This is a genomic window from Pseudomonas sp. GW821-FHT09E12 (assembly GCF_059416085.1).
Window position 1 is genome coordinate 114,027 of record NZ_JBWKOM010000012.1, and the last position, 56,395, is coordinate 170,421.

Genomic DNA, 56,395 nt, shown 5'->3' on the forward strand with positions numbered 1-56,395 from the left:
CGCCTGGACCCGCGCCGTTGATGGTGCTGGTATTAAGGATCTGCGAGCAGGTGTCCAGGCTGCCGGTGGCAGGCAGTTCGCCCGGGCCATAGACCGGATCGCGGCCGTAACGAACCTTGGAGGTGCTTTCCAGGCCGCCCACGTAGGTCAGGCCGACTTCACCAACCAGGGTCAAGCGGCTCGCGCCCATGACCTGATCGAAGAAGTGGGTGAAGGTGGTCTGCAGCTGGGTGATCTCTTTACGGCGATAGCCGTGCAGGTCCTGACCCGGGGAGCCGTCGAGCAGCGAGGCATTGGCCAGGGTGCCGCCCAGGGGGCGAACACCGGCGAACAGGATATCGGTGGAGTTCAGCTGCACCGGAGCGTTCGGGCGATAGCTGATCTCACCGCTCCATGCGGTACCGGTAGGCAAGGTGGTGGAGAAGCTCAGGCCATAGAGGCGGATGTCCTCAGGGTACTCGACGAAGTACTCGGAGCTGCCCGCCACCACCAGTGGGCCCAGGGCGCGGAACGCTGGAGGCAAGGCCGCGACACGGTCGAAGACCGACTGCGGAGCACCGGTAGCGCTGAAGATCGGCGCACGGCTGTGGTAGTTCATGAAGTACGCGCCGAACTCGGTGTCGAGCGGCTCGTACATGTACTTGAAGGACACGCCCCACTGCCCGCTGTCCCGTGCATCGCGGTCCGGGCCACGACGCACCAGCACGCCTTCCTGATTGACGTCGACGCCCGCGGCGGCCAGTGGCCCCAGGGCAATCGACGGAATGGTCGAGCGCTTGTTCAACACCCGCAGATTGTCGCTGCAACCGTCGGCGATGATGTCCGGCTGGGAGAAGAAGGTGCCGCAGTTGTCGACGACGGTCTGGTCCCACTCCAGCTGATAGAAGGCTTCGGCCGAGAGGTTATCGGTCAGGCTCTGGGAGACGTAGAACATGTTGACCGGGATCAGGCCTTCCTTGATCTCCGCGCCAGGACGGCGGAAAGCCGATACGTCGATCGGGTTGATCGAGTTGATGCCGCCGCCGATGAAGGTACTTTCACCCCAGCTCACCACTTGCTTGCCCAGGCGCACGGAACCCGGCTGCTCGGCGATCGAGTAGTTGTGGTAGATGAAGGCGTCGAGGATCTGCCCACCGGAGGACTTGGCGCCTTCCTTGCGGTTGCTGTCGCTGATGTCCTTGAACTCGCGGCTTTCGTCCTTGAGCTCGAAGTCATACCAGTACTTGCCACGGACGAAGACGCCGGTGTCGCCGTATTTCAGTTCAAGGTCATGGATGCCCTTGAAGATCTTGGAAAAGGTTTCGCCGCTTTTGAAGTTAGCGTGGCCATCGTCGGAGGTCTGGGACAGGCCATGGCCGCCGTTGTTGACACCAATCAGATTCTTGTTGGGGCTCTGGGTAGACCAGCTCGCACCCAGCGATAGAGAAGAGTCGAACTGACCTTCGATTTCACCGATGTTGAAACTGACGCCGAAGGCAGGTCCGGCGAGCGTAGAGGCGAGACTGACGGCCAGAGGCAGTTTCGCCCGGCGCCAGAACTGGTTTACTGATGTCATCGACGCTACTCCATGTGCTTTATTGTTATGGCAGTGAGCACTTTTAAAAACGCTCTGAACGGGCGGAACCCAGTCAGCCCCGAAGTCGTTCAAAGTTGCATCGCCCCATGTTGTGCGGTTGCCCCGTTCTTAAAAATCCTTGGGCGGACTATAGCCAGCGGGTGGTACGGCTTGATCCCTCTAAAGTGTGATTTGCAGCCTCCAACCACTCTGGAACGGTCCTTTCGCCAGTCCGGCAAATGCCGGCACGGCAAGGATGGCTGAAAATTCGGATTTGACAAGGCAAGCGCTTGCTTGGTGGGCTCTACCGTGCCCTTTCGGGCACGGTAGAGGGTGTTTATAGCGTCGAAAGAAAGGTGCTGTTGTTGGCCTGCCATTCGGTGATGTCGAGGCGGATGCGCTTCTTGTCGAGCTTGCCGACACTGGTCTTGGGAATTTCAGTAACAAGGGCGATCTGGCTGGGAATCGCCCACTTGCTCAAGTGCCCCTGTTCGACAAACGGCTTGAGATGCTCCTTGAGCTCCTTGGCCTCGATCGCATGCCCTTCACGGACCACCAGCAAGGCGAACGGGCGCTCGCCCCATTGCGGATCGGGGATCCCCACCACTGCTACTTCGCGTACCGCCGGGTGACGGCTGATCAGGTCTTCCAGGGCCAGGGACGATACCCACTCGCCTCCGGTCTTGATCACATCCTTGATCCGGTCGCGAATATCGATCACGCCCATGCCGTCGAGAGTCGCCACGTCGCCGGTGTGCAGCCAGCCGCCTTCCCACAGCTCTGCGCCCTTCTGCGGCTCGTTGAAATAGCCTTCGGTCAACCAGGGCGCGCGCAGCACCAGCTCACCCTGGGTCTCGCCATCGGCCGGCAGGAAGTTGCCGTCGCCATCGACAATTGCCGCCTCCACCAGAGGTCCGGGCACGCCGGCCTTGATCCGGTAGGTAGTGCGCTCATCCTCGGTGCCCACCAGCAGTTCTTCGTTAAGGTGAGCGCAGGACACCAGCGGCCCGGTTTCCGACATGCCATAGGCCGCCGTCAGCTGAATGCCCTTGGCCTTGGAGGCCTCGTACAGCGCACGGTTGAGCGCGCTGCCGCCAATGACGATCTTCCAGCCGCCGAAATCCGTGCCCTGGGCCGCCTTGGCATTGAGCAGCATCTGCAGGATGGTCGGCACGCAATGGGAGAAGGTGACCTTTTCCTTGCGCCACAGCTCCACCAGCAGTTCCGGGTCGTAACGGCCGGGGTAGACCTGCTTGAGGCCGAGCATGGTCGCCACATAAGGCAGGCCCCAGGCATGCACATGGAACATCGGGGTAATGGGCATGTACACATCACTGGTGCCCAGCAGGCGCACGCTGTCGATGCTGCCCATGATCACCGCCACGCCCATGGTGTGCAGCACCAGCTGGCGGTGGGTGAAGTACACACCCTTCGGATTGCCAGTGGTGCCTGTGGTGTAGAAGGTGGTGGCCACCGAGTTTTCGTCGAAATCCTCGAAGGCGTACTGGGTGCTGGCAGCCGCCAGAAGCTGCTCGTATTCGCCCACCAGGTTGGGCAGGTCGGCGCTCTTGTCCGGGCCGTCGGTCAGCAGCAGGGTTTTCTGCACCGTGCTCAGTTGCCCGGCGATCGCCTGGTAGAGCCCGACAAACTCGCTGTTGACCAGCACGAAGCGGTCCTCGGCGTGATTCATGGTGTACAGGATCTGTTCCGGTGACAGACGCACGTTGATGGTATGGATCACCGCGCCGATCATCGGGATGGCGAACATGCACTCCAGATAGCGATGGCTGTCCCAATCCATCACCGCCACGGTATCCCCGGCCTTGACCCCGGCAGCCGTCAACACGTTCGCCAGCCTGGCCACGCGCTCGATCAGGGTTGGGTAGCTGTAACGCAGCTTGTCCCGGTAGACGATTTCACGGGTCTTCTCATAACGGGTGCCGGACATCAGCAGCCGCTTGATCAATAGCGGGTATTGGTAGGCGCCTTCGGCTGGCGGAATAACGCGAGTCTGCAACATAAGCATCCCTTTTCGTGACTGCACGGTCGTGGCTGAAGAACGCTCACTCTAGAGCGCCGCTGGCTCTGCCAAATCAGCCAAAGGAATGATTTGCAGAGCCGTACGAATGCTAGCTCCAAGCCAGCATTCGCGCGACAGGACATTCGCCATGGGAAGGCACATGCGTGAGCGTCAAGCCGTTTGCTCGGCCACCCTGCGCGGGAATAGCTCGACGCCCCGAATCAGCTCAAGGCGCCAGGCCCCATTACAGCCCCATCAGTTAGCCCCGGGTGTAGCCCCGTGAGGTTGCAAATGCTGTTGCAGGTAGCTGCGCAGACGTTTTTCCACATCGCGGTTACGCGGCCTGGGCAACCCGGCCGGCCATTCGCCACGCGCCAGCGCGCGAATCGGCGCCTGCTGGCTCATGCACCGGCGCTGGATCTGACGCAGCCCCTGATCCCACCAGACATGGCGGCAAGCCTCGACATAGGGCGAGATCGGGCCGCAGCTGCCATACAGCAGATCGCGCCCGACTTTTTGCATGTCCTTGTTCTGCCGCCTCAAGTAGAACTTGATCCGCGAACGCTGAAACAGCGACGGCAAGGGTTTACGCCGTGGGACCTCGCGCTGCAGGCGCAGCAACTCCGGCCGGAAGGCTTCGCCATGGCGCTGGAAGAACAGCGCTTGCATGGCGTGGAAGAAGTCCTTGTCGGAGAAGTAGTGATAGATGCAACTCTTGCTCTCGCCCACGGATTGACCGCGCAAGGCGAATGACAAGGCGATCTGTTCCAGGGTGTGCAGGTCCTTGATGTGGGCACTCCACTCGTCAATCAAGGCAATCGAGGCTTGCATCAGTGGACCATCGCCAGCCGTCAGGCCACAAACCCCGCTGTTGAACAGGCGCTGGTCGTCGGCTACCGACTGACCGCTGGCCTGCAGATAGCGGTCGAGCTTGACGAACTCAGGCCGGGTACGGACTTCGGACCAGAGAAACTCGTCTTCGTCGATCAGGTACCGGCCGGGCGCGATGCGATCGAACAACCGCTGCGGGTCGGCCTCGAACAAGGTGTCGGTATCGACAAACAGGGTCTTGTCCGCCAGCACGAGGCCCGCGGCAAAGGCACAGGCCTTGCGCCGGTGGTAGTAGCCCTGGTCACCCTGCCACTCGACCAGCGTTTGCTCGCTCAACGGCACCACTTGCACCGGCCAGCCGCGGTAATCCTCGGGACGGTCGGTCATGACCCGAATCACCAGCGGCTCGGCACTCTTGCTCTGGTCGAGGGCCGTCAGAATGCTGAACTTCGCTTCATGGCGATAAACCTCTTTGCCGCCATAAACCAGATAGAGCAACTGCTGCGGTACTTTTTGTATCGTCATCAAGCGTCCGGTCTCGCGCGCTCCGGACGGTCAAGGGGCTCGACCTGCCGGAGTGGCCATAAAAGCGGACGATTGTACGATTAATCCCAATTAAGGATCAGAAATATCCTATAAACCTGGACGAGAAAGACCGCCTCAATGCATCTCGGTAAAGGCCAGCTTCACCCCGATGGCGATCAGTACCGCGCCCATGGTGCGGTCGAACCAGTGGCCCATGCGGGCAAAACCGGCGCGGACTTTCTGCTGGCTAAACAGCAGCGCCACCAGGCAGAACCAGGTAGCCGTCGCCACCGCCAGGTACACGCCATAACCGGCCTGGATGGCCAGGGGCGTGTGCGGATTGATGACCACGGTGAACAGCGACAGGAAAAACAGCGTCGCTTTCGGGTTCAGGCCGTTGGTCACGAAGCCGGAAGTGAAGGCACCGCGCGCGGTGCGCTCGCCCGCTTCCAGATGCAGATTCTCGGTAGCGGGCTTGGCCGGCTGCGCCCGCAGGGCCTTGTAGCCGATGTACAGCAGGTAAGCGGCGGCGGCCCATTTCAGCGCGTTGAACAGCACGATCGACTGCGACACGATCAGGCCGATACCCAGCAGCGAATACCCCACGTGCAGGAAGATCGCGGTGCCGACGCCCAAGGCGGTCCAGGTGCCGGCGCGGCGACCGTGGGTCACGCTTTCGCGCACCACGACGGCGAAATCCGGGCCCGGGCTGGCCACTGCAAGCAGGTGAATAAGGGCGACGGTCAAGAACTCGGCGAGGTACATGGACACTCCTGTGTATCTAATTATTTCATCTGTTAGGCTCGGCAGATTACGCCTTCAGACCCTCGTGCAAAAGGTACAGTTGATGACTAACAATCGCCGCGCCGTCTTCCTCGACCACAGCTCCCTGGACCTTGGCGACCTCGACCTCAGCGCGCTGCGCCACAGCTTCGACGAACTGCAACTGCATGACCGGACCAGCCCCGAACAGGTGGTCGAGCGCCTGCAGGGAGCCCAGGTGGCGATCAGCAACAAAGTACCGCTCAATGCCGAAACCCTGGCCGCCTGCCCCGAGCTGAAACTGATCCTGGTGGCGGCCACCGGCACCAACAATGTCGATCTGGCCGCCGCCCGCGCCCTGGGCATCAGCGTCGCCAACTGCCAGGGCTACGGCACGCCATCGGTGGCCCAGCACACCCTCATGCTGCTGCTTAACCTCGCCACCCGCCTCGGCGATTACCGCCAGGCGGTCAGCGACGGTCGCTGGCAGCAGGCCCGGCAGTTCTGCCTGCTGGACTTCCCGATCGTCGAACTGCAAGGCAAGACCCTGGGTCTGCTGGGCCATGGCGAGCTGGGTGGCGCCGTCGCCCGCCTGGCCGAGGCCTTTGGCATGCGCGTGCTGCTGGGGCAGATTCCCGGCCGCCCGGCCCGCGCCGACCGCCTGCCGCTGGATGAATTGCTGCCACAAGTCGATGCGCTGACCTTGCACTGCCCGCTCAACGAACACACCCGGCACTTTATCGGCGCCCGGGAGCTGGCCCTGCTCAAGCCCCAGGCCTTTGTGGTCAACACCGCCCGTGGCGGCCTGATCGACGAGCAAGCCCTGGCCGACGCCCTGCGCCGCGGTCACCTGGGCGGCGCGGCCACCGACGTGTTGAGCGTCGAGCCACCGACCGCTGGCAACCCGCTGCTGGCCCATGACATCCCGCGGCTGATCGTGACCCCACACACCGCCTGGGGCAGCCGCGAAGCCCGGCAGCGCATCGTCGGCCAGCTGGCGGAAAACGCCCAGGCGTTTTTCAGCGGTACAGCGCTGCGGGTCGTCAGTTGATAAACTGCGCCACTTTTTTCCCAGGAGCAGATTATGGATCCGCGCAGTGAAGTACTGCTTCGTCAGGCTGACTTGTTTCAAGGCTCGCTGCTGCTGGCCGGCCTGCCCGCCGATGACCTGCTCGGCCGCCTGCCGGGCGCCCATGGCTGGTGCTGGCACGCCGGCGATCAGGCCGCGCTGGATGCGCGTTTCGCCGGGCGCAGCCACTTCGGCGTGACGGCCCCCGAGCCAGGCTTTGCCAACGCCGTGCTGTTCCTGCCCAAGTCCAAGGAGCTGACCGACTACCTGCTCAACGCCCTCGCCTCGCGCCTGGCCGGGCGCGAGCTGTATCTGGTCGGGGAAAAACGCAGCGGCATCGAACGCGCGGCCAAGCAGCTCAACCCCTTCGGCAAACCGCGCAAGCTCGACAGCGCGCGGCACTGCCAGCTGTGGCAAGTGACGGTCGACAACGCGCCACAAGCCGTCAGCCTGGAAAGCCTGGCCCAGGAATATGAACTGCCGTTGGCCGAAGGGCCGCTGAAAGTGATCAGCCTGCCGGGGGTGTTCAGCCATGGTCGCCTGGATCGCGGCAGCGCCCTGTTGCTGGAACACCTGGACAAACTGCCCAGCGGCCACCTGCTGGATTTCGGTTGCGGCGCCGGGGTTCTGGGCGCGGCGATCAAACGTCGCTACCCCCATAACAATGTGACCCTGCTGGATGTCGATGCCTTCGCCGCTGCCAGCAGTCGCCTGACCCTGGCCGCCAATGGCCTGGAAGCCGAGGTACTGACCGGTGACGGTATCGATGCCGCGCCTATGGGTTTGAACACCATCCTGACCAATCCGCCGTTCCATGTCGGGGTCCATACGGACTACCAAGCAACGGAGAACCTGCTGCGAAAAGCAGCCAAACATCTGAAAACCGGTGGCGAACTTCGGCTGGTGGCCAACAGCTTCCTGCGTTATCAACCGCTGATCGAAGAGCATCTCGGCCCTTGTTCGATCAAGGCCGAAGGCCAGGGTTTTCGCATCTACAGCGCCAAGCGCGGCTGAAAACCTTTTTGCAAAAGAACGCTTGCCGAATGGATTTTGCCTAGGCAGAATCCGCTCCGTCCTAGGGGAGTAGTCTCCCGCGAGCGCCACGCTCGCCCGGCATGCGTCAACATACTTGATCCTCAGATCATGGCGCATGCGACCCAAGAGTCCGCACAGACGGACCGCAGGGTTTGACAAGACCTATGACACGCACACCTTACCCGGGGCGGGAAGGCTGTACGTGTCATAGCCGTGTCGACCCGCCCCTTAGGAATGCCCTGATGCTGGACTCTCTACTGGTTCCCACCGCGATCGTTGCCTTGGCCGAAATCGGCGACAAGACGCAACTGCTTGCCCTCATTCTCGCCGCGCGCTTTCGCAAACCCTGGCCGATCATCGCCGGCATCGTCGCCGCGACCCTGGCCAACCATGCGGCAGCCGGTGCGGTAGGCGCCTGGTTCGGCAGCTTCTTCTCGGACGCGACCTTGCACTGGATCCTCGCCGCGAGCTTTACCGCGACCGCGCTCTGGACCCTGGTGCCGGACAAGATGGACGACGACGAAGCCAGCACTGCCCGCAAGTTCGGCCCCTTCCTGACCACGCTGATCGCGTTCTTCCTCGCTGAAATCGGCGACAAAACCCAGATCGCCACCGTCATGCTCGCGGCGCAATACCCGGAACTGTGGCTGGTGATCATCGGCACCACCGTCGGCATGCTGATCGCCAACGTCCCGGTGGTACTGGCCGGCAACTTCGCGGCGGAGAAACTGCCCCTGACCCTGATCCGTCGCCTCGCGGCCTCGGCGTTCTTCATCCTGGCCATTGTCGCGGTGTACAAGGCCATGCAGAGCAGCGGCTGGTTGTAAGCGCACCATCAGCAGGCACGCCTCCAGGCAAACCTGCGAGCACAAAAAAGCCCCGAACCAGTCGGGGCTTTTTTTGCAGGGGGCCGGCTTGTTCACGACCCTGTCGTCAACAACGACGCCAGACGATCAGGGCCTCTTGGCCTGCTGGTACAACGGCATCACCTTCGGAATCGCCGCTTCCAACGAGGAAATACGACTGCCGGACGCCGGGTGAGTACTGAGGAATTCAGGTGGCGCGCCTTCCGAGGCCTTGCTCATCTTGTTCCACAAGGTGATGGCCGCGTTCGGGTTGTAGCCGGCGCGGGCCGCCAGTTCCAGGCCGATCAGGTCGGCTTCGTTTTCATTGCCGCGACTGTTGGGCAAGGTCATCAGCAGGTTGACCCCGTTGTCGCCCACGGCGACCGCTTCCTGCGGCGCGCCGGCGATCAGCGCAATCTGCTTCAGTGCGCTGACACCGTAGGCCTTGGACATCGCTTCACGACCGTGCTCGCGCAAGGCGTGAGCGATTTCATGCCCCATGACCGCGGCGATTTCATCGTCGGTCAGTTGCAACTTGTCGATGATCCCAGTGTAGAAAATGATCTTGCCGCCAGGACCGCAGTTGGCGTTGAGCTCATCGTTCTTGATCAGGTTGACTTCCCAATTCCACTGCGCGGAATCCGGGCGGAACACCGGGGCCTGGGCAATCAGCCGGTTAGCGATCGCCTGGAGGCGCCTGGCATTGGCACTGGACTTGTCCAGCACGTTCTTGCTGCTCGCCTCGCCGATCGTCTGTTGATAGGACTGCGCGTAGGACTGGTTGACCTCATCGGTCGACAGCATGCTGAACATGTACTGCTTGCGATCGACCCCAACAGCGCCACCGCTGGTGGTGTTGACCGACTGGCAACCCGACAGCAGCAACGCAGCGGTGAGTGCACCCAAAACCTGCTTCTTACTCATGAAAACGCTCCCTGAAAACATGGCGCGTATCCTAGGCCCAGTTGTGTATCGACGCCAGATACAACGGACGTGTAGCACGCTGTTTTCAGATACGGCGCCGTAGGAAAAAATTCACAGAACCTTCCCCTCCGCGCTGGCAACGGCCGGCAGCTGTCCATTTGCGACATGCCAGCCTACAAAACAGCCATTTTTCCAATCCTCGCTCATGGTCGGCGAGGGCCTTGCCGATACAACGGGGCAGACGTCATTCCTGCGTCCGGAGCCCTTATGAAATTCAAGTCGATCCAGTTTTCCGTGGCCGCCCTGGCCGGTGCCATCGTCCTCAGCGTGGTCGTTGCCCTGGTGCTGTACGCCCTGTTCGCCGGTGCCCGGACCCAGGAGATGGTGCAGCAGCAAACCCAGGCTCAATTCGAACAAGTCATCGAGCAGCGACTGGTCGGCCTGGCGCAGACCCAGGTCAGCCAGATCCAGCGTGAACTCGAGGCGCCCCTGCTGATCGCCGGCGGGCTGGTGCGGATCAACGCGCTGATCGGCAGCAAGGGCGCGGACGGCAATCCACAGCTCAATCTCAGCCGCGAGCAACTGATCAACCTGATCAAGGAAAACGTCGCGCAGAACCCGAAGATTCTCGGTGCCTATATAGGCTGGGAAAAGAACGCCATCGACCATAACGACAGCGCCTATGTCGACACCAAGGTGGTGGGTATCGATGCCAGCAACGGACGCTTCCTGCCGTGGTGGTTCCGCAACGAAGACGGCAGCCTGGGCCTGGACAAACTGGTGGACGTGGACGACCAGAAAGTCCTGTCCACTGGCGTGCGTGCCAGCGAGTACTACCTGTGCTCCAAGGAAAGCAAGAAATCCTGCGTGATCGACCCGGCGCCGTACAAGGTCGGCGACAAGATCGTCATGCTCGCCTCCTTTATTGAGCCCATCCTGCTCGACGGGGCCTTCCAGGGCATCGTCGGCGCCGACCTGTCGGTGAACTTCATCCAGGACATGCTCCTGGGTGCCAACCAAAAACTCTATAACGGCGTGGGCGAAATGGCCCTGATCGGTGGCAATGGCCGGCTGGTGGCCTACACCAAGGACCCGAGCAAGTTCGGCGAAAAGGTCAGCGACATTCTCGACAGCGAGGAAGTCGCCAAGCTGGGCAACCTCAAGCGCGGCGAAGTGAACTACAACGTCGATCAGGCCAACGGACGGATCGAGCTGTACCTGCCGTTCGGCATTGGCCAGGCCGACGCCCGCTGGACCCTGATGCTGCAACTGCCGCTGGACGCTGTCATGGCCGACCTGCAGAAACTGCAGAGCGACCTGGCCGAACAACGCAAGGCCGACACCTTCGGCATGGCCATGGTCGGCCTGATCATCGCCGGCCTCGGCCTGTTGGTGATCTGGCTGGTGGGCCACGGCATCGCCCGTCCGCTCAAGCAAATGGTGGCCATGCTCGACGACATCGCCCAGGGCGAAGGCGACCTGACCCGCCGCCTGAGCAGCGACCGCGCCGACGAACTGGGCTCAATCGCCAAGGGCTTCAACACCTTCCTGGCCAAGCTGCAAGCGATGATCAGCCAGGTGGTGACCTCGGTGCAGAGCGTCAGCGACTCCTCCGAACACACCGCCGATATTGCCATTCGCACCAACCAAGGCGTGCACAAGCAGATGGCCGAGATCGACCAGGTAGCCACCGCCGTGCATGAAATGACCGCCACCGCCCAGGACGTGGCCCGCAACGCGACCCAGGCCGCGCAAGCCGCCAACCATGCCGACCAGGCCGCCAGCCAGGGCAGGCGGATCGTGCGCGACACCTCGACCGCCATCGGCGCCCTGGCCGTGGAAATCGGCCGGGCGGTGGGCGTCGTGCAGACCCTGGCCAAGGACAGCGAGAACATCAACGCAATCCTGATCGCCATTCGCGGCATCGCCGAACAGACCAACCTGCTGGCCCTCAACGCCGCCATCGAAGCCGCCCGCGCCGGCGAACAGGGCCGCGGCTTTGCCGTGGTGGCCGACGAAGTGCGCAACCTGGCGCAGAAGACCCAGCAGGCGACCGAAGAAATCCAGTCGATGATCCAGCAACTGCAGCAAGGCACCCGCGATGTGGTGCGGGTCATGGAAGACAGCCAGAACCGCACCGACGAAAGCGTGCAGCACGCGGCGAAAGCGGCCGAAGCCCTGGAAACCATCACTCAGGCGGTGTCAGTGATCAATGACATGAACACCCAGATCGCCAGCGCCGCCGAAGAGCAAAGTGCGGTCGCCGAGGACATCAACCGCAACGTGATCAATATCGGCCAGGTGGCCAACGAAGTGGCGGGCGGCGCCGACGAATCCAGCGCGGCCAGCGCCGGCCTGACCAAGCTGGCCGAGCAGCAGCGGCGCCTGATCAATCAGTTCAAGGTGTAAAAAAGGCCCTGCGGACCTTGCGCAGCCTTCGGCAGCGATCGAGTTGGGCGGCACTCCGTGCGAAGCGCTCGCCGAATCAGGCCACGCGATTCAGGGACGGCGTCAACCCGGGGTCAGGCATTCCGGGGCGTTGAGCTTCGGATCGTTCACCAGGTTGGCCAGCACCCGCTCGCGCAAGGCGGCCGGTGGGCTGGCCAGCAAGGCTTGCAGCACCGGCAACGGTGTATCGGGGTCGAGCCAGGCTTCCTGGCCCTGGGCATCGAGAATCAATGGCCGACGCTGGCTGGCCGCCGGCTGGGTGACCACCGCGGTGCTCAGCCAGACCTGTTCCTGCACCGGATAGGCTTCCCAGATCGCCGCGAAGAACAGCGACGAACCCTCCCCCGGCGTCAGCCAGTACGGGCGTTTGCGGGTGCCGCCGCGCCATTCGTAAAAACCGTTGGCCGGCAGCAGGCAGCGGCGCTGGCGAAAGGCTTCGCGGAACATCGGCTGTTCGGCCAGGGTTTCGGCGCGGGCATGGGCCGGGGTGCGCGACAGATCGGTCAGCCAGGGCGGCGTCAGGCCCCAGCGGGCGCGGGCAAGGTTGCGCTGGCCGTCGCTGCTGCGCAGGATCAGCACCGAATCGTTGGGTGAAATGTTCCACTGCGCCTGCTGGTCCGCCGGAAATCCGGGCAAGGCGGCAAACGCTTGGTTCCAGCGAAACAGGGCATAACGTCCACACATGGGGCAAACAACTCTCGGAAAATCGGCGGCCAGCCTAACAGATCAGCACTCCGGCATGATTGGCCGGCTCGTCGCCGGGCATCGGCAGCGCGGCATTGTACGCGGCGATCAGCTCCCGAGCGTATTGCGCCTGATCGTTATCCACCGCCAGCCCAAGGAGGCCGAACATGGGCAACTCACCGGTACCGCCAAGCAAATCCCGCCCCACCAGATGCGCCTCGACCCCCTCGCTGGCCAGCATGCCCTGGAGCAACTCCGCCTCCAGCAGGTTTTCCGGTTCGTAGATTCGCTGCATAAAGCCCCCGTCACTCGTTTTCGCTGCGCACGTCGAGCATCCATTCCTGCCCGTCGGTCTGCAGGGTGAACACAATGGGCCGACAACAGACCGGACAATCCTCGATGTACTGCTGATCGCCCCCGGACAGGTCCAGTACAGCCTCGGCCTCTTCACCACAGTAGGGACATTGATAGCGCTCGGTTTCCAGCATCGCGGCCTCCGGAGTGACTTGTGCGTATAATCGCCGGTCTATTTGCAGGGCTATTGAGATCTGAGCTTACTTTTCAGACCGCGCCCGGCTATTTTTCGATCCAAACCTTTTCTTACCTAGCCGTTTCCAACAAGAGAGCATGATGGGCGAATTCGATGCCATCCGACCTTACGACGACACTGAAGTACCAGCGGTGCTGGCTCGACTGCTCGGCGACAAGGCGTTTCTAGATATCCTCACCCACTTCAGCTTCCCGCGCTTTGCCGGTGCTTTCGGCTGGCTGCTCAAACCCCTTATAGCTCATCGGCTGCGCCGTGAGTTCGCCGCGGTCACTTCGGTGGCGACCCTGCAGGACAAGGTCGAGTTCTACGTCGACCGCACCATCGAGCGGGCCACCGACGGCGTGACCTACACCGGGGTCGAGCAATTCAAGTCCGGCAGCGCCTACCTGTTTATCGCCAACCACCGCGACATCGTGATGGACCCGGCCTTCGTCAATTACGCGGTGTACCACGCCGGGCTGCCGACCCCGCGCATCGCCATCGGCGACAACCTGCTGCAGAAGCCCTTCGTCAGCGACCTGATGCGCCTGAACAAGAGCTTCATCGTGCACCGTTCTATCACCGGACGCCGGGAAAAGATGGCCGCCTACCAGCTGCTGTCGGCCTACATCAACCACTCGATCCGCAACGATTGCGCGTCGATCTGGATCGCCCAGGCCGAAGGCCGGGCCAAGGACGGCGACGACCGTACCGAGTCGGCGATCCTCAAGATGTTCCACATGAGCCGCAAGGACGAGCCGTTCGGCGAGGTCATCCAGTCGCTGAACCTGACCCCGGTGTCGATCAGCTACGAATACGACCCTTGCGATCAGGCCAAGGCCCGCGAGCTGTATATCCGCGCCACCACCGGCAGCTACACCAAGGCCCCGGGCGAGGACGACATCAGCATCGCCAAGGGCATCACCGGCTATAAGGGCCGGGTCCACGTGAACTTCGCCGCGCCGATCAGCGAGCTGTTCGAGGACACCAAGCAATTGGCGGTGGAGATGGACCGGCAGATCCTCGGCGGTTATCGCCTGTTCCCGGTGCATTACCTGGCCTACGCCCAGTGGAGCGATGCCGACCCGGCGCTGCAGGTACCGAGCGCGGCCCAGGTGTTCCCGGCGGACGAACTGGCCAAGGCCCAGGAAGAGTGGCAACGGCGCCTGGACGCCTGCCCGGAGGAACATCGCCCGTACCTGGTGCTGCAATATGCGACGCCGGTGCGCAATCAGTATCGGGTCAAGGCGGGACTGGCATTGCCATAACGCTCATCGCACACGACAACGGCGCCAGAAGGCGCCGTTGTCGTTTGTGCAATGCATAGCGATCCCGAAATCTATCAGAACCGCGTACTGATCCAGGACACCAGCAACGCCAGCCCCAGGCAGGCAAAACCGAAGCGGTAGAAGAACCGGTTCATGCGCAAGGTCGCATCGTCCAATGCCTGCGCCGACAGACCCTGGGAGCGGGATTGGCCCTGGGCGGCCAGATTGGCCAGCGCACGCTGCTCACGACGTCGGGTGGCGTGCAACAACCAGCTACCGGGAAAGGCGAACAGCAAGGCAAGAATATTGATCAGCTTGGCGGGGTGGGCGCTGAACAGCGACCAGATCAGTTGCAGCGACATCACGAACCTCGAATGAAACCGGATAACGAGCCCTGGCGACTCGCGGCGCGGATTTTACCCAAAGGCCCACTTTCTGCCTGGGCTTTCCGACAGATAACAAGCCGCCTGCCGGTTAATTCGCCCTGTCATACGTTCGTCATACAAACAGGCCAGTCTGGCGCCCCTCGAAACCGACACGGAGCTTGTCATGCTGCACGCAGAAAACCAGGACCGCCTCTACCTGATCGCCCCCAGCGACGAACAGGAAGCCTTGGTCGGCGCCCTTGCCTTCAACGTCCAGGACCGCCACTGGCTGGTGTATTGCGCCCTCGGCGGGCACCAGCATGCCGACCTGCCGGAAACCGATCTGCTGACAGGGGTCAGCGTGCTGGATTTTTACGTCGAGGCGGCGTGAGGCCGGACTCGAAACAAATCGACAGCCAATAAAAAGCCCGGCTTCTGTGGAAGCCGGGCTTTTTTGTGTACAGCGCCGAAGCCGTCAAGCAAGGCCCTTCGGGCCTTATCGCAGCCTGCGGCAGCGGCTACGGGGCTCACATTATTCGCCGAGAATCTGACCGATGCTCGGATCCTTGAACAGACGGGTCAAGGCGTCGCTGAGTACGTCGCTGACCAGCTTGGTATTGGTTTCCTGGTTCGGCGCCATGCCGAAACGCTGGTCCAGGGACGCACCGTAGCGACCGCTGTAGCGGCGGTTGGCGCTCTGCACATCGGAACGGAAGGTCGCGCCGATGGTGGCCTCAGTCACGTACAGGCCTTCCTTGGGCGACTGATACTTCAGCTCGGCCAGGGTCACGGTCAGTTGCGGAGCGTTCAGCGCGTTGGCGGTCGGGGTAAAGCCCAGCAGGCGTACCGCGGCCTCGGCCTGGGCCTGCAGCTTCGGCAGAATCTGCGCGCCCTGGACGGTAATCGCACTGGTTTCAGGGTACAGCCCGCCGCGGGTACCCAGGGTTGGCGACGGACGGCCATCGACCACTTTCACGACCACCGGCTGGCCATGGCCGACCGGCGCGAGCTGAGTGGTGAGCTTCGGTTCCGGGCTGAGTTGTTGCGGGCTATGGGCGCAACCAGCCAGCGTCAAACTGGTCACAGTGATCAAACCGAACAACAGGCGTTGCAACATGCTCATTTCTCCAGGAATCAGGCACAGACAGACGCGCAGTATAGCGGGGGTCAGCGGCCGCTAACCAGCGGCCCGGCGCGAGTCAGTCAGCTCTCATACAGGTTCGGTACAAGGCGCTTGCTGTAACCTCCCCGTCACGGGCGTTACATGGCCATGTAACGCCCGGGCGGCATTCTTCATCGCAACTGCCCAACAGGTACATCGCCATGCATTTCCTCTGGTCCTTGTTCGCTCCGCGCCAGAAATACCGCAGCTTCGCCAAGCTCGACCCGCAGGGCCGCTGCCAGGCTTTCAAGCACTGCAAAGTGCCGCCAATGGGCGACGGCTGGGTGGAAATCGAGGAAATCCGTCTCAACTGGTTGCACCAGCCGCTACCCGCCGGCGCCCGCGTCAGCCCACGCATCGCCCGCGCCCGGGTACAACCGATGATGGCTACCTGACCAAAAGACTAATAAAAGTCATTAAACAGGATCATTTCCGCGCGTTTCTTCGTTACAATCTCCCCCCGATTATAAGGACGTCTCCTGATCGGGCCTCGCAGCATCGCTGATGCATCAGCTTCAGCTCCCCCGCATTGCCCACAGAGAGCCGCCCACACAGATCGAGTGAAGCCGGCGTGCTTGCTGTTCATCTTGCAAACCACCGCTTTTCGCGCATCTGCAGAGCTGCCATTGCTCGGCCACTAAGCTGTTCGCCCGTTAATGCCACGTGCTCCATGTCGGCATTCACCCCTCGGGCCGGTGCCAGGCTTGGACAGCCCTTTTTTGAGGTTCACGTCTTCAAAAGAGCGTGAAAAAACGGGTTTTCACAACTTCACAAGAGTGTGGCGAGCAAATGAATAGTTTTGCGTCTGTACTGGCACCATTAGCGTCTACAACAGCCCGATTACACAGGACCGAGCACGCCTCAGATACTTGCGCTTGAAGCCTGTCCGCTACGGATTTGGTTGCACAAACGGACTCTTGACCATAAGTCGAATTGCCCGCCCTGCCCTGAAATGCGTTCATACGCGGATCAGGCCCGGTTGGTAGCGTCCGTCGAAGTTGCGAAAAATTGCGAAGATTCGGACATGGCGATCCTGGCCATGAGTGACCCGGGGCATAACGTGAACCGCCCCTTACTCCTGGCAGCTATGCCGTCAATTTGGTGCTGCAGATTTTGGAGACGCGTTAATGGCGCATAACGAAGCAGTAGACGTCGTATTGGTTGGGGCCGGCATCATGAGTGCCACCCTCGCTGTACTGCTCAAGGAGCTCGACCCCGCGATCAAGCTGGAAGTCGTCGAGCTGATGGATTCGGGTGCCGCGGAAAGTTCCAACCCGTGGAACAATGCCGGTACCGGCCACGCCGGCCTCTGTGAGCTGAACTACACGCCACAGGCCGCCGACGGTTCCGTCGATATCAAGAAAGCCGTGCACATCAATACCCAGTTCGAGGTGTCGAAGCAGTTCTGGTCCTACCTGACCAAGAAAGGCACCTTCGGCTCGTCCAAGTCCTTTATCAGCCCGGTGCCGCACCTGAGCTTCGTTCAGGGCGACAGCGGTGTGTCCTTCCTGAAGAAGCGCTTTGAAGTGCTGAGCAAGCACCACGCTTTCGCGGACATGGAATACACCGAAGACAAGGCCAAGATGGCCGAGTGGATGCCGCTGATGATGCCGGGCCGCGCGGCTGACGAAGTCCTCGCCGCCACCCGCGTGATCAACGGCACCGACGTCAACTTCGGCGCCCTGACCAACCAGTTGCTCAAGCACCTGACCAGCGCACCCGATGCCCAGGTCAAGTACTGCAAGCGCGTGACCGGCCTGAAACGCAACAAGGACAACGGCTGGACCGTCAGCATCAAGGACGTCAACAGCGGCAACACCCGTGAAGTCGACGCCAAGTTCGTGTTCCTCGGCGCTGGTGGCGCAGCCCTGCCGCTGCTACAGGCTTCGGGCATCGAGGAAAGCAAAGGCTTCGGCGGCTTCCCGATCAGCGGCCAGTGGCTGCGCTGCGACAATCCGGAAGTGGTCAAGCATCACCAGGCCAAGGTCTACAGCCAGGCCGCGGTCGGTTCGCCACCGATGTCCGTGCCGCACCTGGACACCCGCATGGTCGATGGCAAGAAGTCCCTGCTGTTCGGACCTTACGCCGGCTTCACCACCAAGTTCCTCAAGCACGGTTCGTTCATGGACCTGCCGATGTCGGTTCGCGCCGGCAATATCGGCCCGATGCTGGCCGTGGCCAAGAACAACATGGACCTGACCAAGTACCTGGTCAGCGAAGTGATGCAGTCCATGGAGCAGCGCCTGGAATCCCTGCGTCGCTTCTACCCGGAGGCCAAGGCCGAAGACTGGCGCCTGGAAGTGGCCGGCCAACGGGTGCAGATCATCAAGAAGGATCCGAAGAAAGGCGGCGTGCTGCAGTTTGGTACCGAGCTGGTCGCAGCCAAGGACGGCTCCCTCGCCGCCCTGCTCGGCGCTTCGCCAGGCGCTTCGGTGACCGTCTCGATCATGCTGGAACTGATCGAGCGCTGCTTCCCGGCCAAGGCCAGCGGCGAGTGGGCCATTAAGCTCAAGGAAATCTTCCCGGCCCGTGAAAAGGCCCTGGAAACCGACGCCGCGCTGTACCGCAAGATCAACAGCGAGAACAACGTCAGCCTGGAGTTGGTCGAACAGAGCAGCGAAGCCGAAAGCTACGCTTAAGCCGCGCTCATGAAAAACGCCCCGCTCTCTTGGAGAACGGGGCGTTTTTTATTTTGCTTGCCCACTACTTGTAAAACAGATCAATTACCACAGCAGCATCGAACGGCCCTATCACCGGCTTCGCGCGCCAAAAAAGTTGCGCAAGGAGATCGATCCGAGCTGGGGTGGTTCCAGTCATGTCCGTAAGTTTGAACCAGCTGTTGTAAGCAAGCTTTTCATTATTTTCCGCCCGAAGCAAAGAAATCCCAACAGAACTGTTATTTTCCGGGACTAATAATCCATTTAAAATACTGCCAGTCTTAGGAGTGAACCGCGCATTGACCGTATAAGGCGTAGCGCAATCCCTCTTTAAGTTCAGACTGAATCTTGAGACTGTAATCTGCTGGCCGCTCTGCCCTCCCCCAGAAGACAATCGCCCAAAATCAATCGTACTCGGTGTAACAGTTAACTTTGGCGAACACGGAACAAAACGAATTTTATTGAGCCCTGTCAGAATATAATTCAAGTTATATTTGGGCGATGCATTCAACCCACCAACACCATCCAACTGAAAGACGCTGTAACTTGTCAGATTGGTCGCCTGACCCGTCGTTGGAGTCGCACCGTACTTTTCTATAAAAACAGAGAAATTTAATGTGAATCTTGCAGAACTCCAACCATTACAGTTAGACAAAGTACACCCTTCGTGAGAATGATGCCCGGTATTATATTTTCCGCTAGCCCGTGTGATGGCAATCCCTTTATAGCGAATTCCTACACGAATTCCTTCCCCAACAAAGTAGTTTATTGGGTTCAGGTAAAAATAAATGTTTTCTCTTCCTCCTCCAGCGTTATCAATGCATCTCACGGGAATAGACCTAGCTTCTGACTCCCAGATAATTGTCCCGTCCGGGGCGTCAGCTTGCACAGCTAAATCTGTACCCAGGGCTTCATAGAAGCTTGCACTATCAGTCCCGTCTACCAGGCACGCCAAAGCAAAGCTTTTGATTGGAATCCAAAACAACAAAAGAAAAATTACTGAAATAACTCTTGAGAGTTTCATTTCATCTCATCGCCGTTAGAAAAAATCACTTACTAAAGAGCTTAGCCACATGAGGAACTTGCAACCCCACATCATTAATCTCAGTAAACTCAACTTTTACATTATCGATCCCGGATAAAACCTTAAAATCAATATACTTTCGCTCTCCTGGCTTAAGAAACAAATAATCGAGACCGGGAACAGTTCCCGCTGCTGTCTGGAAAGCAATATCCATTAGCGATACATGAAAACGACTGGGATTTATAACCTCCACCCTATCTTGGAGTCTTTTCCAGTGTAGCGAAGCCACGGCATCGGAAACACTTCCCTCCATGCCCTTGGGACGGAAAAACAGTTTCAGTCTTTGTTGAACAGCAAATTGCACACTGTTTTGTTTCCCAGACTTTATTGGAATTTCCATAACATTCAAAAAGAACATTGATTCCCGATCCAGCGGCAAACCGGCACCAGAATAAATCATACGAATCTGATGGCGTCTTTGCGGCTCGATTTTTATTAGCGGCTCGATTATTACAAATGGAACATCAAGATCATCTTTATTTTGATCGTTGGTTATACGGCTTTGTACCAACGCAACTTTTTCACCAAAATTAGAGACTGTTACTGCCGCCTCTCTGTTTGCCCCATTATAAATAACCCTGGTCCCTTCGATTACCAATTCCGCGTTCGCCTGACTAACCATCGCTATCAAAGCGACCAAGAGAAAAAACACCCGCACTCGACCTTTCGAAATGCCTAACATAATTATGCATACTTTCATAGATAAGCGAATGCAAGATAATAAGAAGCACAGCAATGATTAGGAATCAGACTAATCTTATTTTCAATAAGCTTTCTGCAGAGTATCTACAAGAAAAAAACGCCGAGGCCCTGCCAAGCAGGGTATCGGTCGGTTGGCCAAGACTCACTACTTCGCTCAACAATTGGGCAGGCTGGAGTTGAAGACTTCAACCACAATTCACCCATGCCGCTCCTCACCTACAGGATTGCAAGGAGCATATTAAGACGGGAGGGGGGAGAGGGATGCCTGCTCATAGACTGCTCTTTATCGTCTGAGCACCAAGAAAGGCCCGGCATCTACCACTTTTTCACATGAACATTTCAGCCGCGGGCTTTTTCGATCAGTTCGATGTAGTCGGCGGCATTGCGCTGGTCCTGGATCAGGGCCACGAAGTCCTTGCCGTGTTCGTCCTTGCCGTCCAGGTCGTAGCCGGCCTCGACGAAGAACACCAGGAAACGCTCGAAATCGTCGATACGCAGGCCACGATAGGCCTTGATCAGCTTGTGCAGGGACGGCGAAGTGGCGTCGGCCGGCTCGAAATCGAGGAACAGTTTGATCTGCGCATCGCCGATCTCGTCACCAATCACTTGTTTCTTATCTTTACGCATTGCCGACTCCAGCTCGCAGACATTTCACGGGGCAGGCAGTTTACCCCCAGGCCGCGTCGGGCCTCAACGCGAGCGTACGGCGCCGGTGTGCAGATCGGCCCAGATGTGGCCGTTGGCGTAGCTGAGGAACTGGCAATACACCGTGTCGTTGCGCAACAGGTCCATCACCACCCGATACTGGGCCAATGGATAGAACAGGGTGAGGGTCTTGCTCTTGGCGTCGAACTGGGGCTTTTTCAGGCTTTTGCTCTCGCCGTCGAAATTCACCAGCACCTGGCTGATGGTCGCGCCCTTGTTCAACGGCTTGCCCTTGAGCCGGACCAGCAGCGGCGAAGTGACCGGGATCGGTTGCTGGTTGGATTGGCGCTGGCTGCCGATGACCACCGAGTATTCAGTGACCTGCAACAACTGTTGCTGCTCGGGGGCGGCGTCACGCAGGGTCAGGTCATCGGGGGGCAGGAACTGCGCATGCATGGGCGCCGGGGCGGCGGCCAGGGGCAGACTCAGGATCAGAACAAAGGCCGCGCAACTGCGAATCAAAAGGCTCATGACAGGCTCCGGACACAAGGCCTGGCACTCTAGCATGGGTCAGCGCAGATTTTTTGCAGCGGCTACAGCTCAAGCGCGAGGATGGCGCTCAGTCAAACTGGGCGCGCATCCAGGCCTGGTATTCGGCCACACCCGACTCCCCCTCGCGCGGCGCCCAAGCGGCCAATTCACCTTCGCCGACCGGGCGATAAGGTCCGGCCTTGCATTCGAACATCAGGCTATCGGGCTCAAGCACCACCAGACCGTGGTAGACGCCGACCGGCAGGTCGACGCCCATGCAATCGCCACCCGCCTGCAGCACACGTTTTTCCAGTACCTGACCGGCGTCGTCGAAAATCAGCAGGCCCAGGCGTCCCTTGAGTACCAGCAGAGTCTCGGCCTTGTCGTCACTCAGGTGGCGATGGGGCGGGATATAGGTGGATGGCTGCAGCCCCACCGCCATGCGGTGACAAGGCTCTGGCATCTGATGGAAATTGTGGTGATGGCGACCACGGGGGCTGGCCGAGGCTTTTTCGGCCAGTTCGGCAAACAGCGACTGATCCAGATAGCTCGGCCCGCTCATGGCTTACATGCCCTTGACGGCAAAAATGCCGGCAGCGTTGCGCCAGTAACCCTTGTAGTCCATGCCGTAACCGAAGATGTAGCGGTCCACGCAGGGCAGGCCGACGTAGTCGGCTTTCAGGTCGGGACGGGCCTTGCGGTCGTGGTCCTTGTCGATCAGCACGGCGGTGTGCACCGCGCGGGCACCGGCGTGTTTGCAGAAGTCGATGATCGCGCCCAGGGTATGACCCTCGTCGAGGATGTCGTCGATGATCAGCACGTCACGGTCGATGAAGGACACTTCCGGCTTGGACTTCCAGAACAACTCGCCGCCGCTGGTTTCGTTGCGATAGCGGGTAGCGTGCAGGTAGGAAGCTTCCAGCGGAAATTTGAGGTGGGTCAGCAGCTTGCCGGAGAAGATCAGGCCACCGTTCATCACGCAGAAAACCACCGGATTGCGTTCCGCCAGTTGTTCATTGATTTGTGCACCGACTCGGGCGATGGCCGCCTCGACCTCAGCTTCGGTGTACAGGCAGTCAGCCTCGCGCATGATTTGACGGATATGCTCGAGATCAGCGGACATGGCGCTCTCCAGGGGGGTGGCAGTTTCGGAAAAGCGAGCAAAGGTACGCATCCGGCCCGGTCAGATCAAGCGTTTCTGGACTAACGTACTTAGATGTCTATAGGACAACACCCTCGGATAGATTAATCTAGGCCGGTTTTTTTGCCCGCCGCCGGAGCCTTTCCCTATGCCCATCCGTGAGATCCGCCATCCGCTGATCCGACACAAACTTGGCCTTATGCGCCGCGCCGACATTAGCACGAAGAACTTTCGCGAGCTCGCTCAGGAAGTCGGTGCCCTGCTGACGTACGAAGCCACCAAAGACCTGCCGCTCGAATCCTATGAGATTCCGGGCTGGTGCGGCCCCGTCCAGGTCGAGAAGATCGCCGGCAAGAAGATTACCGTGGTGCCGATCCTGCGCGCCGGTATCGGCATGCTCGAAGGCGTGCTCAGCCTGATCCCGGGCGCCAAGGTCAGCGCCGTGGGCGTGGCCCGCAACGAAGAAACCCTGCAGGCGCACACCTACCTGGAAAAACTGGTTCCGGAAATCGACGAACGCCTGGCCATGATCATCGACCCGATGCTCGCCACCGGCAGCTCCATGGTCGCGACCATCGACCTGTTGAAAAAGGCTGGCTGCAAGGACATCCGCGCCATGGTGCTGGTCGCCGCTCCCGAGGGCATCGAAGCCGTCGAGAAAGCTCACCCGGACGTGACCATCTACACCGCATCCATCGATCAGAAACTCAACGAGCACGGCTACATCATCCCAGGCCTGGGCGATGCCGGCGACAAGATCTTCGGCACCAAGCAGAAGGACGCCTGAGCATGCGGGATGAGTTCAACGATCCGCTCTGGCGCCAGGTGCTGTCTGGCGCGCAGATGCTCTTCGTGGCCTTTGGCGCGTTGGTGTTGATGCCGCTGATTACCGGTCTCGACCCCAACGTGGCGCTGTTCACGGCGGGTCTCGGGACTCTGTTGTTCCAGCTCGTGACCGGGCGCCAGGTACCGGTATTCCTGGCCTCCAGCTTTGCCTTCATCACCCCGATCATTCTCGCCAAGGGCCAGTTCGGCCTGGCCGCGACCATGGGCGGGGTGATGGCGGCCGGTTTCGTTTATACCTTCCTGGGCCTGGCGGTGAAGATCAAGGGCACCGGTTTCATCGACCGGCTGCTGCCGCCGGTGGTGATTGGCCCGGTGATCATTTCCATCGGCCTGGCCATGGCACCGATCGCCGCCAACATGGCGATGGGCAAGGCCGGCGACGGCAGCGAGCTGATTCATTACCAGACGGCGATGATGATCTCGATGCCGGCGCTGCTGACCACCCTGATCGTCGCGGTGTTCGGCAAAGGCATCTTCCGCCTGGTGCCGATCATCTCCGGGGTACTGGTGGGCTTTGCCCTGTCGTTCTACTTCGGCGTGGTCGATACCGCGAAGATCGCCGCGGCCCCCTGGCTGGCCCTGCCGCACTTCACCGCGCCGGAGTTCAACTGGCAGGCGATCCTGTTCATCGTCCCTGTGGCCCTGGCACCCGCCATCGAGCACATCGGTGGGGTGATCGCAGTCGGCAGCGTGACCGGTCGCGATTACCTGAAGAAGCCCGGCCTGCATCGCACCCTGTTCGGTGACGGCATCGCCACCACCGCCGCCGGCCTGTTTGGCGGTCCGCCCAATACCACCTACGCCGAAGTGACTGGCGCGGTCATGCTGACCAAGAACTACAACCCGAAAATCATGACCTGGGCGGCAGTCTTCGCTATCAGCCTGGCGTTTATCGGCAAGTTCGGCGCACTGCTGCAAAGCATTCCGGTACCGGTGATGGGCGGGATTCTCTGCCTGTTGTTCGGCTCGATCGCGGCGGTGGGCATGAACACCCTGATCCGTCACAAGATCGACCTGGGCGAAGCCCGCAATCTGGTGATCGTCTCGGTGACCCTGGTGTTCGGGATTGGCGGGGTGTTGATCGGTACCGGTACAGGTCCGGACGACTTCGGCCTGAAAGGGATCGCCCTGTGCGCCGTCGTCGCGATTGCGCTGAACCTGATCCTGCCGGGCAACGATGGCTGGAAGAACAAGAAGGCTGAGGAACCGCTGATCTGAGGATCCGCGTCAGCCGGAAATCCATCGCGGGCAAGCCTCGCTCCTACCAACGGTGCTGCCGTAGGAGCAAGGCTTGCCCGCGATGCGTTTACAACGCCAAAGGCGCACGCTCGCACAAGGTGTTCAATGCCTTGGCCCATTGCGGGTCGTCGTTCAGGCACGGCACCAGCACCAATTCCTCCCCTCCCGCTTCGCGGAACTGTTCGCGACCGCGATCACCGATCTCTTCCAGGGTCTCGATGCAGTCGGCGACAAACGCCGGGCACATCACCAGGATCTTCTTCACCCCCTGTCGGGCCAATTCATCCAGGCGCGCTTCGGTATAGGGCTCGATCCACTTGGCACGCCCCAGACGGGACTGGAACGACACCGACCACTTGCCGTCCGCCAGCCCCATGCGTTCGGCGAATGCCCGGGCCGTGCTCAGGCACTGGCCGCGGTAACAGGTGGCGGCCACCTCGGGTGTCGCGTCGCGGCAGCAATCGCCTTCCAGGCTGTGGCCGGGATTGAGCTTTTTCAGGTGCCGCTCGGGCAAGCCATGGAAGCTCAGCAGCAGATGATCGAAGTCCTGTTGCAGGTGCGGCCTGGCACTGGCCACCAGCGCTTCGAGGTACTCCGGCCGATCGTAAAACGGCTGCAGCACCGAAAGCTGCACATCCAGCTTCTTGTCCCGAATCACCCGCCGGGCTTCCTCCACCACCGTGGTCACGGTGCTGTCGGCGAATTGTGGATAGAGCGGCGCCAGGGTGATCTTCTTCTGCCCCTGGGCCACCAGGCGCAGCAACGCCGACTCGATGGACGGCTCGCCATAACGCATCGCCAGTTCCACCGGGCCGTGCTTCCACTCCCGCGTCATGGCTTCCTGCAAGCGGCGGCTGAGCACCACCAGCGGCGAACCCTGCTCCCACCAGATCGAGGCGTAGGCATGGGCCGATTGCTCCGGCCGCTTGATCAGGATCAGCGACACCAGCAGCCGCCGAACCGGCCACGGCAGATCGATCACGTAAGGGTCCATCAGGAATTGATTGAGGTAGCTGCGAACATCCGCCACCGAGGTGGAGGCCGGCGAACCCAGGTTGACCAGGAGCAACGCGTGATCGGTCATGCAACGTCCTATTTCAGAGGCGGCTGGACAGGTCGTCCAGGGCCGCACGCAAATCAGTGAACTGGAAAGTGAATCCGGCGGCCTGCAACCGCGCGGGGACCGCGCGCTGACCACCCAGCAGCAACAACGACAATTCCCCCAGGCCGACACGCAAGACAAAGGCCGGCACCGGCACTACCGCCGGCCGGTGCAAGACGCTGCCCAGGGTCTTGGCGAACTCGCGATTGCGCACCGGCTTGGGCGCGCAGGCATTATAAGGACCGCTGGCATCACTGCGGTGCAGAAGAAAATCAATCAGGGCGATTTGATCCTTGATATGAATCCACGGCATCCACTGCCGACCGTTGCCGATCGGCCCGCCCAGCGCCAGTTTGAAGGGCAGCAGCAGGCGCGACAAAAAGCCGCCCTCGGCCGCCAGCACCAGGCCCGTGCGAATCAGCACCACACGCAGGCCCATGGCCTCGGCACGCTGCGCGGTCTCCTCCCAGGCGATACACAACTGGCTGGCGAAATCCTCACTGACCGGGGGCGAATCCTCGTTCAGCTCGCGCTCCCCGCCATCGCCATACCAGCCCACGGCCGACCCGGAGATCAGCAACCCGGGCTTCTGCCCCCGGCTTTCCAGCCAGGCCAGCAGCTTTTCCGTCAGGGTAATGCGGCTGCTCCAGAGCAACGCCTTGCGCCTGTGAGTCCAGGGCCGATAGGCGATCGGTGCTCCCGCCAGATTAATGATGGCGTCGACCGGTTCCTCTGCGAGCTCGTCCAGGCGGGCGATGCCACGAACCTGAGCGCCACAGAGTTTGGGCACCTCGGTGGGCCGACGACTCCATACGGTCAACTGATGGCCCTGGGTCAACCAGTGACGGCAGAGCTGACGTCCTATCAAACCAGTACCGCCGGTCAGCAATATGTGCATGACATCTTCCTCGCGTGGCGTTTTACCCCCATCCCTAGTCTATTTTTATAAGCAGGGATCTTTTCAATCGGGCAGGCTCTGTGTTTAACAATAGGACACCCTGTAAAACCGATAACGCCGAAAGTTATACCAAACAACAAAATTGTACAGATTTTAACGACGGCGTAGTCTGCACAGAAAGGTAAACGAGGCCCCTATGACCGTACCCATCGCAATCATTGGTACCGGCATCGCCGGACTCTCCGCCACCCAGGCGCTGAGAGACGCCGGGCATGTCGTGCAACTCTTCGACAAGAGCCGCGGCAGCGGCGGGCGTATGTCCAGCAAACGCAGCGACGCCGGCGCGCTGGACATGGGCGCGCAATATTTCACCGCCCGCGACCGGCGCTTCGTCACCGAAGTCCAGCGCTGGCAAGCCAATGGCTGGGCCGCCGAATGGGCGCCGCAGCTGTACAACTTCCATGGCGGCCAGCTCACCCCGTCGCCGGACGAACAGACCCGCTGGGTCGGCACCCCACGCATGAGCGCCATCACCCGTGGCCTGCTGGGCGAAACGGAGGTGCATTTCGCCTGCCGCATCACCGAGGTCTACCGCGGCGAACAGCATTGGCACCTGCAGGATGCCGAAGGTTTCACCCATGGTCCGTTCAGCCACGTGATCATCGCCACGCCGGCCCCCCAGGCCACCGCCCTGCTGGCCGCCGCACCGAAACTGGCGAGTGCCGCCGCCGGGGTGAAAATGGACCCGACCTGGGCTGTCGCCCTGGCATTCGAGAGCGCGCTGGAAACCCCGGTGGAAGGCTGCTTCGTACAGGACAGCCCGCTGGACTGGCTAGCCCGCAACCGTAGCAAGCCAGGACGCGACAACAGCCTCGACACCTGGGTCCTGCATGCCAGCAGCACCTGGAGCCGCCAGCACATCGATCTGCCGAAAGAAGCCGTGATCGAACAGCTGCACGGCGCATTCGCCGAACTGCTGCACAGCGCCATGCCCGCCCCGACCTTCAGCCTCGCCCACCGCTGGCTCTACGCTCGCCCGGCCAGCAGCCATGAGTGGGGAGCCCTGGCGGATGTCGACCTGGGGCTCTATGTGTGCGGCGACTGGTGCCTGTCCGGTCGCGTCGAAGGAGCCTGGCTCAGCGGGCAGGAGGCCGCCCGCCGGTTGCACGAAAACCTGTAAGCGCATCACCCCGCGTAACCTTGCTGCTGTCGCCATGGACAGCAGCCTGTCTGCTCCGCTCAAGACTCGAACACACTTCTGCCAGTCGGACCGTTCCGAGACGAAGAAAAACGCGCGCCACAATCTCATGCGTTAGCCAGCCAGCAATCGCACGACAGATGAGCAGGACGTAACCCAAAAGGCTGCGCGGCAAAGCTGTACAAAATATTTGACTTGCACACCTTTGATCCTATGATGAGGGAAAGTTGTACAAGATCTTATTTTTGTACATAAAACCGGAGCCTCTCACATGCCCGACAATCCAGCCCAGGCCGACAAGCCGAGAATCGCCATCAGCGCCTGCCTGTTGGGGGCGCCTGTGCGCTACAACGGCGGGCACAAGGAATCGCGCCTGTGCAGCCAGGCCCTCGCTGAGTTTTTCGAGTTTGTCCCGCTGTGCCCGGAAGTCGCCATTGGCCTGGGTACTCCCCGCGAACCGATCCGCCTGATGGGCGATCCGCGGCAACCGCGGGCCGTTGGCAGCGTCGACCAAACCATGGATGTCACCCGGGCACTCACGGATTACGGCCAGCGCATGGCCGCTGAACTGGACAGCCTCTGCGGCTACATCTTCATGCAGAAATCTCCGTCCTGCGGCCTGGAGCGGGTCAAGGTCTATCAGGACCTGGGCCGCCCCGCCAAGCTCAGCGGACGCGGCATCCATGCCCAGGCTTTCTGCAGCCGCCATCCGGACCTGCCGGTGGAAGAAGACGGCCGGCTCAAGGATCCGGTGCTGCGGGAAAACTTCCTGACCCGGGTATTCGCCTACAGCGCCTGGCAGGACGTGCTCAGGCAGGGCCTGAGCCGTCGCCGCCTGACCGACTTTCACGCGCGCTACAAATACCTGTTGATGGCCCACAACCCGGAGCAATACAAGGTCCTCGGCAATCTGCTGGGCAGCATGGGCCAAAGCGACCCGGCGCACGTCGGCCCGCGTTATTTCAGCCAGTTGATGACGGCCCTGAAAAAGTGCGCCACCCGCCGCACCCACAGCAACGTGCTGCAACACATCAGCGGCTATCTCAAGCAAGCCATCAGCCGCGACGACAAACAGGAAATGCAGCACCTCATCACCCAGTACCGCCACGGCATCGTGCCGCTGGTGGTGCCGCTGACCCTGCTCAAGCATCACCTGCGCCGGCACCCTGATCCCTACATCGCGCAACAGGCGTACCTGCAGCCCCACCCGGAAAGCCTCAGCCTGCGCAACGCGCTCTGAACCATGAATGACTCGAGGCTCGACCCGGATGCATCCGCCAGCGAATCCGATGGCGCCCATGAGCAAAGCTGGTTGCCGATTCGCGAGGTGACCCGCCAGACCGGGGTCAACGCCGTCACCCTGCGCGCCTGGGAACGTCGTTACGGGCTGATCGTGCCGCAACGCACCGCCAAGGGTCACCGGCTGTTTTCCAACGAACACGTGCAGCGCATCCTGAAGATCCTGACCTGGCTCGATCGCGGGGTGGCGGTCAGCCAGGTCAAGCACCTGCTGGACGCCGAGCCGGCGCCCAGCGAACCGGCCCACAACGACTGGCACCTGCAACGCCAGCGCCTGATTCAGGCCATCAGCCAACTGGCCGAGCGCCAGGTCGACGAAAGCTTCAACCAGGCCATGGCGCTCTATCCGCCACGAACCTTGTGCGAGCACCTGCTGCTACCACTGCTGGGCGAACTCGAACAGCGCTGGCAGGGCCGCTTTGGCATGCGGATGGAGCGGGTGTTTTTCCATTCCTGGCTGCGCAGCAAATTCGCGGTGCGGGTCTATCACAACAATCGCCAGCTGCAAGGCGCCCCGCTGCTGCTGATCAATCACTCGGACCTGCCGCTGGAGCCGCACCTGTGGCTCTGCGCCTGGCTGATCAGCAATGCCGACTGCCCGGTGGAAGTCTTCGACTGGCCGCTGCCCCCCGGTGAACTGGCCCTGGCCGCCGAACACCTGAAAGCGCGGGGCGTGCTGCTGTACTCGAGCCAGTCGATCAACCTGCGGCAACTGCCACACCTGCTCGGCGGCCTCGACCGCCCGGTACTCATCGTCGGCCCAGCAGTGAGCATCCACCACGCCGAACTGGCCATCTGCACTACCGAGATCGCCAATCTGCACCTCGCCGCAGACCCGCTCTCGGCACACCAGGCCCTGACCGGGCTAAGGCTTCTCTAATGCAGGAATTCCCATGCAACTGATCTGGCTACGCAGCGACCTGCGCCTGCATGACAACACCGCGCTGAGCGCCGCGACCCAGCGCGGGCCGACCGTCGCCCTGTACCTGCTGAGCCCGCGGCAATGGCAGGCGCATGACGATGCGCCGTGCAAGGTCGACTTCTGGCTGCGTAACCTTGAGCAGTTGAGCGGCGACCTGGCGCGGCTGAATATCCCGCTGCTGATCCGCCAAGCGCCGAGCTGGGAGCAGGCCCCCCAGGTGCTGTTGCAGCTGTGTCGGGAACTGGCCATCGAGGCGCTGCACGTCAATGAGGAATACGGCATTCACGAGAGTCGCCGCGATACGGCAGTGGCCAGCCTGCTGAAGAGCCAGGGCGTGGGCTTCCACAGTTACCTCGACCAACTGCTGTTCCGGCCCGGCAGTGTGCTGACCAGGAGCGGCGGCTACTTCCAGGTCTTCAGCCAGTTTCGCAAGGTCTGCTACAACCGGCTGCACAGCGCCTTGCCGCCACAGCTGGCGGCTCCCAGGGCGCAAGCCGCGCTGAGGATAAAGGCCGATGCGCTGCCCCGGCAGATCGAGGGCTTCCCCACACCCGGCCCGCACCTGCAGGCGCTATGGCCGGCCGGTGAAACCGCGGCGCAACAACGCCTGGCGCGCTTTGCCGAGACGCAGCTCGACCACTACCAAGCCGAGCGCGACTTGCCGGCCAGGCCCGGCACCAGCCAGCTTTCGCCCTACCTCGCCGCCGGCGTGCTGTCGCCGCGCCAATGCCTGCACGCGGCGCTGCAAAACAACCGGGGCGAGTTCGCCAGTGGTAGCCCCGGCGCCGTCACCTGGATCAACGAACTGCTCTGGCGCGAGTTCTACAAACACATCCTGGTGGGTTATCCGCGGGTGTCCCGGCACCGGACCTTCCGCCCGGAAACCGAAGCCGTGGCCTGGCGCGATGCCCCCGAGGAGCTGGCGGCCTGGCAGCAGGCCCGCACCGGTCTGCCGATCATCGATGCAGCCATGCGCCAGTTGCTGGAAACCGGCTGGATGCACAATCGTTTGCGGATGATCGTGGCGATGTTCCTGACCAAGAACCTGCTGATCGACTGGCGCCAGGGCGAGCGTTTTTTCATGCGCCATCTGATCGACGGCGACCTGGCGGCGAATAACGGTGGCTGGCAATGGAGTTCATCCACCGGCACCGATTCGGCGCCCTACTTCCGCATCTTCAACCCCTTGAGCCAGTCGCAGAGGTTCGACAGCCAAGGGACGTTCATCAAGCACTGGCTGCCAGAGCTGGCGGGATTGAGCGAAAAAGATATCCACAACCCGGCTGCCATGGGTGGCCTGTTCGGCGTGGCCGATTACCCGCCGCCGATGGTCGATCTGTCGATGTCCCGCGAGCGCGCCCTGGCGGCCTTCAAAAACCTGCCGTCACGGGTGGCGGCCGAGGAGTATCGGGAGTAAGGGCGGCAGGCGTCCGTCAGTGGTTTCACACAGTCTGCGGCCACTTGCCTTACACTGCGCGCCTATGACCACTATTCCTGTCACCCAGATCGCCGAAACGGCGGTCACCTGCTCGAGCTGCGCGGCCTGCTGCTGCCAACTGGAAGTGATGCTGATCACCGAAACCGGGGTGCCCGAACATTTTATCGACACCGACGACTGGGGCGGCGAAGTCATGTTGCGACTGGATGATGGCTGGTGTGCCGCGCTGGATCGCAACAGCATGCTGTGCAGCATCTACGAACAACGGCCACTGATCTGCCGGGAATTCGAGATGGGGGAAGCGGACTGCCTCAACGAACGCCGCGGCATCGCCACGGCGTATCGCTGAAAGGGTCTTACAACGGCATGGTGTAATGCAGCGAGTAGCTCTCTACACCGTCGTTGGGCGTCGCGATGCCAGCGTTGGAATAGTGCGTGGCACGGAGACCGACTTCATGCCCGCCGTTGAACCGCAGGCCGAAACCGAAGCGGTCCTCGAACTGGAACGCCGAACCCAGCTTGTTGTCCTCCACCTCGGTGTTGGCGAACACCGCCACGCCAATCCCCGCCTCGATGTAAGGCTTGATGTTCTGCCCGGCAAATTCGTACACCAGCACCGGCGAGAACGACAGGCTGTGGTTGCTGGACTTCTCGTCGCCATCCCAGAAGGTATAGGCGCCGCTCCAGTAGCCGGTCAGGCGACCGACATCGCTTTGCAGCCAGCTTTTGTCCCAATCGAATTGCATGCCCAGGCGATAGGTCTGGGTCGAATCGCCGGTCTGCCCCACCGAAAACTCGACGCCGGCCGCCTGTGCCGAAAAACTTTGCCCCAACAGCGCGGCCGCAAGCGCGGCCAAACAAAACATTCGTCTCATCAGGAACATCCTTTTCAAACGATTTGTATGGTGTTGTACAGATTCCGCAGACACGTTAATAGAAATCTGCGCTTGAACAGAAGTTCAGAGCAAATCAGCTCTTCTGCAGGATTTTTTATAAAGCGAAGCTTTGCACCGCTCCCGCCTCTTTCCAGAGCAACGGCAGAATATGTCTGAAGTGACACGGATCGCCACTGGTCCAGAACCGGGCCTGGCGTGCAGGCCCCGCAGCCAACAGCTCGCGCTCGCCGAGCAGGCGCTCCAACTGGCGGGCAACCGCGGCCCCGGTATCGATCAGGCTGATGTCCTCGGGGATCATCGACTTGAGCAACGGCTTGAGAAACGGATAGTGGGTGCAGCCGAGGATGAGGGTGTCACAGCCGGCCGCCAGCAGCGGTTCGACATAACCCTGCAGCAGTTGGCGCAACGCGGGGCTGTGCAGGTCCCCGGCTTCGATCCGTTCCACCAGGCCCGGACATGGCCGGGTAATGACCTTGATATCGGTGGCGAAACGATCGAGCAAGGCGGCGAACTTGGCACTCTGCAAGGTTCCGGTGGTGGCCAGCACGCCGACCACGCCGCTGCGGGTGGCGGCAGCAGCCGGCTTGACCGCGGGCTCCATGCCGATGATAGGCCAGTCCGGGTAGTCCCGACGCAGGTCGGCGACAGCGGCCACAGTCGCGGTGTTGCAGGCCAGCACTAGCGCCTTGGCGCCCTGCTCGCGGAAAAACCCGGCGACCAGGCTGCAACGCTGACGGATGAATTCGGGAGTTTTCTCGCCGTAGGGAATGTTGCCGCAATCGGCTACATATAGCAGCGATTCATGGGGCAGGCGCTGCTGGATCTCCGCCAGCACCGACAGGCCGCCGACGCCGGAGTCGAAGACACCGATCGGCGCCTCACGCATGTGCCCCCCCACAGACGCTGCAGCCCGGGTCGCGCTTGACCCGCAGTTCGCGAAAGCGCGTGCCCAGGGCATCGATCAACAACAGGCGACCCACCAGCGGCTCGCCGAACCCCACCAGCAGCTTCAAGGCCTCGAGGGCCTGCAAGCTGCCCACCAGCCCCACCAGCGGCCCGAGCACACCGGCCTCGCTGCAGGTCAGTTCGGCTTCGCTGCCGTGCCCATATAAGCAGTGGTAGCACGGGCTCTCGGGACGCCGTGGGTCGAACACCGACAGTTGCCCTTCCAGGCGAATCGCCGCGCCGCTGACCAGCGGCTTGCCGGCGGCGACACAGGCGGCATTCACTGCTTCGCGGGTCGAGAAGTTGTCGGTGCAATCGAGCACCAGGTCCACCGCCGTGACCGCGGCCACCAGGGAGTCGGCATCCAGCGCGGCACGATGAGGCACCAGCTGGATTTCGGGATTGATCGCGGACAAACGCCCCATCGCCGAATCGACCTTGCTCAGGCCGATGCTGTCGGTGTCATGAATGATCTGGCGTTGCAGGTTGGTCAGGTCGACCGTATCGAAGTCGGCCAGGTGCAGCTCGCCGACGCCCGCGGCGGCCAGGTACAAGGCCACCGGAGCGCCCAGGCCACCCAGGCCGACGATCAATACGCGGCTGGTCTTGAGTCGCAACTGGCCGTCGATGTCGACGTGCTGCAACAGAATCTGCCGGCTGTAGCGCAACAACTCCTGATCGTTCAGCACGGCAGGTTTCCTAAGCTGATGCGTTCATGACCGCCCAGGTCGACACGGCTGTGCACCTCGGCAAACCCTTGGCTGAGTAACAGGTCGCGTACAGCCGGCGCCTGGTCGTAGCCATGCTCGAGCATCAACCAGCCGCCAGCCTCGAGGTGCTCTGGCGCCTGGGCGATGATCAGGCGCAGGTCGTCCAGCCCGTCCTTGCCCGCGACCAGGGCGCTCTCCGGCTCGAAACGCACATCGCCAGCCGCCAGGTGCGGGTCGGCGTCGGCGATATAGGGCGGATTGCTGATGATCAGCCGATAACGCTCGCCTGGGAGGGCACTGAACCAATGGCTGCTCAGCACCGTGACATTGTCCAGTTGCAGGCGCTGGCGGTTGCGTTCGGCCAAGGCCACGGCTTCCAGCACCCGGTCGACCGCGGTGACCCGCCACCCCGGGCGCTCGCTGGCCAGGGCCAGGGCGATGGCGCCGCTGCCGGTGCCCAGGTCGAGCACCTTGGCCGGGGTGGCGGGCAGCAGTTCCAGCGCCGCCTCCACCAGCAATTCGGTGTCGGGGCGCGGAATCAGGGTGTGTGGCGCCACTTCCAGATCGAGTTTCCAGAAGCCCTGCTGGCCAAGGATATAAGCCACCGGCTCGCCGGAACGGCGCCGCTGCAGGTAACTGGCGAAGGTCAATGCCGCTTCGCTGGGCACGATCCGCTCGGGCCAGGTGTGCAGGAAGCTGCGCGGCTTGCCCAGCGCAGCGGCCAGCAGCAACTCGGCATCCAGGCGGGCCGTGGGCGAATCGGGCAATTGGGCGGCGCGCAACAGGCTGGCGATGATGGTCATTTATGTTTACTCGCCCAGTGCCGCAAGTTGATCGGCCTGGTATTCGGCCAGAAGCGGTTCGATCACGGCTTCGACGCCACCGGCGAGGATTTCATCCAGGGAATAGAGGGTCAGGTTGACACGGTGATCGGTCACCCGGCCCTGGGGAAAGTTGTAGGTGCGAATGCGCTCAGAACGGTCGCCCGAACCCACCAGCAGCTTGCGTTCGCTGGCAATCGCGTTGGCCGCGGCGCTGGTCTGCTGGTCGTTGAGCTTGGCCGACAGCCAGGACATGGCCCGCGCCCGGTTCTTGTGCTGGGAACGTTCTTCCTGGCACTCGACCACGATTCCCGACGGGATGTGGGTGATGCGGATCGCCGAGTCGGTCTTGTTGACGTGCTGGCCACCGGCACCGGAGGAGCGGTAGGTATCGATTCGCAGGTCCGCGGGGTTGATCTCGATGGCTTCCTGTTCGTCCGGCTCGGGCAGCACCGCCACGGTGCAGGCCGAAGTATGGATGCGGCCCTGGGACTCGGTGGCCGGCACCCGCTGCACGCGGTGGGCGCCTGATTCGAATTTCAGCTTGCCGTAGACGTTCTCGCCTTCGACCCGGGCAATGACTTCTTTATAGCCACCGTGCTCGCCCTCGTTTTCCGAGAGGATCTCCAGCCGCCAGCCACGCCGCTCGGCATAACGCGAATACATGCGGAACAGGTCGCCGGAGAAGATCGCCGCCTCGTCGCCACCGGTGCCGGCGCGGATTTCCAGGAACACATTGCGCCCGTCGTTGGGGTCCTTGGGCAGCAGCATGCGTTGCAGGGTACTTTCCAGTTCGACCAGTTGTTCCTTGGCCTCGCGAACTTCTTCCACCGCCATTTCGCGCATGTCCGGATCGCTGTCCTTGAGCAGCGCCTGGGCACCCTCGAGGTCGGCCTGGACCTTGAGCACCTGTTTATAGGTCTCGACGATCGGCTCGACTTCCGCGTACTCCTTGGAATAGGCGCGGAACTTGGCCTGATCGGAAATGACTTCGCCGTCGCCAAGCAACGCGGTCAGTTCTTCGAAACGGTCCTGGAGGACATCCAGCTTATTGAGCAGTGACGCTTTCATTGCGGTTTTTTATCCGAAGAGTCCGAAGCGCCCTCACCGAGGGCAAAGAGTTCCTGGGCCATGGCCAGCGCATCCAGGCGGCCTTCAGCGGTCAGTTTTTTCAACTGGACGCTGGGCGCATGCAGCAGTTTGTTGGTCAGGCCGCGAGCCAGTTGCACCAGGACGTCTTCGGCGCTGCTGCCGTTGGCCAGCATGCGCTGGGCCTTTTGCAGTTCCTCGTCGCGCAGGCGCTCGCTCTGCTGACGATACGCCTTGAGCACGTCCACCGCAGCCAGCTCGCGCAGGCGCACCATGAAGTCCTCGGCGCCGATGTTCACCAGCTCTTCCGCCGCCTGCGCCGCGCCTTGGCGGCTCTTGAGGTTTTCGGCGACCACTTCGTGGAGATCGTCGACGGTATAGAGGTAAACGTCGTCCAACTCGCCGACTTCCGGTTCGATATCCCGCGGAACGGCAATATCCACCATGAAGATCGGCTTGTGCTTGCGCAGCTTCAGCGCGCTTTCCACCGCGCCCTTGCCAAGGATCGGCAGCTGGCTGGCAGTGGAACTGATGACGATATCGCTGTGCACCAGTTCCTGAGGAATATCCGACAGCAGCACGGCATGGGCTCCAAACTGTTCGGCCAGGGTGCTGGCGCGCTCCAGCGTGCGGTTGGCGACCACGATGCGCTTGACCCCCAGGTCATGCAGGTGGCGGGCGACCAGGGTAATGGTCTCGCCGGCGCCGATCAGCAGCGCCTGGCTGCGCTGCAGATCGCTGAAAATCTGTTTCGCCAGGCTCACCGCGGCAAAGGCCACGGAAACCGGGTTTTCGCCGATAGCGGTGTCGGTGCGTACCTGCTTGGCGGCACTGAAGGTGGCCTGGAACAGCCGCCCCAGCAGCGGGCCTATGGTTCCGGCCTCACGCGCCACGGCGTAGGCGGATTTCATCTGCCCGAGGATCTGCGGTTCGCCCAGCACCAGCGAATCCAGCCCCGAGGCGACACGCATCATGTGACGAACGGCCGCATCGTCTTCGTGCACATAGGCACTGGCGCGCAGGTCTTCGAGGCTCAGATGGTGGTACTCGGCCAGCCAGCGCAGCACGATATCCGCCGAAAGGTGATCCTGTTCTATATAGAGTTCACTGCGATTGCAGGTGGAGAGGATCGCAGCTTCGCGGCTGTCGGTGAGGCGGCAGAGCTGCTGCAAGGCCTCAACCAACTGCTCAGGGGTAAAGGCCACGCGCTCGCGGACGTCTACTGAAGCAGTCTTGTGGTTAATACCGAGTGCGAGGAAGGCCATTCAAGGTCGCTGATGATGTCGAGAAGCCGACAATTGTCCTACTTCAAAAGATTCAGAACAACCACTGCCGACTATTGTCCCAATAGACTGCCTCTGTAAGGCATCCGCTGAGTCTCGGTTATGTTTGGCCGAAGGCTTGTGTCATGATGATCCGACCGCAGGTTAGTCGTCCTCTTCCTATATGAATAGATCTTCCGCGTTGCTCCTCGCTTTTGTCTTCCTCAGCGGCTGCCAGGCCTTGGCACCCGTTTCACCGGACGGTACGCCGCCGGTCGAAGACACTACCCCGGCTCCTGAAAAGCCCAAGGTTTACTCCTCGTTCAGCGAAGACACGGTCTTCAGCCTGCTGAGCGCGGAGCTGGCTGGCCAACGCAATCGTTTCGACATTGCCCTGGACAACTATGTCACCCAGGCCATCAATACCCAGGACCCGGGCATCTCCGAGCGGGCGTTTCGCATCGCCGAATACCTGGGCGCCGACCAGGCCGCGCTGGACACTGCGCTGATCTGGGCGAAAAACGCCCCGGACGACCTGGAAGCCCAGCGTGCCGCCGCCATCCAGCTGGCCCGCAGCGGGCGTTACGACGAATCCATGGTCTATATGGAGAAAGTCCTGCAGGGCAAGGGCGATACCCATTTCGATTTCCTCGCGCTGTCGGCCGCCGACACCGACCAGGACACCCGCAACGGCCTGATGAAGAGTTTCGACCGCTTGCTGCAAAAACACCCGAACAACGGCCAACTGGTGTTCGGCAAGGCGCTGCTGCTGCAACAGGACGGCGATACCCGCGAAGCCCTGAAGCTGCTGGAACAGAACCCGCCGGAAGAAGGCGAGATCGCGCCGATCCTCCTGCGCGCCCGCCTGCTGCAGAGCCTCAGCCGCGCCGACGAAGCCCTGCCGCTGCTGGAAAAAAGCATTCGCAAGTACCCGGACGACAAGCGCCTGCGCCTGACTTACGCGCGCATGCTGGTCGAGCAGGATCGCATGGACGACGCCAAGGCCCAGTTCTCCAGCCTGGTCCAGCAGTATCCGGAAGATGACGAACTGCGTTACTCCCTGGCGCTGGTCTGCCTGGAAGCCAAGGACTGGGAAGAAGCCAAGGGTTACCTGGAGGACCTGATCGCCCGGGAAAGCCACGTCGATTCGGCGCACCTGAACCTGGGCCGTATCGCCGAAGAACTCAACGACCCGCAAGGCGCGCTGGCGGAATACGGCCAGGTCGGCCCAGGTACCGACTACCTGCCGGCACAATTGCGCCAGGCCGACATCCTGATGAACAACGGCCGTACCGCCGAAGCCGAAAAACGCCTGGCCGCCGCCCGCGACACCCAGCCGGACTACGCCATCCAGCTGTACCTGATCGAAGCCGAAACCCTGTCCGCCAACAAACAGGGCGACAAGGCCTGGAAGATTCTCCAGCAAGCCCTGCAGCAATACCCGGACGATGTGAACCTGCTCTACACCCGTGCGATGCAGGCCGAGAAGCGCAACGACCTGGCCCAGATGGAAAAGGATCTGCGCCTGATCATCAAGCGCGAGCCGGACAACGCCATGGCATTGAACGCCCTCGGCTACACCCTGTCGGATCGCACGACCCGCTACGCCGAAGCCAAGGCCCTGATCGAACAGGCCCACCAGCTGACCCCGGACGATCCGGCGGTACTCGACAGCCTGGGCTGGGTAAACTATCGCCTGGGCAACCTCGCGGAAGCCGAACGCCTGCTGCGCCAGGCGCTGGAACGCTTTCCCGACCAGGAAGTCGCCGCGCACCTGGGCGAAGTGCTCTGGGCCAATGGCAAGCAACGCGAAGCCAAGCAGATCTGGAGCAAGTTCCTCAAGGACCAGCCAGACAGCCCTATCCTGCGCAGCACCATCAAGCGCCTGACCGGATCAGAGACCCTTTAAGACTATGTTTTTGCGCCACCTTATCGTTTTCAGCTTTATCGCTCTGCTCGCCGGTTGCTCGGGTTTCGGCACCCGCGAATCCGTCGAGGGTCACGGCAGCCCCGCACTATGGCGCGAGCACAAACAGCAACTGAGCGGCCTCGACGGCTGGCAGATCAACGGCAAGATCGGCATTCGCGCCCCCAAGGATTCGGGCAGCGGCACGCTGTTCTGGCTGCAGCGCCAGGATTACTACGATATCCGCCTGTCCGGCCCGCTGGGTCGCGGCGCCGCCCGCCTGACCGGACGTCCCGGCAAGGTCGCGCTGGAAGTCGCCAACCAGGGACGTTACGAAGCCCCGACTCCGGAAGCCCTGCTCGAAGAACAGTTGGGCTGGAACCTGCCGGTCTCGCATCTGGCCTGGTGGGTTCGCGGGCTGCCCGCCCCCGACAGCAAGAGTCGCCTGACCCTGGATGGCGACAGCCGCCTGTCCAATCTCGAACAGGACAACTGGCAGGTCGAATACCTGAGTTATGCACAACAGAGCGGTTACTGGCTGCCCGAGCGGATCAAGCTGCATGGCCGCGACCTTGACGTCACGCTGGTGATCAAGGAATGGCAACCACGCAAGCTGGGGCAGTAAGCATGAGCGCGCCACGATTGACCCTGCCCTCCCCGGCAAAACTCAATCTAATGCTGCATATCCTCGGTCGCCGTGAAGACGGCTATCACGAACTGCAGACGATTTTTCAGTTTCTCGATTACGGCGATGAAATCACCTTTGCCGTGCGCGATGACGGCGTCATTCGCCTGCATACGGAGTTCGCCGGCGTCCCCCACGACAGCAACCTGATCGTGCGCGCGGCCAAACAGCTTCAGGAACAGTCCGCATGCCCGTTGGGCATCGATATCTGGATCGAGAAAGTCCTGCCCATGGGCGGCGGCATCGGTGGCGGCAGTTCCAATGCAGCAACCACTTTGCTGGGCCTGAATCACCTCTGGCAACTGGGCTGGAACGAAGATCGCCTGGCCGCGCTGGGCCTTTCCCTGGGCGCCGACGTGCCGGTTTTCGTGCGGGGGCATGCGGCTTTCGCCGAGGGCGTGGGAGAAAAACTCACCCCTGTAGACCCCGAGGAACCTTGGTATCTCGTGCTGGTGCCGCAAGTCTCTGTAAGTACAGCAGAAATTTTTTCAGATCCGCTGTTGACACGTGACACTCCGCCCATTAAAGTGCGCCCCGTTCCCAAGGGAAACGGCAGAAATGACTGTTTGCCGGTGGTTGCAAGGCGTTATCCAGATGTACGTAACGCATTGAATTTGCTCGGTAAATTTACCGAGGCAAAACTGACCGGAACTGGAAGTTGTGTGTTTGGGGGCTTCCCAAGCAAAGCTGAAGCTGATAAAGTCTCGGCCCTTCTTACAGAGACCCTTACAGGGTTTGTAGCAAAAGGAAGCAACGTTTCGATGTTGCATCGCAAGCTGCAAAGTCTGCTCTAAAAGGAACCAAGTGCCAGGCACTTGATGCAACAGATACAGGGGCGTCGCCAAGCGGTAAGGCAGCAGGTTTTGATCCTGCCATGCGTTGGTTCGAATCCAGCCGCCCCTGCCATTTTCCTTATACTCATCCAGGTATACCCTCAGCCTTCAGGTACTGCGCGTGTCCAAGATGATGGTCTTTACGGGGAACGCTAACCCCGATCTGGCTCGGCGTGTCGTACGTCAGCTGCATATCCCTCTCGGTGACATCTCTGTCGGTAAATTTTCCGACGGCGAAATTACCGCTGAGATCAATGAAAATGTCCGCGGTAAAGACGTCTTCATTATTCAGCCGACTTGCGCTCCGACCAACGATAACCTGATGGAACTCGTCGTGATGGCTGATGCCTTCCGCCGCTCCTCAGCGACTCGAATCACTGCTGTAATTCCTTACTTTGGTTATGCCCGTCAGGATCGCCGTCCGCGTTCCGCACGTGTGGCTATCAGCGCGAAAGTCGTGGCTGACATGCTTACCGTAGTCGGCATCGACCGTGTTCTCACGGTTGATTTGCATGCTGACCAGATTCAGGGCTTCTTCGATATTCCGGTAGATAACATCTACGGCTCCCCGGTTCTGGTGGATGACATCGAAGACCAACGTTTCGAAAACCTGATGATCGTCTCCCCGGACATTGGCGGCGTCGTGCGTGCACGTGCCGTGGCCAAATCCCTGGGCGTGGATCTCGGGATCATCGACAAGCGCCGCGAGAAAGCCAATCACTCTGAAGTGATGCATATCATCGGTGACGTTGAAGGCCGTACCTGCATCCTGGTTGACGACATGGTCGATACCGCCGGCACCCTGTGCCATGCGGCCAAGGCCCTGAAAGAGCATGGCGCTGCCAAGGTCTTTGCCTACTGCACACACCCTGTGCTGTCGGGTCGAGCAATCGAAAACATTGAAAATTCCGTGCTGGACGAGCTGGTGGTGACCAACACCATCCCGCTGTCCGCTGCAGCACAAGCCTGTGCACGTATCCGTCAACTGGATATCGCACCGGTTGTTGCCGAAGCGGTTCGCCGTATCAGCAACGAAGAATCGATCAGCGCGATGTTCCGCTAGGGCCCTGCCCTAGCCTTACATCTCGATGACGAAAAGCGCCCCGCCCCAGCATTCCTGTTGGGGCGGGGCTTTTTTGCCCATATCGCCTTTAGCGCTGGTCGCAAACGCTGGGGCGAGTGTGGTTATTTTGGAGATACAACATGAACGATTTTACTCTGAATGCTGAACTGCGTTCCGACCTGGGGAAAGGTGCGAGCCGCCGCCTGCGTCGTCTCGCAAGCCTGGTTCCAGCTGTAGTTTACGGTGGCGACAAAGCCCCTGAATCCATCAGCATGCTGGCCAAAGAAGTTGCCAAACTGCTCGAAAACGAAGCGGCTTTCAGCCACGTTATCGAACTGAACGTTGGCGGCACCAAGCAAAACGTCGTGATCAAGGCGCTGCAACGTCACCCGGCCAAAGGCCACGTGATGCACGCTGACTTCGTACGCGTTGTTGCTGGTCAGAAACTGACCGCTATCGTTCCAGTGCACTTCATCAACGAAGCTGCTCCGGTCAAGAAAGGCGGCGAGATTTCGCACGTTATCGCTGAAATCGAAGTGTCCTGCCTGCCGAAAGACCTGCCTGAGTTCATCGAAGTCGACCTGGGCGACGCTGAAATCGGCACCATCGTTCACCTGTCGAACATCAAGGCCCCTAAAGGCGTTGAGTTCGTTGCTCTGGCTCACGGTAACGACCTGGCTGTTGCCAACGTTCACGCTCCACGTGTTGCTCCAGAAGCTGCAGAAGGCGCTGCAGAGTAATTCACTCTGCTTGCCGGAGTTACCGGAAACATCGCGGACTGGAACGTAGCGAGAAAGCGGGCGGGAACGCGGAGTTTACATAATGGTAAATGAGCACTTGTCGTCCACTTTCGCCGCACACTCCAGTCGCGGCGATGTTATCCACAACTCCAAGGAAGGGCCCCTATCGTGACTGCCATCAAACTGATCGTTGGCCTGGGTAATCCAGGCGCCGAATACGAACAGACCCGGCATAACGCAGGGGCCCTTTTTGTTGAGCGCATCGCCGAGAAACAAGGCGTCAGCCTTGTGGCCGATCGCAAATATTTCGGCCTGACCGGGCGCTTTTCGCACCAGGGTCAGGACATTCGCCTGCTGATACCCACCACCTACATGAACCGCAGCGGCCAGGCCGTGGCGGCATTGGCCGGTTTCTTCCGTATCAAACCCGAAGAAATCCTGGTGGCGCATGACGAACTCGACCTGCCACCCGGCGTCGCCAAGCTCAAACAGGGCGGCGGGCATGGCGGGCACAACGGGTTGCGCGACATCATCGCGCAACTGGGCAACCAGAATACCTTTCACCGCTTGCGGCTTGGCATCGGCCACCCAGGCGTCGCCAGCATGGTCTCGAACTTTGTCCTGGGTCGTGCGCCGCGCGCCGAACAGGAAAAGCTCGATGCCAGCATCGATTTTGCCCTCGGCGTGCTGCCGGATATCTTCGCCGGGGAATGGAACCGTGCGATGAAAAACCTGCACAGCCAGAAGGCCTGACTCTTATCCGAGGGGAAACACCATGGGATTCAACTGCGGCATCGTCGGCCTGCCTAACGTCGGCAAGTCCACCCTGTTCAACGCCCTGACCAAATCCGGTATCGCGGCCGAGAACTTCCCCTTCTGCACCATCGAGCCGAACAGCGGCATCGTGCCGATGCCGGATCCGCGTCTGGACGCCCTGGCCGCCATCGTAGTGCCCGAGCGCGTGCTGCCGACCACCATGGAGTTCGTCGACATCGCCGGCCTGGTGGCGGGCGCCTCGAAAGGTGAAGGCCTGGGTAACAAGTTCCTGGCCAACATCCGCGAAACCGATGCCATCGCCCACGTGGTCCGCTGCTTCGAAGACGACAACGTGATCCACGTGTCCAACAGCGTCGACCCGAAACGCGACATCGAGATCATCGACCTGGAACTGATCTTCGCCGACCTCGACAGCTGCGAAAAGCAACTGCAGAAAGTTGCGCGCAACGCCAAGGGCGGTGACAAGGACGCCGTGGCGCAGAAAGCCCTGCTCGAGCAACTGATCGCGCACTTCACCGAAGGCAAGCCAGCGCGCAGCCTGATGAAGAACATGAGCGCCGACGAAAAAGCAGTGATCAAAGGCTTCCACCTGCTGACCACCAAGCCGGTCATGTACATCGCCAACGTTGCTGAAGACGGTTTCGAAAATAACCCGCACCTTGACGTGGTCAAGGCCATCGCCGAAGAAGAAGGCGCCGTGGTTGTGCCGGTCTGCAACAAGATCGAAGCGGAAATCGCCGAACTTGAAGACGGCGAAGAGAAAGACATGTTCCTCGAAGCCCTGGGCCTCGAAGAACCTGGCCTGAATCGCGTGATCCGCGCCGGCTACGAAATGCTGCACCTGCAGACCTACTTCACCGCCGGCGTCAAGGAAGTGCGCGCCTGGACCGTCCGCGTCGGCGCTACCGCGCCGCAGGCCGCCGCAGTGATCCACACCGACTTCGAGAAAGGCTTCATCCGCGCCGAAGTGATCGCCTACAACGACTTCATCCAGTTCAAGGGTGAAGCCGGTGCCAAGGAAGCCGGCAAATGGCGCCTGGAAGGCAAGGACTACATCGTCAAGGACGGCGACGTGATGCACTTCCGTTTCAACGTCTGATCTGACCTGTGCGAAATGCCCCGTGGCTTGAAACCCAAGCCACGGGCTCGCCGATGGGACTCCTGGTCCTGCTGGCTGTTACGCCCCCTTACTCCCTCCTATTTGCCAATGCTTTACGGACATCCCCTGCCCCATGCCCGCTGTCAGGCCAACGCCTGTTTTGCCTGAAGCGGTGGACACTTCATCGCGCCACGCGACAGGAGTACCCTGCGCACCACTGACACTGTCAGATACTTGCATGCGTTCTGCTTAACTCTATGCTCTCGCTACGCACGGACAGGAACCCGCCACAGATGCAAAGGAAAGTAATACTCGTCGACGATCATCTGCTGACACTGATCGGCATCCGCGCCTCGCTCAGCGGCGACAGCACGTTGCAGATCGTCGGCGAGGCCCAGAATGTCGAAGGGCTGTTCCAGCTGTTGGCCGAACAGCCCTGCGATCTGGTCGTCACTGATCTGATGATGCCCCACAGCGAACAGGCCGACGGCATCCGTCTGATCGAACAGTTGCGCCGCCGTTACCCCGAGATCGCAGTCATCGTGGTGACCATGCTCAACAACCCGGCGCTGCTGGCCTCGATCCTCAAGCTGGGGGTCCAGGGGTTGATCAGCAAGCGCGGGGTACAAGGCGACCTGCAAAAGGCCATTCGCGCAAGCCAAGCCAAACCCTTCGTCTCCCCGTCCATCCGGCATCTGTTCGACCCCGTGGAGCCTATGGCCGAGGTCGAACAACTGTCCCCTCGCGAAGTCGAGGTGCTACGCCTCTACGGCGCCGGGTTGTCGGTCAATGAAATCGCCCTGCACCTCAATCGTTCCAAGCAGACCATCAGCAGCCAGAAGAGCAGCGCCATGCGCAAGCTGGGCCTGGACAGCAACGCCAGCCTCTACCTGTACATCCAGGAAGTCGGGCTGGCCTGAGACTATGCCGAACCCTCCAGCCGGCCTGCCGCGCCTGATCCTCTGGATCACGCTCTTGCTGACCAGTGTCGCGTCCCTGGGCGCCGCCGAGCCCGAGCCTGCGCCGCTGTCCCTGGCCACGCTGATGGCCATGCGTCAGACGTTGCCCCCTCGCCCGCTACGGGTCGCCGAAGTGAGCGCCTCCAACGAGCAACCCGAACCTCGTGGCAACGATGTGCTCAACCAGATCACCAACGACTACCTGGAACACATCAGCCAGTTTCTCGAACTGCCGATTCAACGGGTGCCCTACCCTTCGGTGGACAGTGCCATCGCCGCCCTGATCGCTGGGGACATCGATCTGATGCCCCGCGCCACCGAGTACGAAAGAAAACAGCCTGGGTTCATCTACAGCAAGCCCTACCTGGACAACGAGCCGATCATCGTCGGGCGCATCGCCGACAAGGAACTGTCCCCTGACCTGGCGGGCAAACGCGTGCTGGTTCCGGCCTACTATGTGCAGGCTGAAACAGTCGGCAAGGCCTATCCCAAGGCTGAACTGATCGTGATCAACAGCATTGTCGAGGGCCTGCAACGCCTGTCCGACGGCGGAGCCGACGCACTGATCGGCGATCAACTGCGCACCAATTTCTATATGCGCAGCCTGGCCAACCTCAAGTTGCAGAACAAGTACGTCGCCAATCTGCCGGCCATGGGTTTCAGCTTCGCCGCCCGCGGGCATGAGGACAATCTGGTGCCCCTGATCAACGCCGCGCTGAAGACGGTTTCCCGGGAGCGCAAGCAAGAGATATTGCAGCACTGGGAACGCTCGCCCTGGCTGTTCGCACCGACCGACTCCTTCGCCCTCAACAGCGCGGAAGACAGCTGGCTCAAGCGTCTTCCTTCGCTGAACCTGATCGCCCACGAAATCCCCAATTACCTGTACCGCAAGGACGACGGCCAATGGGCCGGACTGGCGTTCAATGTGCTGCGCAGCCTGGCCGACGACTACCAACTGCAACTGAACATCATCGACAGCCAGTCCCCGGATATCGACCGCCAGCGCCTGGAACGGGATGAGGCGCAAATCGCCCTGTCGCTGGCACCAACTCCGGTCCGGCAAAAGAGCCTGTTATTCAGCGATGGCTTCGGCACCGAGTACTGGGCCTTCATTACCCGCGAGGGCGCCAGTTCCCCCAGCTCGCTAGCGGCCCTGGAGGGCAGGCGCCTGGCGATCGCCGCCGGACATCCCCTGCAGCCTCTGCTCCAGAGCCGCTACCCGAGCATCGAACTGGTACTCACCGACTACTATTCCCAGGCCGTGCATCTGGTCGAACAGGGCATGGTCGACGCCACACTGAACAGCGCCGCCGATGCCCAACTGCTGGACAATCCCCGGCTCCGGGCCGGCAAGCAGTTCCAGGCCCAGGCCGAGCCCCTGGTGTTCGCCGTATCGGCCAAGCACCCCGAACTCCTGAGCATTCTCAACAAACTCCTGTATTCGTTGAAAACTTCGGACGGCAACCAGGACCGCATCAGCATCCAGGCGCGCCCCGCCACCAAGGGTTCGCTCTGGGCCTACCTGCCGAGCTGGGTCTGGCAAAGCGCCGCGCTGGTCCTGGTGCTGGTGCTGCTGTCGTTTTACTGGAACTGGCGCCTGCGGATTCAGATCCGCCAGCGGCGCGTCGCGCAGAATCAGCTCAAGGACCAACTGGCCTTCCAGTTCGCCTTGCTCAACGGCTTGCCCATCCCGCTTTACGTGCGTGACTTGCAAGGGCGCCTGAGCACCTGCAACCACGCTTATGAGCAGTTCTTCGGCCGGTCCCTGGACGAGATGCGCGGCACCACGCCGCAAGAGCAAGGCATCGCCCCACGCGCCCTGGCCCTGGATCTGGAGGAGCAGCACCAACGGCTGCTGGATAACCGCCAGTCGCAATTCCTCGACAGCGTGATCGAGGTCGATGGCCAGGCCCATCATATCTACCAATGGCTGGTGCCCTTCTACACCGCACTCGGCAAGCAGCAGGGCCTGCTGGGCGGCTGGATCGACATCAGCGTGCGCAAGCACCTGGAACACAAGCTGCTCGAAGCCCAGCAGCAGGCAGTCGACGCCAGCGCGGCGAAAAGCCAGTTCCTCGCGACCATGAGCCATGAGCTGCGCACCCCGCTGAACGCCATGGTCGGCCTGCTGGAGCTGGAAACCAGCGGCGCGTCCCCCCCTTCGCAAAACCTCAGCATCGCCCAGCAGTCGGCGCAATCGATGATCGACCTGATCGGCAATATTCTCGATCTGGACAAGGTCGAGACTGGCCAGATGGAGCTGGTGCCCAGCCCCACCGACCTCGATCAACTATTGGCCAACTGCCTTGAGCTGTTCGCCGCGCAGGCCCGGGAAAAACACCTGGAGCTGAAGCTGCAACACCGCCTGCCCCCCGAGCGGCGCTACCAGGTGGACGCCCTGCGCCTGACGCAGATCCTTCACAACCTGTTGTCCAACGCCTTGAAGTTCACGAACCAGGGCTGGGTCGAACTGTCGGTCCAGGAGCTGGACTCGGGGCCTCGGCAAAGCCGCCTGATGTTCCATGTCAGCGACACCGGCATCGGCATCGCCGAGGATCAGCAGCCGCAGATTTTCGCGCCTTACCAGCAAGCCCACGCCGAGATCGCCCACCTGCACGGCGGCTCCGGCCTGGGCCTGAGCATCTGCAAACAGCTGGTCGAGCTCATGGGCGGCAGCATCCGCCTCGCCAGTGCGCCGGGCCAGGGTTGCCGGGTCAGCTTCGAACTGACCCTGCCCTGGCAACCGGACAAGGACGAGCCGCAGCATGCCCTTCAAGGTGCTACGGCGGTGGCCGGGTTAAATGTACTGATCGTCGACGACGTCTCCACCAACGGCCTGGTGCTCGAACAGCAACTGCTCAGGCTCGGCCATCGCGGGACCTACGTCAGCAATGGCAAAGCGGCCTTGCAAGCCTGGGAGCAGGGCCACTTCGATGTGCTGGTCACCGATTGCAACATGCCGCACATGGACGGCTACGCCCTGGCCCGCAGTGTCCGTGCCGCAGAGCAGGCGCGCGGGCTGCCCAGGACCCCGATCATCGGCTACACCGCCCGCGCCCTGGCAGACGAAAAGCAGCGTTGCCAGGCGGCCGGCATGGACGACCTGATGATCAAGCCCATCGTCCTCGAGCGCCTGCGGGAAATACTCGGCAAGCTGAAAGCGCCCGGGCTATCCAGCTCATCTCTCAACGCCCCCCTCACGCCGCCCCTCGCCCCAGCGCCTGACGAGGAGGCTGCCACAACGTTCGACCTGACCTACCTGGAGGGCTTCCAGAGCGATCCGCAGCTCAAGGAGCGCTTGCTCCAGGAGCTGCGCCGGAACCTGGAGCAGGAGCGCGAGCTGCTGAGCGCCCCGCTGCCCGACACGCCGGAGTTCCTCGAACAATGGGTCCACCGGGCCAGCGGCCTGGCCTGCACGGTCGATTCGCCGGCGTTGATGCGGGCCTGCCTCGACCTGCAACGTGCGGCTCGTGGAAGCGAGCAGGACCTGGAGGCGCAACGCCACGCGGTGCTGTCGGTCATCGAACGCATGCTGCGCGATATCGAACGCCACGGCTGACCCGTCCCGGGCAGCCCTGAGCAACAATCCGACCCTGGGCAACCCCAGGCCGCCCTCCTGAAACATTTTGTTCCATTCCCTGGCTCGCCGTTTCGTACTCGTCTCATACAAGGCAAAAGCCCCGCTCGGCATCCTAGGCCCCCTTCGAAACCGGGCGCCGCGGACCAGGAACACTCCAGGTCGACTTATTGGGCGGCCGGCATCGAAGAACTCAAAAAAAGACTCTTTCATATCCCTAATTCAAGGTGATTCGATGCTTCATAACACCCGCGCCAGCGCCATGCGCAAGCTTCCGTTGGCCATCACCCTCGGCCTGGCTTCGCTGGCCAGCCAGCAAGCCTTCGCCCACGGTTATGTCGAAAGTCCGAAGTCCCGTGCCTTCATGTGCTCCGCCACCGGCGGCAACCTCAACCGCGATTGCGGCCCCGTCACTTACGAACCGCAGAGTGTCGAGTACTCGCCATCGGTCCAGCATCACTACCCCAAGGATTACTGCTCGGGCGACTTCACCCAATGCGGTCCGGCGAACGGCACCATCCCGGCGGGCGGCATCACCAGCTTCTCGCAGCTCAACGAGCAGACGGCGACCCGCTGGCAGAAAACCACGATCAAGCCGGGCATGAATGAATTCACCTGGCACTACTCCGCCGGTCACGCCAGCGCCTACTACCAGTTCTACATCACCAAGAAAGACTGGAACCCGAACCAGCCGCTGACCCGCGACTCCTTCGAGATGACCCCGCTGCTCAATGAAAACGCCGGTGGCGTGCGTCCGCCGGCCGGTGGCAAGACCCAGCACAAGGTCAACATTCCTGCTGACCGCAGCGGTTACCACGTGATCCTGGCGACCTGGAAAATCGCCGACACCGCCGCCACCTTCTACCAGGCCATCGACGTCAACATCGACAACGATGGCGCGCCGATTCCCGACTGGAAAATCCTCGGCGCGGTACAGCCTGAACAACTGCAAGTCGGCGACAAGGTCAGCACTCGCGTGTTCACCAATGCCGGTGAACAGCAGAACCGCCAGACCCGCCTGAACATCGAAACCGCCGAGCAGGCCAACGCCAACACCTGGCCGTTCCTGTTGGCGGAAAAGGTCAACAAGGCCAATGCCGGCTATGTGATGGGCGAGCTCAACGCCAACAACGAAGTCGTGCCCAACTACGGCAAGAACACTATGTACGCCAAGAACAACAGCGACGTGGTGCGTGTGGAAATCCAGAAAGAGCAGCCGAGCATTCCTGGCGAGCTGAAACTTTCCGGCCTGCAGGCCGAGTACACCCTGAAGGACAACGCCACCGACCTGCACTTCAATGCCATTGCCCAGGGCGGCAAGTACACCATCAGCTCGACGGTCTTCAACGGCAAGAATGAAAGCATTGCTCACATACAAGCCGAGCCTGGCAACAACACCCCGCACTTCTCCATCCCGCTGCGTAATGTCAGCGAAGGTGAGTACGACGTGGTGGTCGTGGCCAAGCCGGAGAAAGGCGAGCAGCTGCAACAAAGCCAGCGCATCACCCTCAAAGCCGAGGAAGTGGGCGGCGGCGGTGATTACGACTTCGTCTTCCCCAAAGGCCTGACCGGCTACAAGGCCGGCACCAAGGTCCTGGCCAAGGACGGCAACGTCTATGAATGCAAGCCGTTCCCTTACAGCGGCTACTGCATCCAGTGGAACGCTGGCGCCACTCAGTTCGAGCCTGGCGTGGGCAGCAACTGGAAGGACGCCTGGATTCGCAAGTAATCCATAACCTGACCAACCGCAGCGTGGTGCCTCGGCACCGCGTTGCGGACCTTGGGAATCGACATGAATCACCCTCACTACTCAAGACCGCGCAGGCTGCTGCACTGGCTGTTCGCCGCCGTTGTGCTGTGGGCCACGATCAGCGGCTATGCCAGCGCCCTGTTGCAGCCGCCAAGCTCGGTCCAACAGGCGATCGCCTTTATCAATGTCTCGCTGACCACCCTGCTGGTGCCGCTGTTCGTCCTGCGGCTGTTCTACCTGGTGCGTCATCCCGCTCCGGCGGCGCCCGTCCATCAGAGCGCGGCTGAGCGCAAGCTGGTGCATGCCGGGCATGGCGCCCTGCTGGTCACCCTCGGTACCGTGCTGTTCAGCGGCGTGCTGATGATGTCGCGCCCGATCGACCTGTTCGGCCTGCAGCTCCCGCAACCCTTGCAGGACCCGGCGGTCATCACCTTTTTCGAAGAGCTTCACCACTACAGCTGCATGGCCCTGGCCCTGCTGGTGGCCGGCCATATCGCCGCGGTGATCCTCCACCAATGGCGCGGGCAGGGCGTACTCAGACGCATGCTGCCCAAACGCCCATGAAAATGCTGCTCTCATGGCGCCCGCGCGGCGCCGGCCAGCGCTATCTACTGCCCGTAAGCCTGGTCGCCCTGGGTCTCTGGCTGACCTGGCTCGGCCTCGACAGCTGGACCTACCGGCAAGTCGTGGCGGGCCAGCCGGTGCCGAACGCGGTACCGAGCGCCAGCGCCGAACAGCAGCTGCCCGCGCCCCTGGACGATCGCAACATCGCCAGGGTGTTCGGCGCCGTGCCGGTCGAATTCGACAGCGCGCAGGCCAGCCTGCCGCTGGTCCTGCTCGCCAGCCTGCTGGGCAACCAGCCCGAACAATCCAGGGCCCTGATCCAGTACGCCGACAGCCGGGCCTTCTACTCCCCGGGCGAACGCCTGCCCGACGGCACGCTGCTCAAGAGTGTCAGCGCCGATCAGGTGGTGGTGCTGCGCAACGGCCGTGAACAGAACCTGCTGCTACCCGGGCGCCAACTGCGCCTGCTCAGCCCCCAGACAACCCCACCGGAGGTCGCCGACCGAAAAGCCACGGCCCTTCTGCGAGCGATAGAGAACACACCATGAAACTGTCCAAGATTGCAGGCGCCGTGCTCAGCCTCGGCCTTCTTTTGAGTGCCCTGCCCAGTACCGCGGCCCTCACCACCCAGCGCCTGTGGACGCTGAACATGAAGGACGCCGAACTGCGCGACCTGGCCAGCGAAGTCGGTGAAATCACCGGCAAGACCCTGGTGGTCGATGCCCGGCTGCAAGGCAAGGTCAGCGTGCAATCGTCCAGTGCACTGGACAAGGACGGTATCTACTCGCTGTTCCTCAGCGTGCTGCGCAGCCAGGGTTTCGTCGCCCTGGACCAGGGCGACCGGGTGCTGATCGTGCCGGCGGTGGAAGCCAAGACCAAATCCAGCGAGCAATCGGGCGATGAGTTCGTGACCCGGGTCCTGGACCTGCGCAACGCCAACGCCGCGGAAATCTCCGGGGTGGTCCGCCCGCTGGTGAGCGACGACGCCTATGTCGCGCCCTCGGCCAGCTCCAACGCGCTGGTGGTTTCCGACAGCGCCAGCAACGTCGAGCGCATCCGCCAGGTGGTCAGCGAACTGGACCAGGCCGGCAACCGCTCGTTCAGCACCGTGGCGCTCAAGCATGCCTGGGCCAGCGATGTGGCCCGGACCCTGAACGAAAGCATCAGCCAGACGGGCAACGGCCCCAGCGACGCCAAGGCCGTGGGCGACGCCCGCAGCAACCGGGTGATCCTCGCGGGTTCCGCCCAGGCCCGCCAGCGCATGGCCGATCTGGTCAAGGCCATCGACGTGCCGAGCAATGCCAATGACAGCGCGCGGGTGGTACGCCTGCACCACAGCGATGCGAAAAAACTCTCGAAGCTGCTCGACGGCATCGGCAAGCGCCTGGAAGACGGCAATCGCGGTGGCGGCGAAGGCAAGGGCAGCGGTAACTCGATACTGGTGAGCGCCGACGAAAGCCAGAACGCCCTGGTGCTGATGGCCGACCCGGCGCAACTGAGCATGCTCGACAAAGTCATCACCCAGCTGGACCAGCCACGGGCCCAGGTGCTGGTGGAAGCGGCCATCGTCGAAGTCAGCGGCGACATCAACGAAGCCCTCGGCGTGCAATGGGCGGCGCGCGCCGGCAACGTCGCCGGCGGCACCAACTTCAGCGGCACCGGCCTGTCGATCGGTACGTTGCTGAGCTCGGGCAAGGACAAGAACATCACCCTGCCGGACGGCGCCATCATCGGCATCGGCACCAGCAATTTCGGCGCGCTGGTCACCGCCCTGTCCAGCGACTCGAAGAACAACCTGCTGTCCACCCCGAGCCTGCTGACCCTGGACAACGAAGCGGCGGAAATCCTCGTCGGCCAGAACGTGCCGTTCCAGACCGGCTCGTACACCACCGACACCGCCGGCGCCAGCAACCCCTTCACCACCGTGGAACGCCAGGACGTCGGCGTGACCCTCAAGGTGACGCCGCACATCAACGAGGGCAACACCCTGCGCCTGAAGGTCGAGCAGGAAAGCTCGGAACTGGCCAGCGCCCCGCCCGGCATCACCACCAGCGACGTGATCACCAACAAGCGCTCGGTGAAAAGCACCATCCTCGCCGACGACGGGCAGATCATCGTGCTCGGCGGCCTGATCAAGGACAACGTCAAGACCCAGGTCAGCAAGGTGCCGGTGCTGGGCAGCATTCCCCTGCTCGGCCGGCTGTTCACCAGCACCAAGGACGTCACCGAAAAGACCAACCTGATGGTCTTCCTGCGGCCGACCCTGGTGCGCGGCAGCGCCGATGCCGTCAACGTCAGCCAGCGCAAGTACAACGACCTGCGCAAGCTGCGCGCCAACGGTGACAGCCGCAGCGGCCTGGCCCTGCCCGCCGATTCACGCCAACTGTTCGATGCCGCCCCGCAGGATGGGACCCTCGACATGCGCGCCAGAGAGCCACGCCGATGAACCCGGTCGCGCGCCTGCCCTTTGGTTTCGCCAAGCGCCATGGGGTCCTGCTGGAGCCCATGGAGAGCGGCCTGCGGCTTTACTGCCGGGCCGACACGCCGGTGGAAATCCTCGCCGAGATCCGCCGCTGCCACGGCCCGCTGCTGGGCCACCGGATACTCGACGCCGAGGGTTTCGCCGAACTGCTGGCCGAGCACTATCGCGATGGACGCGACGACGCCATGCAAATGGCCGAGGGCCTGGGCGACCAGATCGCCGGCCAGGACGACCTGGCCAGCCTGGCCGAGCAACTGCCGCAGATCACCGACCTGCTGGAGCAGGAAGACGACGCGCCGATCATTCGCCTGATCAACGCGATCCTCGGCGAGGCGGTCAAGGTCAAGGCTTCGGACATCCACCTGGAAACCTTCGAGCAGCACCTGTCCGTGCGCCTGCGGGTCGACGGCCTGCTGCGCGAAGTGCTGCGCCCGCGCCGGGAACTGGCGGGCCTGCTGGTGTCGCGGATCAAGGTCATGTCCAAGCTCGACATCGCCGAGAAACGCATCCCCCAGGATGGCCGCATCGCCCTGCGCATCGGCGGCCATGAAGTGGACGTGCGGGTCTCCACCCTGCCTTCGGCCTACGGCGAACGGGTGGTCATGCGCCTGCTCGACAAACAGGCCGGGCGCCTGAACCTGGGGCGGCTGGGCATGGCCGAGGCGATCCGCGACAAGCTGGAAGACGCCCTGCGGCGCCCCCACGGCATCCTGCTGGTCACCGGCCCCACCGGTTCCGGCAAGACCACCACGCTGTATGCCGGGCTCAGCAGCCTGAACAACCAGACGCGCAACATCCTGACCATCGAAGATCCGGTGGAATACCACCTGGCCGGCATCGGCCAGACCCAGGTCAACACCAAGGTCGACATGACCTTCGCCCGTGGCCTGCGCGCCATCCTGCGCCAGGACCCGGACGTGGTCATGGTCGGTGAGATCCGTGACCGGGAAACCGCCGACATCGCCGTGCAAGCCTCCCTCACCGGCCACCTGGTGCTGTCCACCCTGCACACCAACAGCGCCATCGGCGCCGTCACCCGCCTGCTGGACATGGGCATCGAGCCCTTCCTGCTGTGCACCTCGCTGCTCGGCGTGGTCGCCCAGCGCCTAGTGCGGGTGCTCTGCGGCGATTGCAAGAGCGCTGCGCCGGCCGACGCCGCGGCCTGCCGCCAGTTGCACCTCGACCCGCAGCAGGCCCCGGTGCTCTACCACCCGGTCGGCTGCCCGGCCTGCCAGCACAGCGGCTATCGCGGCCGCCAGGGCATCTATGAACTGGTGCTGTTCGACGAACCGCTGCGCCAGTTGATCCATGAAGGGGCTGGCGAGGCCGCCTTGACCCACTACGCGCGCCAGCATGCCCACAGCCTGTTCGCCGACGGCCGGGACAAGGTGCTGCAAGGCGTCACCAGCGTCGAAGAACTGCTACGCGTAACCCGGGAGCACTGATCGTGGCCGCCTACGAATACCTCGCCATGTGCAACGCCGGGCGCAAGACCCGCGGCGTGCAGGAAGCCGACAGCGCGCGGCAGGTCCGCCAGCTGCTGCGCGAACGCAACCTGATCGCCCTGCAGGTCAAGCCGGCCCGCGGGCAACAGGACCGCTCCGGCGCCACGCTGACCAGCAGCCAACGCCTCAGCCCGGCGCAACTGGCCTTGCTCACCCGCCAGCTGGCAACCCTGGTCCAGGCCGCTCTGCCCCTAGAAGAAGTGCTGGCCGCCGTCGCCGCGCAATGCAGCAAGCGCGCGCAGCAAAGCATGATGCTGGCGATCCGCGCACGGGTGCTGGAAGGCCATGACCTGGCCCGAGCCATGGGCGAATACCCGCGCGCCTTCACCTCGATGTACCGGGCCACGGTGGCCGCCGGCGAACGCGCCGGCCACCTGGCCCAGGTGCTGATGCAGTTGGCCGACTACACCGAGGCCCGGCATGCCGCCCGCCAGCAGCTGCAGCTGGCCATGCTGTACCCGAGCATCCTGCTGCTGGCGGCCTTCGGCATCGTCGGCTTCCTGCTCAGTTTCGTGGTGCCGGATGTGGTCAAGGTGTTCATCGACAGTGGCCAGCAACTCCCGGTGCTGACCCGCGGCCTGATCGCCACCAGCGACTTCGCCCGGGACTACGGCCTGCTCCTGCTGCTGATGCTCGGCAGCCTCGCCGCCGGCCTGCGCGTGGCCCTGCGCAAGCCCGCCCTGGCCATGCGCTGGCATCAGGCCCAGCTGCGCTTGCCAGTGATCGGGCGGGTCATCCAGGCCAGCAACAGCACTCGCTTTGTCAGCACCCTGGCGATTCTCGGGCGCAGCGGCGTGCCGCTTGTCGATGCCCTGGAAATCTCCGCCGAGGTGGTCGCCAACCAGCAGATTCGTACTCGTATGAAAGACGTGGCGCGCGCCGTGCGCGAAGGTAGCGGGCTGACCCGGGCCCTGGAACAGAGCGGCGATTTCCCGCCGATGATGCTGTACATGATCGCCAGCGGCGAACGCTCGGGGGAACTGGACAGCATGCTCGAACGCGCCGCCC

The 56,395-nt window shown here is 62.0% G+C and carries 54 protein-coding genes, 1 tRNA gene and 1 riboswitch (2 of these 56 only partly in view); of the genes, 31 read left to right on the plus strand and 24 right to left on the minus strand.

Annotated elements, in window-relative coordinates:
• From AC07PQ_RS28565 to AC07PQ_RS28580, 4 genes are all read right to left on the minus strand, one after another.
• Window positions 1-1,555 carry the 5' portion of a DUF1302 domain-containing protein gene (locus AC07PQ_RS28565; protein ID WP_007928418.1) on the minus strand. 335 nt of this gene lie to the left of the window's left edge, so the window shows 1,555 of its 1,890 coding nt (coding positions 1-1,555); its start codon is at window positions 1,553-1,555; its stop codon lies off the left edge, out of view.
• A 337-nt stretch (window positions 1,556-1,892) separates the two neighbouring features.
• Window positions 1,893-3,575 (minus strand): fatty acid--CoA ligase, encoded by a 1,683-nt coding sequence (locus AC07PQ_RS28570; protein WP_101339060.1) that lies wholly within the window; start codon window positions 3,573-3,575, stop codon window positions 1,893-1,895.
• Between the two features lie 255 nt (window positions 3,576-3,830).
• A complete protein-coding gene (locus tag AC07PQ_RS28575; RefSeq protein ID WP_493186623.1) occupies window positions 3,831-4,931 on the minus strand; it encodes a hypothetical protein in 1,101 nt (366 codons plus the stop codon).
• Between the two features lie 135 nt (window positions 4,932-5,066).
• Window positions 5,067-5,696 carry a LysE family translocator gene (locus AC07PQ_RS28580; RefSeq protein WP_007928409.1) on the minus strand — a complete coding sequence of 210 codons (630 nt, stop codon included), beginning with the start codon at window positions 5,694-5,696 and terminating at the stop codon, window positions 5,067-5,069.
• An 82-nt stretch (window positions 5,697-5,778) separates the two neighbouring features.
• Here AC07PQ_RS28580 and AC07PQ_RS28585 point away from each other — a divergent pair, with 82 nt between their 5' ends.
• The 3 genes from AC07PQ_RS28585 (at window position 5,779) to AC07PQ_RS28595 (ending at window position 8,624) form a co-directional block, all read left to right on the plus strand.
• Window positions 5,779-6,744 (plus strand): 2-hydroxyacid dehydrogenase, encoded by a 966-nt coding sequence (locus AC07PQ_RS28585; RefSeq protein WP_493186624.1) that lies wholly within the window; start codon window positions 5,779-5,781, stop codon window positions 6,742-6,744.
• A gap of 33 nt (window positions 6,745-6,777) precedes the next feature.
• Window positions 6,778-7,776, plus strand: coding sequence for a methyltransferase (locus tag AC07PQ_RS28590; RefSeq protein WP_493186625.1), 999 nt, complete (start codon window positions 6,778-6,780; stop codon window positions 7,774-7,776).
• Window positions 7,777-7,827: 51 nt separating this feature from the next.
• A riboswitch (yybP-ykoY riboswitch) is annotated at window positions 7,828-7,951 on the plus strand.
• 88 nt (window positions 7,952-8,039) lie between these two features.
• Window positions 8,040-8,624 (plus strand): TMEM165/GDT1 family protein, encoded by a 585-nt coding sequence (locus AC07PQ_RS28595; protein WP_493186626.1) that lies wholly within the window; start codon window positions 8,040-8,042, stop codon window positions 8,622-8,624.
• A gap of 126 nt (window positions 8,625-8,750) precedes the next feature.
• On the opposite strand, the gene AC07PQ_RS28600 is transcribed toward AC07PQ_RS28595, so the two are convergent.
• Window positions 8,751-9,566, minus strand: a complete 816-nt coding sequence (locus tag AC07PQ_RS28600) for a M48 family metallopeptidase (RefSeq protein ID WP_007928401.1) — start codon at window positions 9,564-9,566, stop codon at window positions 8,751-8,753.
• Between the two features lie 267 nt (window positions 9,567-9,833).
• Here AC07PQ_RS28600 and AC07PQ_RS28605 point away from each other — a divergent pair, with 267 nt between their 5' ends.
• Window positions 9,834-11,975 carry a methyl-accepting chemotaxis protein gene (locus AC07PQ_RS28605; protein ID WP_493186627.1) on the plus strand — a complete coding sequence of 714 codons (2,142 nt, stop codon included), beginning with the start codon at window positions 9,834-9,836 and terminating at the stop codon, window positions 11,973-11,975.
• 102 nt (window positions 11,976-12,077) lie between these two features.
• On the opposite strand, the gene AC07PQ_RS28610 is transcribed toward AC07PQ_RS28605, so the two are convergent.
• Genes AC07PQ_RS28610 through AC07PQ_RS28620 form a run of 3 tightly spaced genes read right to left on the minus strand, consistent with a single transcriptional unit; the run spans window position 12,078 to window position 13,186 of the window.
• Window positions 12,078-12,698: an SOS response-associated peptidase gene (locus AC07PQ_RS28610; RefSeq protein WP_009045543.1), complete on the minus strand. Its 621-nt coding sequence runs from the start codon at window positions 12,696-12,698 to the stop codon at window positions 12,078-12,080.
• Between the two features lie 34 nt (window positions 12,699-12,732).
• Entirely contained in the window at window positions 12,733-12,993 is a 261-nt protein-coding gene (locus AC07PQ_RS28615; protein ID WP_007928396.1) for a putative signal transducing protein, read from the minus strand.
• 10 nt (window positions 12,994-13,003) lie between these two features.
• Complete coding sequence (locus tag AC07PQ_RS28620) at window positions 13,004-13,186, minus strand: CPXCG motif-containing cysteine-rich protein (protein WP_007928395.1); 183 nt, start codon at window positions 13,184-13,186, stop codon at window positions 13,004-13,006.
• Between the two features lie 142 nt (window positions 13,187-13,328).
• Between AC07PQ_RS28620 and AC07PQ_RS28625 the strand changes: the two genes are divergently transcribed.
• A complete protein-coding gene (locus AC07PQ_RS28625; RefSeq protein ID WP_007928394.1) occupies window positions 13,329-14,495 on the plus strand; it encodes a 1-acyl-sn-glycerol-3-phosphate acyltransferase in 1,167 nt (388 codons plus the stop codon).
• A 74-nt stretch (window positions 14,496-14,569) separates the two neighbouring features.
• Here the strand turns inward: AC07PQ_RS28625 and AC07PQ_RS28630 are convergent, their stop codons facing one another.
• The gene (locus tag AC07PQ_RS28630; protein WP_493186628.1) at window positions 14,570-14,857 is read right to left on the minus strand and encodes a hypothetical protein; all 288 of its coding nucleotides are present in this window, start codon (window positions 14,855-14,857) and stop codon (window positions 14,570-14,572) included.
• Between the two features lie 187 nt (window positions 14,858-15,044).
• On the opposite strand from AC07PQ_RS28630, the gene AC07PQ_RS28635 reads away from it, so the two are divergent.
• Window positions 15,045-15,251, plus strand: a complete 207-nt coding sequence (locus tag AC07PQ_RS28635) for a hypothetical protein (RefSeq protein WP_007928392.1) — start codon at window positions 15,045-15,047, stop codon at window positions 15,249-15,251.
• 141 nt (window positions 15,252-15,392) lie between these two features.
• Here the strand turns inward: AC07PQ_RS28635 and AC07PQ_RS28640 are convergent, their stop codons facing one another.
• Window positions 15,393-15,977: a YajG family lipoprotein gene (locus tag AC07PQ_RS28640; RefSeq protein ID WP_007928390.1), complete on the minus strand. Its 585-nt coding sequence runs from the start codon at window positions 15,975-15,977 to the stop codon at window positions 15,393-15,395.
• A gap of 206 nt (window positions 15,978-16,183) precedes the next feature.
• On the opposite strand from AC07PQ_RS28640, the gene AC07PQ_RS28645 reads away from it, so the two are divergent.
• Together AC07PQ_RS28645 and mqo are read left to right on the plus strand one after the other, a co-directional pair.
• Entirely contained in the window at window positions 16,184-16,417 is a 234-nt protein-coding gene (locus AC07PQ_RS28645; RefSeq protein WP_007928388.1) for a hypothetical protein, read from the plus strand.
• Between the two features lie 732 nt (window positions 16,418-17,149).
• Window positions 17,150-18,661 carry a malate dehydrogenase (quinone) gene (gene mqo / locus AC07PQ_RS28650; protein ID WP_493186629.1) on the plus strand — a complete coding sequence of 504 codons (1,512 nt, stop codon included), beginning with the start codon at window positions 17,150-17,152 and terminating at the stop codon, window positions 18,659-18,661.
• Between the two features lie 64 nt (window positions 18,662-18,725).
• Here the strand turns inward: mqo and AC07PQ_RS28655 are convergent, their stop codons facing one another.
• From AC07PQ_RS28655 to AC07PQ_RS28680, 6 genes are all read right to left on the minus strand, one after another.
• Entirely contained in the window at window positions 18,726-19,703 is a 978-nt protein-coding gene (locus AC07PQ_RS28655; protein WP_007928386.1) for a fimbrial protein, read from the minus strand.
• 25 nt (window positions 19,704-19,728) lie between these two features.
• Complete coding sequence (locus AC07PQ_RS28660; RefSeq protein ID WP_493186630.1) at window positions 19,729-20,415, minus strand: fimbrial biogenesis chaperone; 687 nt, start codon at window positions 20,413-20,415, stop codon at window positions 19,729-19,731.
• A gap of 389 nt (window positions 20,416-20,804) precedes the next feature.
• Complete coding sequence (locus tag AC07PQ_RS28665; protein ID WP_007928384.1) at window positions 20,805-21,092, minus strand: PA4642 family protein; 288 nt, start codon at window positions 21,090-21,092, stop codon at window positions 20,805-20,807.
• A gap of 63 nt (window positions 21,093-21,155) precedes the next feature.
• Window positions 21,156-21,641, minus strand: coding sequence for a hypothetical protein (locus tag AC07PQ_RS28670; protein WP_007928383.1), 486 nt, complete (start codon window positions 21,639-21,641; stop codon window positions 21,156-21,158).
• Window positions 21,642-21,729: 88 nt separating this feature from the next.
• Entirely contained in the window at window positions 21,730-22,203 is a 474-nt protein-coding gene (locus AC07PQ_RS28675; protein WP_493186631.1) for a WbuC family cupin fold metalloprotein, read from the minus strand.
• 3 nt (window positions 22,204-22,206) lie between these two features.
• Entirely contained in the window at window positions 22,207-22,764 is a 558-nt protein-coding gene (locus tag AC07PQ_RS28680; RefSeq protein ID WP_007928381.1) for a hypoxanthine-guanine phosphoribosyltransferase, read from the minus strand.
• Window positions 22,765-22,930: 166 nt separating this feature from the next.
• Between AC07PQ_RS28680 and upp the strand changes: the two genes are divergently transcribed.
• The gene (gene upp / locus AC07PQ_RS28685; protein ID WP_007928379.1) at window positions 22,931-23,569 is read left to right on the plus strand and encodes a uracil phosphoribosyltransferase; all 639 of its coding nucleotides are present in this window, start codon (window positions 22,931-22,933) and stop codon (window positions 23,567-23,569) included.
• A 2-nt stretch (window positions 23,570-23,571) separates the two neighbouring features.
• Entirely contained in the window at window positions 23,572-24,846 is a 1,275-nt protein-coding gene (locus tag AC07PQ_RS28690; RefSeq protein ID WP_053262590.1) for a uracil-xanthine permease family protein, read from the plus strand.
• Window positions 24,847-24,934: 88 nt separating this feature from the next.
• Here AC07PQ_RS28690 and hemH read toward each other — a convergent pair whose 3' ends face one another.
• Both hemH and AC07PQ_RS28700 read right to left on the minus strand, forming a co-directional pair.
• Entirely contained in the window at window positions 24,935-25,951 is a 1,017-nt protein-coding gene (gene hemH, locus AC07PQ_RS28695; protein ID WP_007928375.1) for a ferrochelatase, read from the minus strand.
• 13 nt (window positions 25,952-25,964) lie between these two features.
• Window positions 25,965-26,867 (minus strand): TIGR01777 family oxidoreductase, encoded by a 903-nt coding sequence (locus tag AC07PQ_RS28700; protein ID WP_493186632.1) that lies wholly within the window; start codon window positions 26,865-26,867, stop codon window positions 25,965-25,967.
• 196 nt (window positions 26,868-27,063) lie between these two features.
• Here AC07PQ_RS28700 and AC07PQ_RS28705 point away from each other — a divergent pair, with 196 nt between their 5' ends.
• The 5 genes from AC07PQ_RS28705 (at window position 27,064) to AC07PQ_RS28725 (ending at window position 32,073) form a co-directional block, all read left to right on the plus strand.
• Window positions 27,064-28,047 (plus strand): NAD(P)/FAD-dependent oxidoreductase, encoded by a 984-nt coding sequence (locus AC07PQ_RS28705; RefSeq protein WP_007928371.1) that lies wholly within the window; start codon window positions 27,064-27,066, stop codon window positions 28,045-28,047.
• Between the two features lie 289 nt (window positions 28,048-28,336).
• Window positions 28,337-29,305 (plus strand): YbgA family protein, encoded by a 969-nt coding sequence (locus tag AC07PQ_RS28710; RefSeq protein ID WP_492570719.1) that lies wholly within the window; start codon window positions 28,337-28,339, stop codon window positions 29,303-29,305.
• Between the two features lie 3 nt (window positions 29,306-29,308).
• Window positions 29,309-30,244, plus strand: coding sequence for a MerR family transcriptional regulator (locus tag AC07PQ_RS28715; RefSeq protein ID WP_492570718.1), 936 nt, complete (start codon window positions 29,309-29,311; stop codon window positions 30,242-30,244).
• Between the two features lie 13 nt (window positions 30,245-30,257).
• On the plus strand, window positions 30,258-31,703 hold the full coding sequence (gene phrB, locus AC07PQ_RS28720) for a deoxyribodipyrimidine photo-lyase (RefSeq protein WP_493186633.1): 1,446 nt from the start codon (window positions 30,258-30,260) through the stop codon (window positions 31,701-31,703).
• A gap of 64 nt (window positions 31,704-31,767) precedes the next feature.
• Window positions 31,768-32,073, plus strand: a complete 306-nt coding sequence (locus tag AC07PQ_RS28725) for a YkgJ family cysteine cluster protein (RefSeq protein WP_493186634.1) — start codon at window positions 31,768-31,770, stop codon at window positions 32,071-32,073.
• Window positions 32,074-32,080: 7 nt separating this feature from the next.
• Here AC07PQ_RS28725 and AC07PQ_RS28730 read toward each other — a convergent pair whose 3' ends face one another.
• The 6 genes from AC07PQ_RS28730 to hemA all read right to left on the minus strand — a co-directional run bounded on the left by AC07PQ_RS28730 (window position 32,081) and on the right by hemA (window position 37,450).
• Window positions 32,081-32,599, minus strand: a complete 519-nt coding sequence (locus AC07PQ_RS28730; protein WP_007928361.1) for an acyloxyacyl hydrolase — start codon at window positions 32,597-32,599, stop codon at window positions 32,081-32,083.
• A 115-nt stretch (window positions 32,600-32,714) separates the two neighbouring features.
• Window positions 32,715-33,506, minus strand: a complete 792-nt coding sequence (gene murI, locus AC07PQ_RS28735) for a glutamate racemase (RefSeq protein ID WP_101339076.1) — start codon at window positions 33,504-33,506, stop codon at window positions 32,715-32,717.
• Window positions 33,499-34,254, minus strand: coding sequence for a molybdopterin-synthase adenylyltransferase MoeB (locus AC07PQ_RS28740; RefSeq protein ID WP_493186635.1), 756 nt, complete (start codon window positions 34,252-34,254; stop codon window positions 33,499-33,501). The genes murI and AC07PQ_RS28740 overlap by 8 nt, the downstream gene beginning before the upstream one ends.
• Complete coding sequence (gene prmC / locus AC07PQ_RS28745) at window positions 34,248-35,078, minus strand: peptide chain release factor N(5)-glutamine methyltransferase (RefSeq protein WP_493186636.1); 831 nt, start codon at window positions 35,076-35,078, stop codon at window positions 34,248-34,250. Before prmC ends, AC07PQ_RS28740 begins: the two co-directional genes overlap by 7 nt.
• 6 nt (window positions 35,079-35,084) lie before the next feature.
• A complete protein-coding gene (gene prfA / locus AC07PQ_RS28750) occupies window positions 35,085-36,167 on the minus strand; it encodes a peptide chain release factor 1 (protein WP_007928353.1) in 1,083 nt (360 codons plus the stop codon).
• Window positions 36,164-37,450 (minus strand): glutamyl-tRNA reductase, encoded by a 1,287-nt coding sequence (hemA, locus tag AC07PQ_RS28755; protein WP_007928350.1) that lies wholly within the window; start codon window positions 37,448-37,450, stop codon window positions 36,164-36,166. Before hemA ends, prfA begins: the two co-directional genes overlap by 4 nt.
• Before the next feature lie 181 nt (window positions 37,451-37,631).
• Between hemA and AC07PQ_RS28760 the strand changes: the two genes are divergently transcribed.
• From AC07PQ_RS28760 to gspF, 16 genes are all read left to right on the plus strand, one after another.
• Window positions 37,632-39,356 carry a tetratricopeptide repeat protein gene (locus tag AC07PQ_RS28760; protein ID WP_007928348.1) on the plus strand — a complete coding sequence of 575 codons (1,725 nt, stop codon included), beginning with the start codon at window positions 37,632-37,634 and terminating at the stop codon, window positions 39,354-39,356.
• Between the two features lie 4 nt (window positions 39,357-39,360).
• The gene (gene lolB, locus AC07PQ_RS28765; protein ID WP_007928346.1) at window positions 39,361-39,978 is read left to right on the plus strand and encodes a lipoprotein insertase outer membrane protein LolB; all 618 of its coding nucleotides are present in this window, start codon (window positions 39,361-39,363) and stop codon (window positions 39,976-39,978) included.
• A gap of 2 nt (window positions 39,979-39,980) precedes the next feature.
• Window positions 39,981-40,832: a 4-(cytidine 5'-diphospho)-2-C-methyl-D-erythritol kinase gene (gene ispE, locus AC07PQ_RS28770; protein WP_053262602.1), complete on the plus strand. Its 852-nt coding sequence runs from the start codon at window positions 39,981-39,983 to the stop codon at window positions 40,830-40,832.
• Window positions 40,833-40,869: 37 nt separating this feature from the next.
• Window positions 40,870-40,944: transfer RNA gene (locus tag AC07PQ_RS28775), tRNA-Gln, on the plus strand.
• Window positions 40,945-40,992: 48 nt separating this feature from the next.
• Window positions 40,993-41,934 (plus strand): ribose-phosphate pyrophosphokinase, encoded by a 942-nt coding sequence (locus AC07PQ_RS28780; RefSeq protein ID WP_003171603.1) that lies wholly within the window; start codon window positions 40,993-40,995, stop codon window positions 41,932-41,934.
• Window positions 41,935-42,074: 140 nt separating this feature from the next.
• Entirely contained in the window at window positions 42,075-42,674 is a 600-nt protein-coding gene (locus AC07PQ_RS28785; RefSeq protein ID WP_007928342.1) for a 50S ribosomal protein L25/general stress protein Ctc, read from the plus strand.
• A 168-nt stretch (window positions 42,675-42,842) separates the two neighbouring features.
• Window positions 42,843-43,427, plus strand: coding sequence for an aminoacyl-tRNA hydrolase (gene pth / locus AC07PQ_RS28790; protein WP_007928340.1), 585 nt, complete (start codon window positions 42,843-42,845; stop codon window positions 43,425-43,427).
• Window positions 43,428-43,449: 22 nt separating this feature from the next.
• On the plus strand, window positions 43,450-44,550 hold the full coding sequence (ychF, locus tag AC07PQ_RS28795) for a redox-regulated ATPase YchF (RefSeq protein ID WP_007928338.1): 1,101 nt from the start codon (window positions 43,450-43,452) through the stop codon (window positions 44,548-44,550).
• Between the two features lie 293 nt (window positions 44,551-44,843).
• Window positions 44,844-45,470, plus strand: coding sequence for a response regulator (locus AC07PQ_RS28800; protein WP_007928336.1), 627 nt, complete (start codon window positions 44,844-44,846; stop codon window positions 45,468-45,470).
• 4 nt (window positions 45,471-45,474) lie between these two features.
• Window positions 45,475-49,068, plus strand: coding sequence for an ATP-binding protein (locus AC07PQ_RS28805; protein WP_493186637.1), 3,594 nt, complete (start codon window positions 45,475-45,477; stop codon window positions 49,066-49,068).
• Between the two features lie 253 nt (window positions 49,069-49,321).
• The gene (gene gbpA / locus AC07PQ_RS28810; RefSeq protein ID WP_493186638.1) at window positions 49,322-50,815 is read left to right on the plus strand and encodes an N-acetylglucosamine-binding protein GbpA; all 1,494 of its coding nucleotides are present in this window, start codon (window positions 49,322-49,324) and stop codon (window positions 50,813-50,815) included.
• Between the two features lie 63 nt (window positions 50,816-50,878).
• Window positions 50,879-51,400 carry a cytochrome b gene (locus tag AC07PQ_RS28815; RefSeq protein WP_493186639.1) on the plus strand — a complete coding sequence of 174 codons (522 nt, stop codon included), beginning with the start codon at window positions 50,879-50,881 and terminating at the stop codon, window positions 51,398-51,400.
• The gene (locus tag AC07PQ_RS28820; RefSeq protein WP_495072396.1) at window positions 51,397-51,948 is read left to right on the plus strand and encodes a type II secretion system protein N; all 552 of its coding nucleotides are present in this window, start codon (window positions 51,397-51,399) and stop codon (window positions 51,946-51,948) included. The genes AC07PQ_RS28815 and AC07PQ_RS28820 overlap by 4 nt, the downstream gene beginning before the upstream one ends.
• Window positions 51,945-53,846 (plus strand): type II secretion system secretin GspD, encoded by a 1,902-nt coding sequence (gspD, locus tag AC07PQ_RS28825; RefSeq protein ID WP_493186641.1) that lies wholly within the window; start codon window positions 51,945-51,947, stop codon window positions 53,844-53,846. Before AC07PQ_RS28820 ends, gspD begins: the two co-directional genes overlap by 4 nt.
• Complete coding sequence (gene gspE / locus AC07PQ_RS28830; RefSeq protein WP_493186642.1) at window positions 53,843-55,327, plus strand: type II secretion system ATPase GspE; 1,485 nt, start codon at window positions 53,843-53,845, stop codon at window positions 55,325-55,327. The genes gspD and gspE overlap by 4 nt, the downstream gene beginning before the upstream one ends.
• Window positions 55,328-55,329: 2 nt before the next feature.
• Window positions 55,330-56,395, plus strand: partial view of a type II secretion system inner membrane protein GspF gene (gene gspF / locus AC07PQ_RS28835; protein WP_007923626.1) — the 5' portion only. The gene runs 149 nt beyond the window's last position; 1,066 of the gene's 1,215 nt are visible here — the first part of the coding sequence; the start codon lies at window positions 55,330-55,332; the stop codon falls past the right edge of the window.

Bases quoted from the DNA above. Each gene is read 5' to 3' on its own strand.
- AC07PQ_RS28605 (WP_493186627.1), top strand. From the start codon at position 9,834: ATGAAATTCAAGTCGATCCAGTTTTCCGTGGCCGCCCTGGCCGGTGCC.
- AC07PQ_RS28680 (WP_007928381.1), bottom strand. From the start codon at position 22,764: ATGTCCGCTGATCTCGAGCATATCCGTCAAATCATGCGCGAGGCTGAC.
- AC07PQ_RS28710 (WP_492570719.1), top strand. From the start codon at position 28,337: ATGCCCGACAATCCAGCCCAGGCCGACAAGCCGAGAATCGCCATCAGC.
- gbpA (WP_493186638.1), top strand. From the start codon at position 49,322: ATGCTTCATAACACCCGCGCCAGCGCCATGCGCAAGCTTCCGTTGGCC.
- phrB (WP_493186633.1), top strand. From the start codon at position 30,258: ATGCAACTGATCTGGCTACGCAGCGACCTGCGCCTGCATGACAACACC.
- AC07PQ_RS28690 (WP_053262590.1), top strand. From the start codon at position 23,572: ATGCGGGATGAGTTCAACGATCCGCTCTGGCGCCAGGTGCTGTCTGGC.
- AC07PQ_RS28575 (WP_493186623.1), bottom strand. From the start codon at position 4,931: ATGACGATACAAAAAGTACCGCAGCAGTTGCTCTATCTGGTTTATGGC.
- AC07PQ_RS28800 (WP_007928336.1), top strand. From the start codon at position 44,844: ATGCAAAGGAAAGTAATACTCGTCGACGATCATCTGCTGACACTGATC.
- mqo (WP_493186629.1), top strand. From the start codon at position 17,150: ATGGCGCATAACGAAGCAGTAGACGTCGTATTGGTTGGGGCCGGCATC.
- ychF (WP_007928338.1), top strand. From the start codon at position 43,450: ATGGGATTCAACTGCGGCATCGTCGGCCTGCCTAACGTCGGCAAGTCC.
- AC07PQ_RS28600 (WP_007928401.1), bottom strand. From the start codon at position 9,566: ATGAGTAAGAAGCAGGTTTTGGGTGCACTCACCGCTGCGTTGCTGCTG.
- AC07PQ_RS28675 (WP_493186631.1), bottom strand. From the start codon at position 22,203: ATGAGCGGGCCGAGCTATCTGGATCAGTCGCTGTTTGCCGAACTGGCC.
- AC07PQ_RS28615 (WP_007928396.1), bottom strand. From the start codon at position 12,993: ATGCAGCGAATCTACGAACCGGAAAACCTGCTGGAGGCGGAGTTGCTC.
- AC07PQ_RS28785 (WP_007928342.1), top strand. From the start codon at position 42,075: ATGAACGATTTTACTCTGAATGCTGAACTGCGTTCCGACCTGGGGAAA.
- AC07PQ_RS28730 (WP_007928361.1), bottom strand. From the start codon at position 32,599: ATGAGACGAATGTTTTGTTTGGCCGCGCTTGCGGCCGCGCTGTTGGGG.
- AC07PQ_RS28590 (WP_493186625.1), top strand. From the start codon at position 6,778: ATGGATCCGCGCAGTGAAGTACTGCTTCGTCAGGCTGACTTGTTTCAA.
- AC07PQ_RS28585 (WP_493186624.1), top strand. From the start codon at position 5,779: ATGACTAACAATCGCCGCGCCGTCTTCCTCGACCACAGCTCCCTGGAC.
- gspE (WP_493186642.1), top strand. From the start codon at position 53,843: ATGAACCCGGTCGCGCGCCTGCCCTTTGGTTTCGCCAAGCGCCATGGG.
- AC07PQ_RS28635 (WP_007928392.1), top strand. From the start codon at position 15,045: ATGCTGCACGCAGAAAACCAGGACCGCCTCTACCTGATCGCCCCCAGC.
- hemH (WP_007928375.1), bottom strand. From the start codon at position 25,951: ATGACCGATCACGCGTTGCTCCTGGTCAACCTGGGTTCGCCGGCCTCC.
- AC07PQ_RS28630 (WP_493186628.1), bottom strand. From the start codon at position 14,857: ATGTCGCTGCAACTGATCTGGTCGCTGTTCAGCGCCCACCCCGCCAAG.
- AC07PQ_RS28645 (WP_007928388.1), top strand. From the start codon at position 16,184: ATGCATTTCCTCTGGTCCTTGTTCGCTCCGCGCCAGAAATACCGCAGC.
- AC07PQ_RS28725 (WP_493186634.1), top strand. From the start codon at position 31,768: ATGACCACTATTCCTGTCACCCAGATCGCCGAAACGGCGGTCACCTGC.
- ispE (WP_053262602.1), top strand. From the start codon at position 39,981: ATGAGCGCGCCACGATTGACCCTGCCCTCCCCGGCAAAACTCAATCTA.
- AC07PQ_RS28815 (WP_493186639.1), top strand. From the start codon at position 50,879: ATGAATCACCCTCACTACTCAAGACCGCGCAGGCTGCTGCACTGGCTG.
- AC07PQ_RS28655 (WP_007928386.1), bottom strand. From the start codon at position 19,703: ATGAAACTCTCAAGAGTTATTTCAGTAATTTTTCTTTTGTTGTTTTGG.
- AC07PQ_RS28805 (WP_493186637.1), top strand. From the start codon at position 45,475: ATGCCGAACCCTCCAGCCGGCCTGCCGCGCCTGATCCTCTGGATCACG.
- AC07PQ_RS28570 (WP_101339060.1), bottom strand. From the start codon at position 3,575: ATGTTGCAGACTCGCGTTATTCCGCCAGCCGAAGGCGCCTACCAATAC.
- prmC (WP_493186636.1), bottom strand. From the start codon at position 35,078: ATGACCATCATCGCCAGCCTGTTGCGCGCCGCCCAATTGCCCGATTCG.
- AC07PQ_RS28640 (WP_007928390.1), bottom strand. From the start codon at position 15,977: ATGTTGCAACGCCTGTTGTTCGGTTTGATCACTGTGACCAGTTTGACG.
- prfA (WP_007928353.1), bottom strand. From the start codon at position 36,167: ATGAAAGCGTCACTGCTCAATAAGCTGGATGTCCTCCAGGACCGTTTC.
- gspD (WP_493186641.1), top strand. From the start codon at position 51,945: ATGAAACTGTCCAAGATTGCAGGCGCCGTGCTCAGCCTCGGCCTTCTT.
- lolB (WP_007928346.1), top strand. From the start codon at position 39,361: ATGTTTTTGCGCCACCTTATCGTTTTCAGCTTTATCGCTCTGCTCGCC.
- AC07PQ_RS28820 (WP_495072396.1), top strand. From the start codon at position 51,397: ATGAAAATGCTGCTCTCATGGCGCCCGCGCGGCGCCGGCCAGCGCTAT.
- AC07PQ_RS28625 (WP_007928394.1), top strand. From the start codon at position 13,329: ATGGGCGAATTCGATGCCATCCGACCTTACGACGACACTGAAGTACCA.
- upp (WP_007928379.1), top strand. From the start codon at position 22,931: ATGCCCATCCGTGAGATCCGCCATCCGCTGATCCGACACAAACTTGGC.
- AC07PQ_RS28610 (WP_009045543.1), bottom strand. From the start codon at position 12,698: ATGTGTGGACGTTATGCCCTGTTTCGCTGGAACCAAGCGTTTGCCGCC.
- AC07PQ_RS28670 (WP_007928383.1), bottom strand. From the start codon at position 21,641: ATGAGCCTTTTGATTCGCAGTTGCGCGGCCTTTGTTCTGATCCTGAGT.
- AC07PQ_RS28700 (WP_493186632.1), bottom strand. From the start codon at position 26,867: ATGCACATATTGCTGACCGGCGGTACTGGTTTGATAGGACGTCAGCTC.
- AC07PQ_RS28580 (WP_007928409.1), bottom strand. From the start codon at position 5,696: ATGTACCTCGCCGAGTTCTTGACCGTCGCCCTTATTCACCTGCTTGCA.
- hemA (WP_007928350.1), bottom strand. From the start codon at position 37,450: ATGGCCTTCCTCGCACTCGGTATTAACCACAAGACTGCTTCAGTAGAC.
- murI (WP_101339076.1), bottom strand. From the start codon at position 33,506: ATGCGTGAGGCGCCGATCGGTGTCTTCGACTCCGGCGTCGGCGGCCTG.
- AC07PQ_RS28620 (WP_007928395.1), bottom strand. From the start codon at position 13,186: ATGCTGGAAACCGAGCGCTATCAATGTCCCTACTGTGGTGAAGAGGCC.
- AC07PQ_RS28595 (WP_493186626.1), top strand. From the start codon at position 8,040: ATGCTGGACTCTCTACTGGTTCCCACCGCGATCGTTGCCTTGGCCGAA.
- AC07PQ_RS28715 (WP_492570718.1), top strand. From the start codon at position 29,309: ATGAATGACTCGAGGCTCGACCCGGATGCATCCGCCAGCGAATCCGAT.
- AC07PQ_RS28705 (WP_007928371.1), top strand. From the start codon at position 27,064: ATGACCGTACCCATCGCAATCATTGGTACCGGCATCGCCGGACTCTCC.
- AC07PQ_RS28665 (WP_007928384.1), bottom strand. From the start codon at position 21,092: ATGCGTAAAGATAAGAAACAAGTGATTGGTGACGAGATCGGCGATGCG.
- AC07PQ_RS28760 (WP_007928348.1), top strand. From the start codon at position 37,632: ATGAATAGATCTTCCGCGTTGCTCCTCGCTTTTGTCTTCCTCAGCGGC.